This is a genomic window from Pseudolactococcus yaeyamensis (assembly GCF_054658615.1).
Window position 1 is genome coordinate 1 of record NZ_BAAGGP010000007.1, and the last position, 54,946, is coordinate 54,946.

At 37.7% G+C, this 54,946-nt stretch carries 56 protein-coding genes, 3 pseudogenes and 1 other annotated feature; of the genes and pseudogenes, 11 read left to right on the forward strand and 48 right to left on the reverse strand.

Annotated elements, in window-relative coordinates:
* Positions 1 to 89: 89 nt before the first annotated feature.
* Both ACYQ21_RS02565 and ACYQ21_RS02570 read left to right on the forward strand, forming a co-directional pair.
* Entirely contained in the window at positions 90 to 344 is a 255-nt protein-coding gene (locus ACYQ21_RS02565; protein WP_460054824.1) for a phage holin family protein, read from the forward strand.
* The gene (locus ACYQ21_RS02570; RefSeq protein WP_460054826.1) at positions 341 to 1,003 is read left to right on the forward strand and encodes an SH3 domain-containing protein; all 663 of its coding nucleotides are present in this window, start codon (positions 341 to 343) and stop codon (positions 1,001 to 1,003) included. The genes ACYQ21_RS02565 and ACYQ21_RS02570 overlap by 4 nt, the downstream gene beginning before the upstream one ends.
* Before the next feature lie 162 nt (positions 1,004 to 1,165).
* On the opposite strand, the pseudogene ACYQ21_RS02575 reads toward ACYQ21_RS02570, so the two are convergent.
* Positions 1,166 to 2,024, reverse strand: a pseudogene (locus ACYQ21_RS02575) (transposase); the annotation flags it as partial.
* A gap of 415 nt (positions 2,025 to 2,439) precedes the next feature.
* Positions 2,440 to 2,573: a sequence feature (ribosomal protein L10 leader region), on the forward strand.
* Between the two features lie 26 nt (positions 2,574 to 2,599).
* Between ACYQ21_RS02575 and rplJ the strand changes: the two are divergent.
* From rplJ to xerS, 5 genes are all read left to right on the forward strand, one after another.
* Complete coding sequence (gene rplJ, locus ACYQ21_RS02580; RefSeq protein ID WP_460054827.1) at positions 2,600 to 3,100, forward strand: 50S ribosomal protein L10; 501 nt, start codon at positions 2,600 to 2,602, stop codon at positions 3,098 to 3,100.
* Between the two features lie 103 nt (positions 3,101 to 3,203).
* Positions 3,204 to 3,569 (forward strand): 50S ribosomal protein L7/L12, encoded by a 366-nt coding sequence (gene rplL, locus ACYQ21_RS02585; RefSeq protein ID WP_460054828.1) that lies wholly within the window; start codon positions 3,204 to 3,206, stop codon positions 3,567 to 3,569.
* Between the two features lie 180 nt (positions 3,570 to 3,749).
* On the forward strand, positions 3,750 to 4,007 hold the full coding sequence (locus ACYQ21_RS02590) for a TfoX/Sxy family DNA transformation protein (protein WP_460054831.1): 258 nt from the start codon (positions 3,750 to 3,752) through the stop codon (positions 4,005 to 4,007).
* 75 nt (positions 4,008 to 4,082) lie between these two features.
* On the forward strand, positions 4,083 to 4,370 hold the full coding sequence (locus tag ACYQ21_RS02595) for a MazG nucleotide pyrophosphohydrolase domain-containing protein (RefSeq protein WP_460054928.1): 288 nt from the start codon (positions 4,083 to 4,085) through the stop codon (positions 4,368 to 4,370).
* A 119-nt stretch (positions 4,371 to 4,489) separates the two neighbouring features.
* The gene (gene xerS / locus ACYQ21_RS02600) at positions 4,490 to 5,560 is read left to right on the forward strand and encodes a tyrosine recombinase XerS (protein ID WP_460054833.1); all 1,071 of its coding nucleotides are present in this window, start codon (positions 4,490 to 4,492) and stop codon (positions 5,558 to 5,560) included.
* A gap of 112 nt (positions 5,561 to 5,672) precedes the next feature.
* On the opposite strand, the gene brnQ is transcribed toward xerS, so the two are convergent.
* Both brnQ and ACYQ21_RS02610 read right to left on the reverse strand, forming a co-directional pair.
* On the reverse strand, positions 5,673 to 7,016 hold the full coding sequence (brnQ, locus tag ACYQ21_RS02605) for a branched-chain amino acid transport system II carrier protein (RefSeq protein ID WP_460054835.1): 1,344 nt from the start codon (positions 7,014 to 7,016) through the stop codon (positions 5,673 to 5,675).
* 149 nt (positions 7,017 to 7,165) lie between these two features.
* The gene (locus tag ACYQ21_RS02610) at positions 7,166 to 8,197 is read right to left on the reverse strand and encodes a branched-chain amino acid aminotransferase (protein WP_180747596.1); all 1,032 of its coding nucleotides are present in this window, start codon (positions 8,195 to 8,197) and stop codon (positions 7,166 to 7,168) included.
* 137 nt (positions 8,198 to 8,334) lie between these two features.
* Here ACYQ21_RS02610 and ACYQ21_RS02615 point away from each other — a divergent pair, with 137 nt between their 5' ends.
* Positions 8,335 to 9,090, forward strand: a complete 756-nt coding sequence (locus tag ACYQ21_RS02615) for a mechanosensitive ion channel family protein (protein ID WP_460054837.1) — start codon at positions 8,335 to 8,337, stop codon at positions 9,088 to 9,090.
* Here ACYQ21_RS02615 and ACYQ21_RS02620 read toward each other — a convergent pair.
* The 5 genes from ACYQ21_RS02620 to ACYQ21_RS02640 all read right to left on the reverse strand — a co-directional run bounded on the left by ACYQ21_RS02620 (position 9,087) and on the right by ACYQ21_RS02640 (position 12,430).
* Positions 9,087 to 9,857 carry a ribonuclease HII gene (locus ACYQ21_RS02620; protein ID WP_460054839.1) on the reverse strand — a complete coding sequence of 257 codons (771 nt, stop codon included), beginning with the start codon at positions 9,855 to 9,857 and terminating at the stop codon, positions 9,087 to 9,089. The two genes, ACYQ21_RS02615 and ACYQ21_RS02620, sit on opposite strands and share 4 nt — an antisense overlap.
* The gene (gene ylqF, locus ACYQ21_RS02625; RefSeq protein WP_460054841.1) at positions 9,844 to 10,719 is read right to left on the reverse strand and encodes a ribosome biogenesis GTPase YlqF; all 876 of its coding nucleotides are present in this window, start codon (positions 10,717 to 10,719) and stop codon (positions 9,844 to 9,846) included. Before ylqF ends, ACYQ21_RS02620 begins: the two co-directional genes overlap by 14 nt.
* 104 nt (positions 10,720 to 10,823) lie before the next feature.
* The gene (locus ACYQ21_RS02630; RefSeq protein WP_460054842.1) at positions 10,824 to 11,810 is read right to left on the reverse strand and encodes a tyrosine-type recombinase/integrase; all 987 of its coding nucleotides are present in this window, start codon (positions 11,808 to 11,810) and stop codon (positions 10,824 to 10,826) included.
* A 17-nt stretch (positions 11,811 to 11,827) separates the two neighbouring features.
* A complete protein-coding gene (locus tag ACYQ21_RS02635; RefSeq protein ID WP_460054844.1) occupies positions 11,828 to 12,103 on the reverse strand; it encodes a hypothetical protein in 276 nt (91 codons plus the stop codon).
* Positions 12,104 to 12,202: 99 nt separating this feature from the next.
* Positions 12,203 to 12,430 carry a DNA-binding protein gene (locus ACYQ21_RS02640; protein WP_138491701.1) on the reverse strand — a complete coding sequence of 76 codons (228 nt, stop codon included), beginning with the start codon at positions 12,428 to 12,430 and terminating at the stop codon, positions 12,203 to 12,205.
* 301 nt (positions 12,431 to 12,731) lie between these two features.
* On the opposite strand from ACYQ21_RS02640, the pseudogene ACYQ21_RS02645 reads away from it, so the two are divergent.
* Together ACYQ21_RS02645 and tnpA are read left to right on the forward strand one after the other, a co-directional pair.
* Positions 12,732 to 12,827, forward strand: a pseudogene (locus tag ACYQ21_RS02645) (IS200/IS605 family transposase); the annotation flags it as partial.
* The gene (tnpA, locus tag ACYQ21_RS02650) at positions 12,805 to 13,128 is read left to right on the forward strand and encodes an IS200/IS605 family transposase (protein WP_460054929.1); all 324 of its coding nucleotides are present in this window, start codon (positions 12,805 to 12,807) and stop codon (positions 13,126 to 13,128) included. The pseudogene ACYQ21_RS02645 and the gene tnpA, both read left to right, overlap by 23 nt.
* Positions 13,129 to 13,285: 157 nt before the next feature.
* On the opposite strand, the gene ACYQ21_RS02655 is transcribed toward tnpA, so the two are convergent.
* From ACYQ21_RS02655 to ACYQ21_RS02775, 25 genes and pseudogenes are all read right to left on the reverse strand, one after another.
* Positions 13,286 to 13,486 (reverse strand): hypothetical protein, encoded by a 201-nt coding sequence (locus ACYQ21_RS02655; RefSeq protein ID WP_460054846.1) that lies wholly within the window; start codon positions 13,484 to 13,486, stop codon positions 13,286 to 13,288.
* Positions 13,487 to 13,491: 5 nt separating this feature from the next.
* Positions 13,492 to 13,710: a hypothetical protein gene (locus ACYQ21_RS02660; RefSeq protein WP_460054849.1), complete on the reverse strand. Its 219-nt coding sequence runs from the start codon at positions 13,708 to 13,710 to the stop codon at positions 13,492 to 13,494.
* Between the two features lie 11 nt (positions 13,711 to 13,721).
* Complete coding sequence (locus ACYQ21_RS02665) at positions 13,722 to 13,973, reverse strand: hypothetical protein (RefSeq protein ID WP_460054851.1); 252 nt, start codon at positions 13,971 to 13,973, stop codon at positions 13,722 to 13,724.
* A 146-nt stretch (positions 13,974 to 14,119) separates the two neighbouring features.
* Positions 14,120 to 15,061 (reverse strand): DNA cytosine methyltransferase, encoded by a 942-nt coding sequence (locus ACYQ21_RS02670; RefSeq protein WP_460054852.1) that lies wholly within the window; start codon positions 15,059 to 15,061, stop codon positions 14,120 to 14,122.
* Between the two features lie 25 nt (positions 15,062 to 15,086).
* Positions 15,087 to 15,605: pseudogene (locus ACYQ21_RS02675) on the reverse strand (antirestriction protein ArdA).
* Positions 15,606 to 15,641: 36 nt separating this feature from the next.
* Positions 15,642 to 15,881: a hypothetical protein gene (locus ACYQ21_RS02680; RefSeq protein WP_460054854.1), complete on the reverse strand. Its 240-nt coding sequence runs from the start codon at positions 15,879 to 15,881 to the stop codon at positions 15,642 to 15,644.
* A 206-nt stretch (positions 15,882 to 16,087) separates the two neighbouring features.
* On the reverse strand, positions 16,088 to 16,456 hold the full coding sequence (locus ACYQ21_RS02685; protein WP_460054855.1) for a hypothetical protein: 369 nt from the start codon (positions 16,454 to 16,456) through the stop codon (positions 16,088 to 16,090).
* Positions 16,453 to 16,791: a hypothetical protein gene (locus ACYQ21_RS02690; RefSeq protein ID WP_460054858.1), complete on the reverse strand. Its 339-nt coding sequence runs from the start codon at positions 16,789 to 16,791 to the stop codon at positions 16,453 to 16,455. Before ACYQ21_RS02690 ends, ACYQ21_RS02685 begins: the two co-directional genes overlap by 4 nt.
* A gap of 15 nt (positions 16,792 to 16,806) precedes the next feature.
* A complete protein-coding gene (locus tag ACYQ21_RS02695) occupies positions 16,807 to 17,235 on the reverse strand; it encodes a hypothetical protein (protein ID WP_460054861.1) in 429 nt (142 codons plus the stop codon).
* Positions 17,236 to 17,339: 104 nt separating this feature from the next.
* Complete coding sequence (locus ACYQ21_RS02700; protein WP_460054862.1) at positions 17,340 to 17,774, reverse strand: protein-export chaperone SecB; 435 nt, start codon at positions 17,772 to 17,774, stop codon at positions 17,340 to 17,342.
* Complete coding sequence (locus ACYQ21_RS02705) at positions 17,774 to 18,124, reverse strand: helix-turn-helix domain-containing protein (RefSeq protein ID WP_460054865.1); 351 nt, start codon at positions 18,122 to 18,124, stop codon at positions 17,774 to 17,776. The genes ACYQ21_RS02700 and ACYQ21_RS02705 overlap by 1 nt, the downstream gene beginning before the upstream one ends.
* 1 nt (position 18,125) lies before the next feature.
* On the reverse strand, positions 18,126 to 18,596 hold the full coding sequence (locus ACYQ21_RS02710) for a hypothetical protein (RefSeq protein WP_460054867.1): 471 nt from the start codon (positions 18,594 to 18,596) through the stop codon (positions 18,126 to 18,128).
* Positions 18,597 to 18,932: 336 nt separating this feature from the next.
* Entirely contained in the window at positions 18,933 to 19,376 is a 444-nt protein-coding gene (locus ACYQ21_RS02715; RefSeq protein ID WP_460054869.1) for a VOC family protein, read from the reverse strand.
* A gap of 47 nt (positions 19,377 to 19,423) precedes the next feature.
* Positions 19,424 to 20,152, reverse strand: coding sequence for an aminoglycoside phosphotransferase family protein (locus tag ACYQ21_RS02720; RefSeq protein ID WP_460054870.1), 729 nt, complete (start codon positions 20,150 to 20,152; stop codon positions 19,424 to 19,426).
* 701 nt (positions 20,153 to 20,853) lie between these two features.
* On the reverse strand, positions 20,854 to 22,350 hold the full coding sequence (locus ACYQ21_RS02725) for a UxaA family hydrolase (protein ID WP_460054872.1): 1,497 nt from the start codon (positions 22,348 to 22,350) through the stop codon (positions 20,854 to 20,856).
* A complete protein-coding gene (locus ACYQ21_RS02730) occupies positions 22,347 to 23,597 on the reverse strand; it encodes a tagaturonate reductase (protein WP_460054873.1) in 1,251 nt (416 codons plus the stop codon). Before ACYQ21_RS02730 ends, ACYQ21_RS02725 begins: the two co-directional genes overlap by 4 nt.
* Before the next feature lie 42 nt (positions 23,598 to 23,639).
* On the reverse strand, positions 23,640 to 24,917 hold the full coding sequence (locus ACYQ21_RS02735) for a Gfo/Idh/MocA family protein (RefSeq protein WP_460054875.1): 1,278 nt from the start codon (positions 24,915 to 24,917) through the stop codon (positions 23,640 to 23,642).
* Positions 24,918 to 25,092: 175 nt separating this feature from the next.
* The gene (locus tag ACYQ21_RS02740; protein ID WP_460054877.1) at positions 25,093 to 26,406 is read right to left on the reverse strand and encodes an ABC transporter substrate-binding protein; all 1,314 of its coding nucleotides are present in this window, start codon (positions 26,404 to 26,406) and stop codon (positions 25,093 to 25,095) included.
* Between the two features lie 74 nt (positions 26,407 to 26,480).
* Positions 26,481 to 27,347 carry a glycoside hydrolase family 43 protein gene (locus ACYQ21_RS02745; protein ID WP_460054879.1) on the reverse strand — a complete coding sequence of 289 codons (867 nt, stop codon included), beginning with the start codon at positions 27,345 to 27,347 and terminating at the stop codon, positions 26,481 to 26,483.
* Positions 27,328 to 27,999, reverse strand: a complete 672-nt coding sequence (locus tag ACYQ21_RS02750; protein WP_460054882.1) for a hypothetical protein — start codon at positions 27,997 to 27,999, stop codon at positions 27,328 to 27,330. Before ACYQ21_RS02750 ends, ACYQ21_RS02745 begins: the two co-directional genes overlap by 20 nt.
* A gap of 4 nt (positions 28,000 to 28,003) precedes the next feature.
* Positions 28,004 to 28,849, reverse strand: a complete 846-nt coding sequence (locus ACYQ21_RS02755) for a carbohydrate ABC transporter permease (protein WP_460054884.1) — start codon at positions 28,847 to 28,849, stop codon at positions 28,004 to 28,006.
* Between the two features lie 46 nt (positions 28,850 to 28,895).
* Positions 28,896 to 29,786 carry a carbohydrate ABC transporter permease gene (locus tag ACYQ21_RS02760; protein WP_460054886.1) on the reverse strand — a complete coding sequence of 297 codons (891 nt, stop codon included), beginning with the start codon at positions 29,784 to 29,786 and terminating at the stop codon, positions 28,896 to 28,898.
* Between the two features lie 45 nt (positions 29,787 to 29,831).
* Complete coding sequence (locus tag ACYQ21_RS02765; RefSeq protein ID WP_460054889.1) at positions 29,832 to 31,817, reverse strand: glycosyl hydrolase family 95 catalytic domain-containing protein; 1,986 nt, start codon at positions 31,815 to 31,817, stop codon at positions 29,832 to 29,834.
* A gap of 125 nt (positions 31,818 to 31,942) precedes the next feature.
* On the reverse strand, positions 31,943 to 33,322 hold the full coding sequence (gene uxaC / locus ACYQ21_RS02770; protein ID WP_460054891.1) for a glucuronate isomerase: 1,380 nt from the start codon (positions 33,320 to 33,322) through the stop codon (positions 31,943 to 31,945).
* Positions 33,313 to 34,635 (reverse strand): glycoside hydrolase family 28 protein, encoded by a 1,323-nt coding sequence (locus ACYQ21_RS02775; protein WP_460054892.1) that lies wholly within the window; start codon positions 34,633 to 34,635, stop codon positions 33,313 to 33,315. Before ACYQ21_RS02775 ends, uxaC begins: the two co-directional genes overlap by 10 nt.
* 111 nt (positions 34,636 to 34,746) lie before the next feature.
* Between ACYQ21_RS02775 and ACYQ21_RS02780 the strand changes: the two genes are divergently transcribed.
* Positions 34,747 to 35,727 (forward strand): AraC family transcriptional regulator, encoded by a 981-nt coding sequence (locus tag ACYQ21_RS02780; RefSeq protein ID WP_460054895.1) that lies wholly within the window; start codon positions 34,747 to 34,749, stop codon positions 35,725 to 35,727.
* Positions 35,728 to 35,867: 140 nt separating this feature from the next.
* Here the strand turns inward: ACYQ21_RS02780 and ACYQ21_RS02785 are convergent, their stop codons facing one another.
* The 15 genes from ACYQ21_RS02785 to ACYQ21_RS02855 all read right to left on the reverse strand — a co-directional run bounded on the left by ACYQ21_RS02785 (position 35,868) and on the right by ACYQ21_RS02855 (position 54,812).
* A complete protein-coding gene (locus ACYQ21_RS02785; protein WP_460054896.1) occupies positions 35,868 to 36,428 on the reverse strand; it encodes a pyridoxal-phosphate dependent enzyme in 561 nt (186 codons plus the stop codon).
* A gap of 417 nt (positions 36,429 to 36,845) precedes the next feature.
* Complete coding sequence (locus ACYQ21_RS02790) at positions 36,846 to 37,214, reverse strand: pyridoxamine 5'-phosphate oxidase family protein (protein ID WP_460054898.1); 369 nt, start codon at positions 37,212 to 37,214, stop codon at positions 36,846 to 36,848.
* A gap of 26 nt (positions 37,215 to 37,240) precedes the next feature.
* Positions 37,241 to 41,488: an acyl-CoA dehydratase activase-related protein gene (locus tag ACYQ21_RS02795; protein WP_460054900.1), complete on the reverse strand. Its 4,248-nt coding sequence runs from the start codon at positions 41,486 to 41,488 to the stop codon at positions 37,241 to 37,243.
* A gap of 17 nt (positions 41,489 to 41,505) precedes the next feature.
* Positions 41,506 to 42,888, reverse strand: coding sequence for a lanthionine synthetase LanC family protein (locus ACYQ21_RS02800; protein ID WP_460054903.1), 1,383 nt, complete (start codon positions 42,886 to 42,888; stop codon positions 41,506 to 41,508).
* A 35-nt stretch (positions 42,889 to 42,923) separates the two neighbouring features.
* Complete coding sequence (locus ACYQ21_RS02805; RefSeq protein WP_460054906.1) at positions 42,924 to 43,688, reverse strand: amino acid ABC transporter ATP-binding protein; 765 nt, start codon at positions 43,686 to 43,688, stop codon at positions 42,924 to 42,926.
* Entirely contained in the window at positions 43,685 to 44,389 is a 705-nt protein-coding gene (locus tag ACYQ21_RS02810) for an amino acid ABC transporter permease (protein ID WP_460054908.1), read from the reverse strand. Before ACYQ21_RS02810 ends, ACYQ21_RS02805 begins: the two co-directional genes overlap by 4 nt.
* 61 nt (positions 44,390 to 44,450) lie before the next feature.
* On the reverse strand, positions 44,451 to 45,287 hold the full coding sequence (locus tag ACYQ21_RS02815) for a transporter substrate-binding domain-containing protein (RefSeq protein ID WP_460054911.1): 837 nt from the start codon (positions 45,285 to 45,287) through the stop codon (positions 44,451 to 44,453).
* Between the two features lie 87 nt (positions 45,288 to 45,374).
* Positions 45,375 to 46,223 (reverse strand): amino acid ABC transporter permease, encoded by an 849-nt coding sequence (locus ACYQ21_RS02820; protein ID WP_460054913.1) that lies wholly within the window; start codon positions 46,221 to 46,223, stop codon positions 45,375 to 45,377.
* A 12-nt stretch (positions 46,224 to 46,235) separates the two neighbouring features.
* Positions 46,236 to 47,600, reverse strand: coding sequence for a lanthionine synthetase LanC family protein (locus ACYQ21_RS02825; protein ID WP_460054915.1), 1,365 nt, complete (start codon positions 47,598 to 47,600; stop codon positions 46,236 to 46,238).
* A gap of 340 nt (positions 47,601 to 47,940) precedes the next feature.
* Complete coding sequence (locus tag ACYQ21_RS02830; RefSeq protein WP_460054916.1) at positions 47,941 to 48,753, reverse strand: hypothetical protein; 813 nt, start codon at positions 48,751 to 48,753, stop codon at positions 47,941 to 47,943.
* A 36-nt stretch (positions 48,754 to 48,789) separates the two neighbouring features.
* Positions 48,790 to 49,623, reverse strand: coding sequence for a sugar phosphate isomerase/epimerase family protein (locus tag ACYQ21_RS02835; protein ID WP_460054918.1), 834 nt, complete (start codon positions 49,621 to 49,623; stop codon positions 48,790 to 48,792).
* A 19-nt stretch (positions 49,624 to 49,642) separates the two neighbouring features.
* A complete protein-coding gene (locus ACYQ21_RS02840) occupies positions 49,643 to 50,446 on the reverse strand; it encodes a gluconate 5-dehydrogenase (protein WP_460054920.1) in 804 nt (267 codons plus the stop codon).
* 11 nt (positions 50,447 to 50,457) lie between these two features.
* The gene (gene kduI / locus ACYQ21_RS02845) at positions 50,458 to 51,297 is read right to left on the reverse strand and encodes a 5-dehydro-4-deoxy-D-glucuronate isomerase (protein ID WP_460054922.1); all 840 of its coding nucleotides are present in this window, start codon (positions 51,295 to 51,297) and stop codon (positions 50,458 to 50,460) included.
* 15 nt (positions 51,298 to 51,312) lie between these two features.
* Positions 51,313 to 53,319 (reverse strand): glycoside hydrolase family 88/105 protein, encoded by a 2,007-nt coding sequence (locus tag ACYQ21_RS02850; RefSeq protein WP_460054924.1) that lies wholly within the window; start codon positions 53,317 to 53,319, stop codon positions 51,313 to 51,315.
* A 167-nt stretch (positions 53,320 to 53,486) separates the two neighbouring features.
* Positions 53,487 to 54,812, reverse strand: coding sequence for an ABC transporter substrate-binding protein (locus ACYQ21_RS02855; RefSeq protein WP_460054925.1), 1,326 nt, complete (start codon positions 54,810 to 54,812; stop codon positions 53,487 to 53,489).
* Between the last annotated feature and the right edge of the window lie 134 nt (positions 54,813 to 54,946).

The following is a 54,946-nucleotide window of genomic DNA, read 5'->3' on the forward strand; positions in this document are numbered from 1 at the left end:
TGAAGTGGAGAAAGCCACTTTACAAGCACAATTGCAAGAGGCGCAGGCACAACTGCAGATGTCTCAATCAGAGAAAGGAGGTGAGTGAAATGTTAGAGAATATAAGTGAATTCTATCTACCGATTGTCGTTATCGCTTGCTTAATCGTTGGTTATTGCCTTAAAAAAATCGTGCCGCTGGATAATAAGTGGATTCCGACAGTCTTAGCTGTCACTGGTGCTGCTTTAGGTGTCATCTCAGCAGGACTATCATTGGAAACAGTCGTATATGGTGCATTGAGCGGTCTTGCTAGTACAGGACTGCATCAGCTATTTACACAAATTATCGAAGGGGAATCAAAATGACAAAAACAGTGCAAGAAGTAATCAATTTCTTATGGGTAAATAACACCTCAGGTGGTGTTGATATTGATGGTATCTATGGTAAGCAGTGCGTTGATTTGCCAAAAGCCGTGATGAATTTCTGCGGAGAGCCATCATGGAATAAGGCACGTGGTGATGCGATGGATGTGATTAACAATCTAGTGGCAGATGGTGTTGCGACGTGGGAGCCGACAAGCCAAAGCCGTATTAGAGTAGTGTCTGGTACAGGTGGCGTGCTTGACCCGACTTACGGTCATATTTGGATCGAAGTTGACCAGACAATCTTTCAGCAGCGCCCGACATCAGCTGTGCCAGTTGGGACATTTGGCGCTTTTAATAATCGAAAAGTCGCATATTTGAAGTGCATTACAGCTGATAAAGCAGCCGTTGCCCCAAGTCCATCTACAGGGTCGACAGGAACTGTGCAAGCAGGCACGTTAAATGTGCGAGATGCGCCAACTACAAGCGGTAAAGTTATGGCGACATACTCTAAAGGTGAGAAAATCTATAATCTAGCTTATGTCGGGGATAAAGACGGCTATTGTTGGTTTACTTATGTGTCAACATCTGGTGCTAAGCGGTATGTAGCAGCAGGTCGTGCCACTGGTAAAGCAGAAGCAGACGATTTCATTACTTTTTAAATTTGAATAAATGAAAAGAGCCTTTTGAGATGTTTTTTAGACATTTCAAAGGGCTCTTTTTTGTATTTAAAAGTTATTTTATATGGCGTAAAAATCAGAGTTTGTGAAATAAAAATTCTCATTCTTGATGAAACATTTTTCTCGTTCTTCGTGACGCGTTACATCTGCTACGATATACTCTGGAAGTTGTTGGTATTTATTTTGATAATGCGCTAAAAAGTCAGGTAAAGTTCTGGTATCAGTCGGATTGGGATAGACTTCATAGTCCAAAACATATTGATTTTCCGTCGCAATTTGAAGATTATAGGCAGCCTTAAGTTGACCATTTCTCATGTAGTCATCTTTCATTCGCATAAATGTCGCGTCTGTATCTGTTTTGGAATAGCTGTTTCGTGCGCCCATTATTTCAAAATCAGTTTTGTATTTTTCTTTTCTTAAAATGAAGTTAGCGACTTGTTTACGTGCTAATTTGATTGGCTTTCTTTTAGAACGCAAGGCTTTACGTTTCTGTCCGTTTGGCTCATGATCAATTTCTTGCGTGAGGTGCTCAACTGCTTGAGATAACTCATCTTCAATGACCATCAATTCTTGTGTTGATAATTCAGCTTCATTATCCAGTTCAATTGCAGGAATAATTTCATTGCTTAAAAGCTCTTGATAAAGGGCTTTAGACTTCTCAACAAGGGCATCACTAAAACGTTGAATGGATTTTTTCCAGACAAAAGTAAACTTGTTGGCATTAGCTTCAAGTTTTGTACCATCAATAAAAATGGCTGTTTCATCAATCATTTTTTCTTGAACAAGGAGATTTCTAAATTGTACAAAACAATCTTGAAGGATGGATGCGATAACGGTTGATTGTCCGATATGATGGTGTTTCGCCTTGTGCTAACCACATCATGCGGATACTATCATGAATGGCGTTCTCAATCTTTCTTCCCGAAAAAGTTGATTGGGTATAGGCACACAAAATCAATTTGAGCATCATTCTAGGGTGGAAAGAGGGACGACCTGTTTCTTGTTATAATTTTTATGCATAAAGAACAACTCCTGACTTTTGGGATTAGACACTTAATTGTACGGGATTTTATTCTTTTTGTCGAAAAGTTACACAGAAATAGGCTATGAACGTTTCCGATTAACATCAGAAATGATTCATAGCCTATTTTTTTAGAGGACTTTTGTCCCAGCCTCTTTTTTTGCACAATTTTCGGGATATCCAAAAAGGGAAACCGCATAGACAATGGGTTTTCCCTTTTGGAGTTTCCGACTGGGGAACTCCAAATAGGCTAGTCTAATCCGACTAGTCCAGAGGTTTAGATATAAATACATTCTAAAAAAATCTTTAAATACATATTGATGAAGAAGATATATAACAAAAAAACCATGAATCAAAAATACTTGTCAAAGTGAAAAAACTCTGCTATAATAAAATAGTTGTGAAAACAACATGACCGAAGACAGTTGGTGACATTCGTCGTAAATCCAACCGAGGACATTTATTTATTAGTTGATAATGAATTTTTGTACTCTCTATGTCTAGGTTGACGTGGAGTTTTTTTACGTCATCAAATAATAGAGGAGGAAAAACAAACAATGAGTGAAGCTACAATCGTTAAAAAAGCTGAGTTAGTTGACGTTGTTGCCCAAAAATTTGCAGATGCATCTGGTATCGTCGTTGCAGATTCTCGTGGACTTACAGTTGGACAAGATACTGAATTGCGTAAACAATTACGTGAAGCAGGTGTTGAGTTCAAAGTCATCAAAAACTCAATCTTGCGTCGTGCTGCTGAAAAAGCTGGCTATGCTGACCTTACGGATCAATTCGTAGGACCATCTGCCATCGCATTTTCAAACGAAGATGCAATTGCTCCAGCTAAAATCTTATCAGATTTCGCTAAAACAGCTGATGCACTCGAAGTTAAGGCTGGCGTTATCGAAGGCAAAGTATCTTCAAAAGAAGAAATCGCTGCTATCGCATCACTACCAAGCCGCGAAGGATTGCTTTCTATGCTCCTTTCAGTACTTCAAGCACCAGCTCGCAATGTCGCATACGCTGTCAAAGCTGTTGCAGACAAAGCAGAAGAAGCAGCTTAATTTTTCAAAGTACTTCGAAAATTTTGCCTTGCTAACTTTAAATGCGCGCAAGTCGCATCTTATCCTTGCACATTAAAATAAAAATTCTAAGGAGATTCCAACAATGGCATTGAACATTGAAAACATCGTTGCTGAACTTGAAACAGCAACTATTCTTGAACTTTCTGAGCTTGTAAAAGCAATCGAAGAAAAATTTGACGTATCTGCAGCAGCTCCAGTAGCTGTAGCAGGTCCTGGTGCAGCTGCAGCAGAAGAAAAATCTGAATTTGACGTTGAGTTGACTTCAGCAGGCGACAAAAAAGTTGCTACAATCAAAGCAGTTCGCGAAGCTACTGGTCTTGGACTTAAAGAAGCTAAAGATCTTGTTGACAGCGCTCCAGTTGTTATCAAAGAAGGTCTTCCAAAAGCTGAAGCTGAAGCAATCGTTGAAGCTATCGGCGCTGCTGGCGGTTCAGCAGGTCTTAAATAATCTTTTGATTATAAAGAGATATCCTTCGGGGTATCTTTTTTTGATTTTCTCTTGATTTTAAAGTCCATTTTTTGAAGTGGACTTTTTAGCTTTATAAATGATAAGCAATATGATAAACTAATAACAAATACTGGGTATCCATCATAATATAAAAAAAGTAGCAGTTGTTGGAGGAAGTTTATGAACATTTCACAAATGAAAAATTTAGGTGTAATCAGCGAAGCAAAATTAAATCAAGTCGGGTTGATGGATTCGGATGATTTGATTCATGTAGGTACCGAAAAGGCATTTTTACAGGTTCGTAATCTGGTAGATGACGGTGCTTGCCTCAATTTTCTCTTGGCTCTTGAGGGCGCTATTCAAAATATTCCCAAAAAAGAGATCACATCGGAACGAAAAACAGCGCTACAAGAGTGTGTTCAGAGAAATAAGAAATAATAGGAGAAATACTAAACATGACAGAATTAACTTTTTAAGTCTTTACAAGATTATTTAAATGTAAAATAAGAGGCGATATATCAAAGAAAAAATATCAGCAGTCCGTCAACAAGTGATTTATTTATCAAACTAGTTGAGGAAATTGGCGAAGTTGCTGAGGTTTTGAGTCAGTTGAAAGGCAATAAAGCAAATTCAGATGAGGCATCATTAAAAAATGAATTGGCTGATGTGATTCATTATGTTGTTGAGATTGCCAATGTCAATAACATTGATTTAGGAAAAGCGATTATCGAAAAAGATAAATTGGCGTCTATAAAGTACAATGAGTCTCCTAATTTAGCAGAGTTTTTGACGAAAGAATAATTGCTTTAAGATTGATCGAGATTGGCTTTATCATTGTATAGCTTAAAATTACCACCAACATCTTTCCGAAAAACTATAATTTTCTTGACAAATGTTCAGATATCCCTTATACTAGTCTTATGAAACGAGAACGTTTAATCGAAAATATCGAGGACTTAAAGAACGTTATGCCAGATTTCGTACTGGAATACTACCGTTCTAAGTCCGCTGTCCCATACTCACTCAATACCTTGTATGAATATCTCAAAGAATATCAACGCTTTTTTAGCTGGCTCATGGATGCTGACATCTCAAATGTCTCGAAAATGGCTGATATTTCCTTAGAAACCTTGGAAAAATTAACCAAGCATGACCTTGAAAGTTACATTTTATACCTACGTGAGCGACCAAGACTTAATACCTATTCGACGACCTATGGTGTGTCTCAAACGACAATTAATCGGACGCTTTCAGCTCTTTCTAGCCTTTATAAGTATCTGACTGAGGAAGTTGAGGATGAGAATGGTGAGCCCTACTTCTATCGCAATGTCATGAAGAAGGTCGCGACTCAAAAGAAAAAAGAAACACTTGCCTCGCGTGCAGAAAATATCAAAAATAAACTGTTTTTAGGTGATGAAACGCAAGGTTTTCTTGACTTTATTGATAATGAGTATGAATTAGACCTATCAAATCGTGCTAAATCTTCCTTTATCAAAAACAAAGAACGTGATTTAGCCATTATTGCACTGATTCTAGCATCGGGTATTCGGCTATCTGAGACGGTTAATGTAGACCTTAATGATTTGAACCTTAAAACTATGGTTGTTGACATCACACGAAAAGGTGGCAAACGAGATTCAGTCAACATTGCAAGTTTTGCTGCGCCATATCTGACGCAATATTTGGCAATTCGTGAGCAGCGATATCATGCTGATAAACGTGATGTGGCTTTATTTTTGACCTCCTATAAAGAGCAGGCTAATCGCATCGACAACTCTAGTGTTGAAAAAATGGTTGCCAAATACTCGAAAATCTTCAAAGTCCGCGTGACGCCTCATAAACTACGACATACCTTGGCGACAAGGTTGTATGCTGAGACCAATTCTCAAGTTTTGGTTAGTCATCAGCTCGGGCATGCCTCTACGCAAGTCACTGACCTGTATACGCATATTGTCAATGAAGAGCAAAAAGATGCCTTGGATAAATTGTGATGTCGACATCCTTATGTTAATAGGTTGCAGTATACCGAGAAAACGTTATAATAAAAAAATCACCTCATCTATCAAACTCAGGTGATTTTTTCTGGTTTCGAAAATAGATCTGCTAGGCTTTATTTTCGAAAAACTGCCAAATATAGCCAATGACAAGCCCAATTGCTGCTGGTACAATCCAACCCATACCAATTGAAAAGAAAGGAATGGTATACTTAGCAAAGTCCAGTAAATGCGTCATCACAACATTAGGATGTTCACCCTTCGGAATAGCATTAAACCCATCAAATATTGCCGTAATAAGAGTCAAGCCAGTTGTGACTTGATATACTCGTTTAGAATGATGAAATAAGGGACTAAACAAAGCTAGTATGATTAAAGTAATCGCAAGAGGATATAGGAACATCAAGACAGGAATTGAAATCTGAATCAAATTCGTCAATCCAACGTTCGCAAACAAACATGGTAGCACACTAGCCAAAATCACATAAAAACGGTAAGAAAATCTAGGGAAAAGCTCAACAAATGTTTCTGAAAAAGCTGTAATCAAGCCAACTGCTGTTTTCAAACAAGCAATAATAATAATTAAGGCCAAGATAATCGTTCCAAAAGTTCCCAGATAGTAATTTGAAATTTGAGACAGCGCAATCCCACCATTCTCACTGAGCGCGAACTTACCAAGACTCATCGTCCCTAAATAAGACAGACACGTATAGATAATCCCCATGAGTAGCACACTAATCCCACCTGCTTTGATCGTATCAATCGCAATCACCTTGGGATTGGTCACACCACGTTGACGAATGGTCGTGACGATGATAATACCAAAGGCTAACGCCGCAAGCGCGTCAAGCGTATTATACCCCTGGGTAAAGCCAGATACAAAAGGTGATGATTGATAGGCCTTGCCGACTACTGCTTGACTGATGCCACCCATTGGACGTGTAAAAGCGACAACAAGTAAAAATCCTAACAAAATCAGAAATAAAGGGTTCAAAAATTTCCCGATGTAATCTAAAATTTTTGAGGGCTTGCGAGAAAAGAACCAAGCAGCAAAAAAGAATAAAACACTAAAAACAGCTAAAACAGGTTTTTGTGCATTGTCTGAAAGAAAAGGTGACAGTCCGACTTCAAAAGAGGTGGTTGCTAAACGAGGTAAAGCAAAAAAAGGACCGATAACTAAATATAATAGCGTCGTAAAAATATAAGCGTACTTGCGATTAATACGTGATGCCATATCAAAAAGACCAGAACTTTGAGAAAGACCAACCGTAATAATACCTAAAAATGGCAAGCCAATACCGGTCACCAAAAAGCCAAGATTAGCTTGAAAGATAGCAGAACCTGCTTCTTGTCCCATATGAACAGGAAAGATTAAATTTCCAGCACCAAAAAATAATCCAAATAACATTGAACCAATCAGTAAATAATCACTGATTCTTAGTTTCTTATCCATAAAACTCCCTTATAAAATAATAGTATCTTATATAGAATAGCAAAATGTTGTTTAAATTACAAAACACTTGGTTAACTGATCCAATTATTTTAGAAAACAAAAAAAGTTTACATAAATAAAACTATGTAAACTAATGTAAGTTCTATGATTTAGGCATCAACCTCAACTTTATAAATCCAGCCTTCTGGTGCTTCCACGTCACCTTTTTGAATACCTACAAGTTCGTTGTAAAGTTTATGAGTAATTGGTCCGACTTCTGTTTCGCTATAGAAAACATGATAATCATCACCGTTTTGAATGCCACCAATAGGTGAAATTACTGCTGCTGTCCCGCAAGCTCCAGCCTCAGCAAATTTCTCTAGGTCATCGACATAAACATCGCCTTCATAGGCTTTCAGTCCTAACCGATGTTCTGCTAGATATAACAGAGAATACTTAGTAATTGACGGTAAAATTGAAGGACTAAGTGGTGTCACAAATTCATTATCCTTGGTAATCCCAAAGAAATTAGCTGAGCCGACTTCTTCAATTTTCGTATGTGTTGAAGGATCCAGATAAATGACATCAGAATAACCAGCATCATGTGCTTCTTGACCTGGCAGAAGACTGGCAGCATAGTTACCACCTACTTTTGCTGCCCCAGTTCCATGTGGTGCAGCACGATCAAAGTCTCGTGAGACGATAAACTTAGTTGGTGCTAACCCCCCTTTGAAGTAATTACCAACGGGCATGGCAAAAACAGTAAAAATATACTCTTGTGCAGGTTGGACGCCAATAATATCACCAACGCCAATCAGGAGAGGACGCAAGTAAAGACTACCACCACTTTCATAAGGTGGCACATACTCATGGTTAGCTTTAACGACTGCTTTAGCAGCATTGATAAAAAGCTCAGTCGGTACTTGTGGCATTAACAACCGGCGCGCAGTTCTTTGTAAGCGTTCAGCGTTTTGGTCTGGGCGAAACAATTGAATCTCACCAGATTTCGTCCGATAGGCTTTCAATCCTTCAAAGGCTTGTTGGCCATAATGTAAGGCAGGAGATGATTCAGAGAGATGTAGTGTGGCATCTTCTGTTAAACTCCCCTCATCCCATTGACCATCTTTAAAGTGGGCAATGAAACGATAGGGCAAGTTCATATATTCAAAACCAAGATTTTCCCAATCAATATTAATCGTCATAAACAACCTTTCATCTGTCAAGCAATCAATGGATTTCTGAAACCCATCTTATCTAAAAATTTGTTATACTTATTTTAGTCCTTTTTGCGCCTTTTTGCAAGAATTTACTACAATTTTCTGAAAATTATTGATTAGGAGTGTCTATTTTGAAATACTTACACCTAGAAAATCTATTTGATGTTGCAGTGGAAAAAATCATCTACGTCATCATCGCAAGTATACTGTTTTACGTCTTCTATCGTATTTTAAGACGAATTATCAAGCATTTATTTGATAATTATAGTCGCATTAACATTGCTGATAGTGCGCGTGTTCTAACACTTTCACGCCTAACCTTGTCAGTATTTCAGTACCTCACCGTTTTTCTCTATATCTATACGATTTTAGGTATCTTTGGTCTACCAGTTGCAAGTTTACTTGCTGGTGCTGGGATTGTCGGTGTCGGTCTTGGCTTTGCTGGACGAGATTTGATGACCGATATTATCAATGGCTTTTTCATCATTGTCGAGCACCAAGTCAATGTCGGCGATACCGTCAACTTCAAGAATCTGGATATTACAGGAACCGTCACTGTCATTGGTATCCGTTCTTTGACCCTCACAACTGGAATGGGTGCCTTGGTTTTCGTACCAAATCGCAACATTACCGCACTTGCCAACCTTTCACGACTTGACCATTATATTTTTCTGGATATGCCAGTTACCTCTGAAAATGTCGCAGACGTCAAGGAACGCATGCTAAAGGTAAACGAAAACTACCCGAACACAGAATTTGTGGGTGTTCAGATAGCTGAAGAAAAAGTGTATTTGCGGTCTCAACTGACTGGTCCATATCTTGAAATTTCTGAGCTGAAAGCTCAGATTCTATCTCAATACTATGGCTTAGATGTTTAAATATGATGATCCATTGATTTGATTGGTTCAAAAGATTGACGATGAATATCTGTGAAGCCTTGCTTAGCAAGTGCTTCCAGATGTTTTTTTGTCCCATAACCAGCATTGTGTGCAAAATCATAGCCAGGATATTTTTGCTCATAATCGCTCATAATTTTATCACGTGTCACCTTAGCAACAATCGATGCTGCCGCTATGGACATGGACTTAGCGTCTCCTTTAATCAGAGAGGTTTGAGGGATATCAATAGCCAAAGACATGGCATCAATCAGCAGATGTTCTGGCTTAATCTTTAGATGCTCAATCGCCTGTAACATGGCGAGTTTGGTCGCCTCATAGATGTTGACCTGATCAATCACATGATTATCAATAATGCCGATGCCAACTGCTAATGCTTCTGTCATGACACGGTCATAAACTGCCTGATGTTGTTTTTTTGGAATTTGTTTGCTGTCGTTGAGGCCTGTAATCTTACAATTTTCAGGTAAAATGACGGCTGCTGTGACAACTGGTCCTGCTAGTGGTCCGCGGCCGACTTCATCAATGCCAGCGATTAATTTGATATTTTGGGCATAGAGTTGCCGTTCATAGGCTAGCAGGTTATCAAGCCTTGCTTCTTCATCAAGTGCTGCTTGGATGTTGCGTTGTCGCTTGATGATTAACTTTTGGACACCTTGCCGTGTATCGTGTGACCACTGCTCAAATAGGGGGTCTGATAGCGTTTGCGCTGTTTTCAGTAATTCGCTAACTGCTTTAATCGTTGTCATCTTGCGTATCCTCTTTGTCAAGGTCTGACACACGGTCGAGGGTATAAGTTCCTAGCTTACTATCACGAACATCTTTGATAAATAAGTCGTAAAAACGGTCGTAATCATCTCGAAAACCATATTTTTGAGTCAACAAGACAATTAAATCAACAGCTGATAAGCTCATTTGCTCATCTGTTAATTTAAAACGTTTTTGAAGTTCAGTTGGATAATTTGTTTTGAAGAAATCCAGACCGAAAATTGTAATTTCGTCTTTTGGAATCAAATCGTCTTTAATAGCCCCAGTTAGCGCTAGTTTCAAGCCAACTCTTTGGTCCTCAAATTTTGGCCAGAGGATACCCGGCGTGTCTAAGATTTCCAATTCTTCATTGGTTTTCAGCCATTGTTGCCCTTTGGTAACCCCTGGTTTATTCCCTGTAATGGCAATTTTTTTACCTGCTAAACGGTTCATAAGGGTTGATTTACCAACGTTAGGGATACCGATAATCATTGTTCTAATCGCTTTATTTTGAATCCCACGCTCAGAGGCACGTTTGAGTTTTTCCGCAAGAACTTCTTTAGCAGCCTTGGTCAGTTTTTTGACAGTTTGCTGTTCTTTCGCATTAATTTTAACAGCCAAAATGCCCTGCGCTTCAAAATAATGAACCCATTTTTGAATTTCCAGGTCATCGCCTAAATCTTTTTTGTTAATGATAACAAGACGTGGCTTAGTGCCGATAATTTTATCAAGCATAGGGTTACGGCTTGACAAAGGCAATCTGGCATCCACCAACTCCATCACCAAATCAACATGTTTTAAATTTTCCTGAACCTGTCGACGTGCTTTGGACATGTGACCTGGAAACCATTGGATTACTACCATTTCTTATAACTCCTTTTGTACCAAGGATTGATGGCCTTGGTGTCTCTGTTTTTTGTAAATAATGGGCGAAAAAGTACCGAAACTGCCAAATAATGAACAAAAATTTAGCTCACTAAACCCAGTTCTTTTGTTATTTTATCGAGTGCTTTAACTGAATCTGTTTGATCCAGTGCTTTTGAAGATTGATGTGTGTAAGCTGATAAAGTCAATCGGTTTGCATGACCAATTCTTGCAAGAATTTCACGTTCACTGACAGTAGAATCTTGTAAATAGGTTGCTTGAATGTGACGATAAGAATGAGTTACAGCATTTTTAGTCCACTTAAAACCATAGAGTGTTTCACACTTTTTATCTAACTCAACATTCATGCGTTGGAGTTGATTATAGAAACTATTTTGACTAATTGGAGAACCGTATTCAGTTCTGAATATGAAGTCAAAATCAAAATCAGAGTGCCTATAATATCCTTTATTATTAGGATGATTTTTTAGATATTTTTCAATATAAGCATCTAGCTTTTTGCTACGTTCAATAGCATTTTTAACAGCACCTATTGCTACTTTAGGCAGAAGTACAGTTCTTACAGAAGCCTCCGTTTTTGTCGTATCAATATAATAATCTTCAGGAGATAAGTCGTGTGTCTGTAATGATTTATCTATTCTGACCGTATTAGATTTAAAATCAAAATCTGCTTCTGATAAGGCAGTTGCTTCGCCAACTCTCAAGCCGCATAGTCCCATAAATAAAGCCAAGTCACGATAATTTTGATTTCGTCTGTGCAACAATCTATTGATAAGGGCAGCGAATTCATATGGCTCAAGATATTTAGCGTCACTACATTCCCTTTTTTGTTTCTTTTCTTCAGCAGTTGCACGAAGTCGAATATCTCTACTTGGTGAATAAGGAATTAAATCATTATCTACAGCATGATCAAATATTTTATTTAGCGTTGACTTGATATGTTGCATGGTAGAATGAGTTGATTTATATTTTATTTTATATTCACGGAGTATGTTGACAAGCAGTCGCTTAGTGATTCTTTCGATTAAATAATCATCTGGAATTAATTCAGTAATTCTTTTCAAAATCATCAGCTCACGATTAACAGTTACTTTTTAACGGTTGGTTTCCAAATGAAGAGCCAGTCATCACGTAGCTGAGCAAATGTCTTAATTTCTTCGCTAGAATAGCTATAAAGATATTTACCCACAACCTCATCAATCTTATCCTTTAGATCCCTTTCAGCTTGCTTCCTTGCTTTTGAGGTGTTTTGATAATATGTAACAGTAAGACGTTTTTTCTTCCCTGTTAACGGTTCTATAAAGTCTTCTAAGACTAAATATCGTGTTTTTCCTTTCTTTGAAGTTCTTTTTTCATAATACATATTATATTTTTCTCTTTCATTATTGATAAAGAAAAATGATGAAATGTAATACTCTATTAGTATTTCAATTCTATCATATTTTTAACTAATTTTCAGGTACTAATGACGTTGTTTCCAAATCAAAAATTTTAAAAATATTTCAAAGTTTACATAAACCAATTTATGTGTTGGATTGATAACTCCATCGCGAAATTGTTTGCTATCACGCATTTCTGAAAGCCAACGATTAAGCGTATAAATGTTTAGGCCTTCAAATCGTTTGATAAGTGCCTGCTTATCACCCCATTCAGCAATACTATTTTCAACTGGTACATATTTTATTTTCATCCTTACTACCTCTTTTATATTCTTGCAAATGCTAAAATTGACTTGTTATTTCTTTAAAAGTCAACTTCTTGATTGGAAGCGATTTTTCCATATATGAAATATTTTAATTTCGTATATTTATCTATAATAAAAAAGTCAAAACACGATTTATTTCGCATTATCATGGCTTCAAGCCAGTCGTCCTTTTAAGGACGATAAGAAAACCACCCGTTTTACGGGTGGCTAACCAGACTTATAGTCCCCATTTTCTTATTCCTAGTATAATAAGAGTGTTCAGGCTCTCAAAGAAAGGAATAAGAAAATGGCAAAATCTAGTTACAGTTTATCACATACAAAATGGATGTGCAAATACCACATCGTATTTACATCAAAATATAGACGGAAAGTCATTTATAACAAAGTCAGATCATGTTCACATGTTAGTCGTCATGCCACCCAAAATTTCAGTGTCAAGCTTTATGGGTTATCTAAAAGGAAAAAGGTCACTCATGATTTTTGACCAGTATGCTAATTTAAAATATAAGTATGGTAATCGAAAATTTTGGGCAGAAGGTTATTATGTTTCAACCGTTGGGGTAAATGAAAAAACAGTTGCTAAATATATACGTGAGCAAGAGAAACGCGATATATCAATTGATAAATTAAGCGTTAAAGAGTATGAGGAGCCGTTTAGCGATGGTGTATTTCGTACAAAATAAGCCCGTTTTGACGGGCTAAGAAAGTGACAATGGCAATGGAGCCTGAACAGCGAGAAGGCCAGCGACTTTAGTCGCAGTCGGTAATCCGTGGGTGGAGCCCACAGTGCAAGTCACCCGTTTTACGGGTGGTTTTGACTTTGACTCAGTTCCTTATTTATTATTCTCCATCCTCCTCAATCGTGGCAATTGTTTCGTCGTAGCAGCACTTATACCATTCTCTGATTTCAGCATGACAAACTTTACAAGTCATTGAATAAACTCTAAATTCATCTACATCATCAAAAATTTGATCATCAAACTCAGTACTCTCACAATTTGGACAAACACCTTCTCTATGACCTAAAATTTCTCTACTCATGTTACTTACCCTTCAATTTTTTCATAGTCATCTTCTTCTTTGAAAGTAGCTATTGAATTGACATAAACCTTTTTATAACGTTCCTCAACTTTTGCACCACAATTAAGACATTGACTTACATACTTTTGAAATTTATCATATTCACCATAGCTGTCATAAGATTCTAAATCGCTGCTTAAGCATCTTGGACAGTGATTTTTTGTTTTTTTTACAATTTTTGTCATATTTAGTACTCCTATCCAAAAAATGTACGAATTGTTTCTTTTGCAATTTCAATTAATTCATCCAAATTTCCATCTAAATACTCCATATACTCATCCGATGCAATCTCTCTGATACAAATTTCAGAGTATAAGATATTCTCAACATAATTTTCTATAGAGGTAAATTCTGAACCATCATACCAACTCGTATCTACATTGATAGATTCGCCTGAGGGAATGTTATTCCAGTAATCATAAGCCGCCTTCAAACCATAGGTATCCACATAACTTTGAACATTATGCTCAAATTCTTCCGCGTATGCTTCACCGTCCGATATATAGTCCAGAAAACTTCAATCTATTAAATTATTAACTGTTGCTACAAGGTGATGTTTAAATCTACTTGTTTCTTCTTGACTTAATTTTGATATCAAAAATCTTCCTTAAAATCTTTCAAAAGCACTCTAAAGAGACTTTCAAAAATCGGTACAGGAATACTATTGCCAGCCTGTTTATAAAGCTGAGTTTTACTTGACACTTTAGCTGCAGCTTCAAAATCATCTGTAGAGTACCTTTGTAACAACCAACACTCTTTTTCAGTCAGTACCCTATATTTTCCATTACCTAGATCAATCACGCCACTATTGGGTACGCGATCTTGACTTGTTGTAATTGTATAAACCTTGTCATCAATAATTTTTAGGTAGCCTTTGAATTTCTTTTTTTCCGAAGGTGACCCGATTCGATCAAGCATACTTGGCGCTTTAATCGTATATTTCTCATCTACATTCGTTTCTATGAAATTTGAGAGTGGACGCATAGGTAATCGTCCCACTGAGTTGAAATCAAACGCCTCACCATTTAGGATAGAGATCGTAAAAACACGCTCACGTTGTTGTGGTAGTCCAAAATCCAGTGCATTTAAAACCGCATAAGAATTGGTATAACCCAAACACTCCATTTCTCGTAGGTACTTGTTGAAATTCTCATTCATACTTTTAAATAGGACAGCTTTGACATTTTCCCAGCTCACAATTTTAGGCTGCCATTTACCGAAATTCTCAATGATTTTCAGCGTTTCCCACATTAAACTTGATCTGGTTCCACTCCCCGCATCCGCACCTAGATGCCGTCCGGCAATTGAGATGTCTTGGCAAGGTGATTCGTGTATCAAAATGTCAGGTTTCAGCTCCCAATCAATGACCGATTGTGTTTTGTATTTTAAGTCTGATGCAAAAATGGCATTATAAGAGGCAACTGCTTTCGCATCAATTTCGACATAATCTATTGATTTAATATCAATGCCAAGATTGCGTAGCGCAACTCTCGGACTACCAATCCCACCAAAAAGTTCTAAAATTTTTATTGTCATATTATCTGCTTTCTTTTTGCATTATTTATCCAATATATTCTACCCAGCATCCATCTAAAAATTTACCTTGTGATGACAATGCTATATCCCTGCCAAGAGATTTATAATCAATATACGATTCAATGGTATTCCCTAGATAAGTTCGGGGAAATTCTACGTCGAGATCTTCAATGTAAGCCTGCCCCAAATCATACTCATTTTCAATATCTGAATTGATCATAAAATTTTCACAGTTCTCTATCAAATCTGGTACTGAATCGCTAAAATAATCAAGTAGTTCACTCATGTTATTCCAGACGACATCTGGAATTTCTGTTTCTTCAATCAATTCCGCAATCTCATTTAATGTACCAATATCGTCATATTCACTAATCTTAAACGGGGCTTCATAATCATGAATCGCTCATTCTTCATACCTCTCATTCAATCCAATTTTCTTGCGAATTTCAGACATTTCAGTTGGCAATGTAAACCATGCCCCTTGAAGAATCCCCTCGTTATATTTTCCAAGATTTGAAACCCAAATATTTATTTCTTGGCTCATTCATTACTCCTCTTTTCAATTCTCAGTATTCAAACATTACTTATTAAAGGTCAATAAATAATCTCCTGATAAATCATCAACTGTTCCCAACGGCGATTGCCCAAAAGACTGTTGAACAAGTAAACCTTGAATCTGTTGACCCGCAGTAACACCAATTATCCGCGTCTTCCCCACCGAATAGCTTTGAATATCAACCACTTCCGAACCCACGTTTGTGACTTGTGGCACACCACCTGTGATTCTAATTGTTGCTGTGCCATTATTATGGACTGTCACAATTAGCTGTCCCGTTTGAATCCCTTCAGCCTGACGACCATAGCTAGGAATAGATAAAATATCCTTAAAATAATAATCAAAGGTGGTTACATTACCTTCCTGGCTATTAAATGTGAGTGAGGTAATCTCATTTGCGGATGGTAAGCCGTCGTGATATAACGGACTACCAGTTGTGCCACAGCGATTAACAACCTCTGCACTAACACTTATAATCGGTGCACTTGTGGTACAACATTTTCAACAGCTGTACCTTTGTCGATAACGGTGGAGGCAGGATCTGATTGAGAAGTTCTCTCGGTTTTTGAGTTTGAAGTTTCACCCATTTCAATCGTTTTCTGGCTTTCAGTTTCAGATGCGACAACTTGCTTTTTCGATAGTTGAGACCATTTCAACCCTGTTTTTTCATCACTTGGACTTTGAAATTTTTTAGTATTTTCTCCCCCGCTAATCTGTGCTAGGATCAAGAAACCAACACCAAACAAAAACACAACACTACTCACAAAATATCGTTGAGTAATTGTTGTGCTACTAATTCTCTTAATCATACTAATCATTATTTGCTTAATATTTTTCATTTCTCACCTCTTTCAAGTTCCTCCAAATAGCGTTCCTTGATATTTTCCAATGCCAACTCAATTTCTTCTTGATGATCCAATACTGCATGATTCGCAATCACTAGACTATCTAAATTATATTTCCCGAGTTGATTACTCTCAATTAATGTTAAATCTTCCTCAAATAAAAAAGTATCAATCCCCACCATTTTCGAGTAAATATTCCCAACGTTGACGACAATAAAAGGGCGCTTTTTAATCGCTACCCCAATCGTCACATTTTCTATTTTTTTGAGTCGATATTCACGCTCAATCTCAAAGGAGGTCGCAACGAGTGTATTAAATTCATCTGCCATTTTACCTCACTTCATTCAATACTTATAACCTTGTACTTCTAATGCTTTAAGCAGTTTACTTTCTTCTTCCTGTAAATAGTCAACACACGCATTGAATTTAGAGACAAAATTTTTAACGAAAGTGCTAGTATAATCAATATCACCTAAAGACTCTTTTTCTACCACTTCATAAACACAATCATAAATCGTTATTTCATCTACGGAACAACCTAATAATCCCCAATAGACTAAAGCACCGTCGTTATCGCTATGTTCAAAAGTAACACCCAACAATCCAATATCATAATCACTTGCTAAGGAAAACAGTTTTTCTGCGACTTCCTCTTGAAGTTTTTCGGGTACGCCCATTTCATCCATAGTGTCATAAGTCCATAAATAGGAATCTTCATTTAGCTGATCGTAAATCAGACTTGCTATTGCTTTAATGTGACTATTTATTGTCATCTGACTTTCCTCACTTTCCTGATACATACAAAAGTTCCATTTTCTTAAATTTTGGGCAACAAAAAAGCCTTGATTTTTTCAAGACTTACACATTTATTTTTTCTCTACTTACTCTCTTCTCTTTTTTCGCTTCGTCTAACCACCTCTGGAACATTAATAGTCGGTAAGATTATTGTAGGATAAGAGGAATTTGATTGAGAAGTTAATGTTGATATGATACTTCTAGCATATGGAAATAAAATTGCTATCCCATTTTCTTTCAAATAATCGTCCATTGAAAGTTCAAGCTCATTTTCTTCAGGTACATACTCAAATAGCCCATTGATAACAATATCAATGTAAAATGGAGAATCTTCAGATTCCAAATCCCCAATCTTGACATTGAACAACAAATTTTTAGTATTAACATCATCCGTAGGAATTATTGTATAATTAAAAACCGGATTCAAGTTAAGTTTTTTTATCTTTTTATCAAATAAGGTATTCTCTTGAAAAAACATTTTATTAACTGTATAATTTTTAAATTTCAAAACAGTCACTATGCCACCTCTTTTTTCATAGGATAAAAAATACAATCATCAGAAGAGAAACTGATGTTAAATTGAAGTGCTTCAGAAGTCATGCCACCTAAATCAATGCTCCCTTTTTCAATCTTTGATATTTTTGCAATTGCTTTATCGTATTCCTCAATAGAAATTGAGGTATACCCTGATTCCATATCCAAGTAGGTATCAAAATCTACGCCAATAGCTTCTGCTAACTCAAGTTGATTGAAGCCTAGCTGAATTTTTTTCTTAATAATAATAAGTGATTTTTCATATTGTGGCGTTGAAGTGAGTTCTTGAACAAAAGGGTCTTCCATCAATAAATCTAATAAAGAGTTTTTCATATCAGTTACCTATCCAATCTTTTAAAGTATTATCATTCAGAATACTGCGTCTTATAGCATTCGATTCTTTTTTTAGATGAGTCGTCTGATCAACAATTGATCTATCCACCATTTTTTTAAAACCGTACGTCAATATCACAGCATCATCAACGAAAGATAACCCAAAAAACAATATTCTGTGATGCTCTTTAGAACCATTAAATCTGATTTCAAAAATACTATTTTCTCCATCACCGTCATCCCTCAACTGTTTTATAATAATTGTCCAGTATCTCTTTCCGCTATTCCTATCTCTAATACGAATAGAATATTCTAAACTCTGTGTACTAGGTAATTGAATTATTTCGTCAGAACTCTCGGGGTATTCCAATTGATCAATTATGCCATTAGTTATAGTGAAATGATTGAAGTGTGCTAGCATCTTTAAGAAAAGTTCTTTTAAACAATCTTCCGACCAAATAACACGCCTCATATATAAGGTAGAGCTAGATGTTCCCTATCAGCTTCCGAATTAGGTTTCACTATATACTTAAATTTCAAAAAACAATCTCCTAAACATATATTGAAAAACCTACTCGCTTACTGAATTGTATCATCTACAGTATATCATATAAATTTAATTTTTTGTTGACAAAAGAAAATTATTTTATATATGTCTCGCATTCACTTTCCCCATACATACAAAAATTTCCTAGCCTCATCAGCCGAAAATACGTGATAAGAAACAGTCAACCGTGCAACACCTTAAACTAAAAATACATCGGAAAAATAATGATTTTCCCAATGTATTTCTTTTTCATTTTTATGTTTATTCTTCGCTCTGCAAAATCACCATATCATTTTCGTCAAATGCCCAATTTGGATTGTGGGCGACTTCCCAATAATAACCATTAGGATCAGTGAAATAACCGCTATAACCACCCCAAAACACTTTAATGGGTTCCTTAACAACATTTCCACCTGCACGACGCGCAAGTTCAATTACTTGGTCCACTTCTTTTTGACTTTTAGCATTATAGGCCAGAGTGATACCAGCAAATCCTGTTGCGATTTTAGGGGGATTTTCTTCATCAATATCTTCTGCTAATAAATCCAGGGGATATAGCTCAAATTTTGTACCATTTGTATTGAAAAATATTACGTCGGGATTATCCTCTTTGATATTTGTCTCAAAACCAAGACCATCACGATAAAAGTGAATCGATTCGGTCATATTTTTTACACCTAGACAGATAATATTAATTCTATTCATGTCGAACTCCTTCTTATTCTATAATTGTGCCTATTGGTTGTTGGAGATTAATTGTTATGAATCATTTCTAAAAGTTTCGCTTCAAAATCCGTAGCATCATGTTCAGTCAATCTAAGGATTGCCATGAGAGGGATAGCCGTCTCTACATCAGCCATTACATAATTTCCTTTCTTGACAATTGCCTTCAAGTATTTGTTAGCTAGTCTTTGAGCATATTGTTTCAAAATAATATAGGTTCGTGCAATATCTAATACTGGATTACCTAATTTAGCATTGACCCAATCAATGATGTAATAGTCAGTATGATCATACATAATGTTTAAGAAATGAATATCAAAATGACAAAGTATAGGCTTCTTTTCAATTTTTGATAGTAGTGAGAAACCAATATTTTTAAGTTCTTCATCAAGCCTTGACTCTTTTATCTGCTTTTCAAATTCATCATGTGCTTGACTCAATTTTAAATTATTATAGTTATGAATTGATAATTGAATATCAATAAGGTCTTCTAAAGCATGCTTATATTTCTCTTTGCGCATGCGGTCCCCAATTGTGTACCCATCGATATAATCCATTTTTATTTCTTTTGACTCTTTTATCAATTCCATTTTCGGAACAAGTAACTGCGTATTTTTTAGAATCTCTTGTTGGATGTTCACTTCATACTCTACCCATGACAAAGGGTACTCGTCAGAAAAAGTTTTGTATGCTATTCCGTCTTCTTCATAAATCTTCGATATCGCACCTGAGCCTATTAATTTTCTACTTGTATTCACTGTAATCCTCCTCACATAAATCTTCGATCTCATACCAATTATACAAAAATTAAACACATCACGCAAACATTTTTGGATAACAGTCGAATTTTAACAAAGCAATAAATTGAACTCGTCGGAATTTCCGACAAATTGCTGTTTTCAAAAAACCATACTTAGCAGCCTTGTCTCTATCCTGCCCATGACGCTTTGAGCAATTTGATTTAATAAAATACGACGCACTTTTTCGCGCTTCTTCCTATCATCAGGAATGATAAATCTCAACTTTCGTACTAACTACAGTTCTAACTTATTCATCACCTCTACCACAGATACACAAGTTTTATCAAAATCAATATTTTTCGCATAATCAAAACTTCACTGATACTCCGCCCATTGTTCTTGAATGAAATCACTTTTGTCATTTTATCGCCAATCGTCACGTCAAGCTTCAACGGAACAGACATAGGTGAAAAATTTCCGGATAAATGAAGGCTATACCTTCACGTTCAACAGCGAAATTCGTTTGACTAATCGTTCTAGCATATCGGTTTGTAGGATCAATTGAGCAGAAGTTCTATTTTCTTTCGAAATATTCTTCACAATTGATTTAAATTGCATCGCATTTTTCAAAGTAATACCTCCAAGTATGTTCTGACTTTTGCTTCAACTTTTAATAATTTGGCATACTCTGGACTACTTGGTTTTCTTCTGAAATGATTTTACAAGGTAATCCCTTTCTTGAAAATCGCAATTTCTTGGTAGCCATTGCGTTCATTTTTAGCAAGCTCACCATTTGCAATGTCCAGCACTTTAGTTACAAATTCACGTAGGACATCTTCTTTTGATTGCGATAAAAACACTCCTGCATCAAAGTCAATCCAATTAGATTTATGAGTGGCAAGTTCTGTATTAGAAGATACTTTAATTGTCGGTACAAATGTCCCAAATGGATTGCCACGACCTGTTGTAAATAAAATCAGATGACAACCACTGACAGCTAAAGCGCTGGCTGCAACTAAATCATTACCCGGTGCTTCTAATAGATTCAGACCATTTTTTTTCAATTTATCCGTATAGTTCAAAACATCAACGACTTTGGCATTACCGCTTTTTTGTGTACAACCAAGTGATTTGTCTTCAAGCGTTGTAATCCCTCCTGCTTTATTGCCCGGACTTGGATTTTCATAAACAGGTTCGTTATTGGCAAGGAAATAGGATTTAAAATCATTAATCATGGTGACAATTTTTTCAAATACTGCTTGATTTTCGGCACGGCTCATTAAAATTTCTTCTGCCCCAAACATTTCAGGCACTTCTGTTAAGACACTTGTACCACCATGATTGGTCAAGTAATCTGAAAAAAGTCCTAAAAGTGGGTTGGCTGTAATGCCAGAGAAGCCATCAGACCCACCACATTTGAGTCCAACGCGTAGTTTGGAAATCGGCACAGCAGTCCGCTTGTCTTGTTGCGCATGTTTAGCAATTTCTACTAAAAGTTGGATCCCATCTGCGATTTCATCTTCGCTCATTTGGGCGATTAAGAATTTGACACGATTTGGATTTATGCCACCCATTTCTTCAAGTCTAGTCTTGAACGCATCTATGGTGTTGTTTTCGCAGCCCAGACCTAGAACAAGTACACCCCCAGCATTTGGATGCATCGTTAATCTTGCCAAAAAATCTTTTGTCTGTTCATGGTCTTTTCCTAATTGCGAACAACCATAAGGATGTTTGGGGATAATTTGATTGTCAAAAATGCTTGATAATTCCGGATAGTCTTTTGAAAATGTATCCAAAATTCGTTGCGCTGTTTGATTAACACAGCCAACTGTCGGGACAATGTATAAGTCTTCACGAATGCCAACTTCACCGTTTTCTCGTGTATACCCTTGAAAAGTTTGCCTATCATCATTTGTCAATTGAAAAGTTGATAGAGTAACAGGTTTATAGTCATAATTTTTCACATCATTCAGATTAGTTTTGACATTGTGAGTATGAATCCATTCTCCTGCAGCAATATCTTGCGTTGCATGACCTATTGGAAAACCATATTTTAGAATATTTTCTCCTGATTTTATCGGCTTGATCGCCAACTTATGCCCGAAATGAATGTCTTCAAGCGCTGTAACACCTGCGATTTCAATTCCTTTGCTAACATTTTGTAGAATCACGACGACATTGTCGTTGGGATTAATTTTCATGTAATTTTTACTCATAGGCGCTCTAACACACTTTCTATTGGTTCGTCTGCTGAAAATATTGCTTCATCCTGATGCAAAGCATAATAATCTTCCAAGGCTTGCAGTGCCTCATTGATAGCTAGGGGTTCCTGACCAAACTTTTTGCGATAATCCAATAAACTTGGCAACAATCTGGTCTTAAATTTTGACACACTATTTAAGGCGATATCTTTCAACTGATGATGTAAATATGGATTCAGATAGCGTTCGATAACTTCTGAGGCATAAAGACGAACTTCCGCTTCTGGCAAATCAATCAACGGTATCATCTCATCATATAATCGCTCAATATAAGCTTTTCCGAATTCACTGCTGGTAAATTCTGCAACCTCTTTGATATTTTTCAATAAGCCAACCATTGCCATAGCAGTATGAGCGCCATTTAATAAACGCACTTTACGCTCCCTATAAGGTGCTAAATCTTGCACAACAATAACATTAAGTCCGATTTTTTCAGCAGGCCAAATCGATCGTACCTTTTCTTCTTCTGCTTGTTTAGCTTCAATTGCAAAAAACATGAAAGGTTCAGTTTGTGTCGCTTCACTATCAGTATAAGCAAAATCAGTTTCTAATGGTGCTGAAACAATTCGGTCAACTAAGGTTGAAACAAAAATATTTTCTGATATCAACCATTCAATAAATGAATCACCCAAATTCCAGTTTTTCGCGTGTCGTATGATGTATTTTTTTAATTGCTCACCATTTTTTTCAATCAATTCACAAGGCAGAATCAAAAGACCTGATAATTCTGCTAAATAACGTTTGTATAAAAATGCTGTCAATTTAGCTGGAAAACTCTTTGGACATTCCTCTAAAAAGTTCACTTCTTTTTCATCCATCCATGTAATGCCTGCTTCAGTCGTGTTGCTGGTAATCACTTCAAGCGTTGATAGGCTTGCAAGGTTCAAAAATGATTGGTAAGCTTCATAAGGATTGACCACTTCCTTGATTACTGTTATCACTTTTTCTGCATTTGTTGCGATACCTTCTTTTATCCCTGCAACTTTAACTGTATAAAGATTATCTTGTTCCTTTAGTGCATCAATTCGACCTGTTTTTAAAGGTTGCACAACTGCTACACTCCCATTAAATAAGCCGTTTTCATTCATTTCTTCAATTTGTAGTTCAATAAATGAACGCAAGAAACGTCCCTCGCCAAATTGCACCACTTTTATCGGATAATCTTTTCTTTTTTTGATTAATGTTTTTTCGCTTAATCTCATTTTGTTCCTTTCCTTGTACCGTTATTCGGTCAAGCTTATCGGTTATAGTAACTCTTTAAGTGTCACACTTTGCCCAGTCGCAATAGACTGATTGGCGGCTATCCCTGTTAAAATACTCATCACGCCATCTATATGGTCAGCGCTTCTATTCCAAATATCTTCAGTTTTCTCACCGAAAATATCTTGCAAAAGAATCGGATCGCCGCCACCATGTCCACCAGCCATTTCAGTGATGTCTACTTGATAAGATGGCGCAAAAAGTGGATAAACAGTTATCTCTTGAAATGCTAAGGCACCTTCGTCCTCTTTTTTACCACCAGCATTGACATAAGATTTTTCAATAATCGTCATCTCAATCCTACCTTTACTACCATTGAATGCTACTTTAAATCCCTCATAGGGCATATAGGCATTGAGTGAATAGCTCAGCATGGCATTATTTTCATATTGAACGGTAACAGCCATGGTGTCCTCAATCGAAATATCATCTGAAAAAACACTTCGGTCACGGATATAACCACTATCTTCTTCTGCCTTTAAATATAGCTCGCGCAATTCCTTGCTGCTCTCCAAGTCAAGTGCAAAAGGATCACGCTTAGCAGCTTCACTGCCGTAGGCACGTGCATAAAACTCTTTTACGCCACGTTGTTCTGCATTTTTCATGCCATAAAAATTAAGCGCGCCAAGAGCAAAGACTTTTTTAGGGACAGTTTGCAACCAAAAATTAACCAAATCAAAATGGTGTGTGGACTTATGCACCAAAAGACCACCGCTATTATATTTATTGCGATGCCAACGCCTGAAATAATCGGCGCCATGAGATGTATTCAGTAACCATTCAAAATGAACCGAAAAGACCGTGCCTATCGTGTCTTGGGCAAGCAATTCCCGAATTTTTGTATTATGCGCAGCATAACGGTAATTAAAGGTCACTCGTAAGTTCCGACCGGTTTCTTTTTGAGCTTTAAGAATCGCTTTGGCTTTTTCTTCGTCGATTGTGAGTGGTTTCTCACACACAACATCGTAGCCTTTCCTCATCGCACGGATAATATAATCATGATGTGTACGATCAACGCTTGTCACAATCACACAGTCAGGTTGCAAATCATCTAGCATTTGCTCAAAATCGGTATAAAAATAAGTCGGTACTTTAGGGCAACCATATTTTTCATGAATCACGCGATTGGCATAAGCCATACGCGTCTGTGAGACATCACAAAAGCCAACGATTTCACTTGTCTCTTTGAAATCTTTCGCAATTGCTTCATAATAAAAACGTGCTCTACCACCTGTTCCAACTTGAACATATCTTTTTTTCATCTCGACCTCTTTCATTTATCACTTTAGTTACGCTTAGCTTTTATCTAATAAAACACGAATTTCAACCAAAATACCAAGTTGGGATATCTGGAAAAAATCGTGTTTTTTAGATAATTGAGCTAAAGATGTCAAGACAACATTGACATACAATATTGTCCCACCTTCTCTAGACTGATTATTTTGCCTCTTTTACTTTCTCTTTAGCAAAATCATAGATTTCTTTTGCAGCAGCATCTGGTTTCATTTCACCAGCAATCACTTGTTGTAAAAGCAAGAGATACTGGTCACGGATAATCGCATTATTAGGATTTTCAACTGTGTTAATCTCTGAATTACCTTTTTCGCCAACCAGTTCAATATAGTCAAAAGTCGATTTCAAAGTATCTGTTGCATCTTTCTTCAATTCTTCACGGACTTTTTCCATGATTGGCACACCACGTTCGCCATTTAAAATTTTATTGGCCTCAATATCATTTTGGAAGAAATTGATAAATTTAGCAACTTCTTCTTTATACTTCGAATTTTTAGCAATACAAAGCATTTGTGAACTCATAAGAGCTGTACTACCCACATCTTCTTTACGTTTTGGTAATGTGATTAATTTGATTTCCCGATTAGCAGCTTGTCCAAGGGCATTGACTTGGTTACTGGCAATCCATTTCATAGCACTTTCTTTTTTGACAAGGTATGAATTTTCAATGTCTTTTACTTCTGCAATAGCACCACTATCAGGCATTGCACCAGCATCTACAAGGGTTTTTCGCATTTTAAAATATGGTGAGAGGAGATTTGATTTGTCAAAACCTAACTTAGCATCATCATCTTTGTCATAGAAGTTAAGGCCACCACCATATTGTCCTACCCCAACACTTGCACCGGGATAGAAATCATCCAATTGTTCCAATTCAAATCCATAAATGTTTAATTTTTCCTTAATTTTCAAACAAATTTTTTCAAAATCTTCCCATGTCCAATCAGTCGTCGGTTCTTCAATACCTGCTTTTTTAAATAGTTCCGGATCATAGGCAATAGCATAAGCATTCATCCCATTAGAAAGCCCTAACTGTTTACCATCACGTTGTGTTGTTTTCAGGTAAGCTTCTGAGGTATCTTTCGTATCAATCAATCCTTTGTCAATATAAGTATCAAGAGGTTCAATATTATTCAAATAAGCTGGGTAGTTTCCTGCAATTTGCCAAATATCCCACACTTTATCTGCGGCTGTTGCAACATTTAATTTTGTTACATAGCCATCAAAATCGTAAAATTCTGGTTCGATTTTGACATTTGGATTTTGTTTTTCATACATGTCAATCACTTTAACTGTCGCATCATGGCGTGCTTGGGAGCCCCACCATGCCATTGTCAATTTTACTTTGTCGCCATCTCCAGAGGTCTTTTCCTCTTTTTTAGCCCCACAACCTACTAAAATACTAGTGGCAATGCCTGCTACTGCCAATACTTTGGCTACTTTTTTGATTTTCTTCATTTTTTTCTTCCTTTTTTAGTTTATAGGGATTTCTAAGCGCCACTAATGAAGCGCTTAGCATGTCCCTTATATATTCATCCTAGGTAGGATAAAATGTCCTCTTCAGTTATTTTTAGAAAAACAGGATGTTCATGTTCGCGTTCATTAGGTTGATGTAATGTAAAGTAGCATTGACCATCAAAGGCTTGAAAGAGCATCCCATGTCCACCGTTCTTATCAAAAAATAACGCTTTACTGTGTTGCCAGTTACCATTTAAACAATCATTATCAGGATAGGCAATCGCTTGGACATAGGCATTATTTTTTAGTGACGACCAAAATAGGAGCAACTTGCCATTGGAACAGCGATGTAGAAAGGGACCATCTGTGACATAGCATTTGGCCTCCTTGTCTGACCAAGTTGGCTCAGAGGCTTTAAATAATTCCCTTACCTCTCCAATGGGTGCGCTTAGATCATCAGAGAGCGCAACACTGCAAATCGTGCCGTCTCTGATTTGCACCCACTCGTGACAAAAAATGAGATGAGGTGCGCCTCTTTCATCTACAAATAAAGTGCCGTCTAAGCATTCCCAATCTTTTGGGGTCAAAGCCCCTTTACTATAAGGAATGAACGGTCCGAGAGGACTATCTGATTTTAAAACTTGTGTGCCTCGTTTGACATTTGGTCCAGTAAAAGTTGCAAAGAGATAAAATTTACCTTGGTAAACATGTACTTCAGGTGCCCAAAAATTTTGTTGTCCCCAAAAACCTGCTTCATAACGGAAAATTTCTTGTGGTGCTTGCCAGTTAATCAAATCTTGACTCGTATACACATCAAATCCGAGGGTGGTTAAGTCTTTGGGCTGTTCCCAACAATTATAGCCTCTTGTGCCATAGAGATAATAAGTCCCTTCAAAAGCTAAAACATAAGGGTCACGAATGTTAATTTCCTCTAACTTCACTTTTTCTCCTTTCGAAATGTCTGTGAAGCCCAATCGCTAGGCTAACAAGGGGAGCTGGACAAAAGAGGAGCGTAAATACAAGGTGATACTCAAATGCCAGTAAACATAATACTGCCAATATCAAAACTAGAAAATTGATGACTATTTTTTTTAATGCAAGATAGGCAAGTAATTTGAGTGTCTCTTGATGATAGACAAGTTTCTGACTTGTCATCATCTCATTGATAAAGCCACTCCAAATCAGAAGAAAGATGGAGAAAACAAAGGGAAATATCAGAAATTGCTGTAAGACAACGACCACAAAATAAAGATCAATTCCAATAAAGGTAAACAAGCCACTATAGACCAGACTCACTTTTATTTTTTCCTGACTATTCTGTCTAAAGGAGGTCAGAAATGTTTTTAAAATAGCTACTTGATGATCAAAAACTATTTTTCGCGTGCTTTGAAACAAAGTGCGTAAAATAAGTTGCAAGTAAACTAAGGTCACCAATAGTTTCACCACTGTAATTGGAAGATTATGGCTAGTGAAAACTAAGGGTAACAAAGGCAGTAAAGCGATGATGAAGCAGAGATTTAACAGCAACAAGCTATAACTCTTAGAGAACAATTTATAAAAAAGTTTATCTTCAATGATTTTACTTTTATCCATACGCTTATCCTTTTAAACCACTGGTACTAATGCCTTCAACGAGATATTTATTGAAGAATAGGAAGATGAGAAAGACAGGCAATAGTGACACTGTACTCATGGCAAACATGGCGCCAAAATCTGTCTGACTTGCAGTGTCTGCAAACATTTTAAGGGCCAAAGAGACTGTATAACTGGTCGGTTTATTCAAATAAACGAGTGGTCCCATAAAATCATCCCATTTCCAGTAAAATTGAATAATAATCGTTGTAACCATCGCAGGCTTCAAAAGAGGGAAAATGACACGCGCAAAAATTGAATATTTACTACACCCATCCATATAGGCTGCTTCATCTAATTCTGTTGGAATACTAACCATGAACTGCATCATTTGATAGATAAAGAAAGCTTGACCAAACCAATGTGGTAAAATAAGTGGCACATAGGTGCCAACCATGCCTAATTTATTCCAAATAATATATTGCGGAATTAAGATAATTTGTGTTGGAATCATCATCGTTGCTAGCATGACAACAAACCAGAATTTTTTGCCCTTGAAATTAATCCTTGTCAGCGCATAAGATACACAGGCTGAACTCAAAACAGTTCCTAAAGTGGAAAGCGAGGAAACAACGATTGAATTGACAAAGAATCTTCCAAAGCCAATACCACCAAATCCTTCCCAACCTTTAGAAAAATTTTCCCATCTAAAATTTGGTGGAATTAAGTTAAATGAACTGTTTAAAATCTCTGTATTATTTTTTAATGAGCCTGAAACCATCCATAAAACTGGATAAATCATCACAATCCCAAAAGCAATAATGAAGAGATGTAAAAAGATTTTATTTAATTTTTGTTTTTTATAATACATCGTCATATTCTCCTATTGAACTTCTAGCCAATTTCATTGCACCACTTTATACTTTTACCCATTTTTTAGATGACTTAAAGATCATGAATGTTACCAAGCTCATGACCACTAACATGAACCAGCTCATGGCACTGGCGTATCCCATATCATAATATTTAAAGGCATGATTATACACATAAAGGGCGTAAAAATTAGTCGCATCACCCGGTCCTCCTTTGGTAATGACAAAGGCTTGGGTAAAACTCATGAATGCTGAGATTGTTTGCATAACCAAGTTGTATAAAACAATTGGAGAAAGTAATGGTAATGTGATTTTAAAGAATGATTGCCATTTTGTTGCCCCGTCAATCGTTGCTGCTTCATAGTAAGATTGCGGGATTTCTTTTAGACCAGCTGCAAAGATGATCATACTTGAGCCAAATTGCCAAACTGTCATTAAAATCAAAGGCACCATGGCGAGTTTTTTATCCCCAAACCAAGACAAACTTTCAAGACCTATGCTATTAAGTAAAATATTGATGAGGCCCGATTTAGAAAATAATTCTTTCCAAACAAGTGCAACAGCGATACTACCACCAATCAAACTCGGGACATAGTAAAGCGAACGATAAATTGTTACCCCACCAATTTTTCTTGTGAGTAAATAAGCTACAAATAGGGCAAATGCTAGTTTCATAGGGACAGAAAGAACCACATAAATGAATGTCACCTTGAGCGAATTAATGAAGCGTTCGTCTTGGAAAAGCCGTAAATAATTTTCAAATCCGATGATATTTGCGATACCACCTAATTTAAAATTTGTAAATGAATAGTAAAAACTGACCATCATTGGAATAAATGTTACCAGTAAAAATCCAATAATAAATGGTGAAGAAAATACATATCCGACAACGTTTTCATTGTTTAAAAAATCTTTGAATTGATGCTTATTTTTCAAAATGTTACATCTCCTTCTTTTGTTGTTATCATTACTGTACGTGTTTTAAACACGATAGTGTGGAAATAAGCGGCCAATCGCTAGAAGTAAGGCACCATTTCCCGGCAAATAAGCGGGTAAATCCACGCGACCTTTTTGATAATTATGCCCATTCTTAGCGTAATAATTTTTAGGGCAAGCTTTCAAAAGAATCTCAACTGCGAGGTCATGTTGCCCTAAACGATTGGCTAAAATTGCCATGTAGCCGTAATCCCAGCCCCACATAGACTGCTCATCCCATTCTGCCAAGACTCTATCTAATGTTTTTGTCAAAGCTTCTGTATCAACTGCCTCATTAGGAAATAAACCATAGATGGCTAACTGTGTCGGGTGATCTTTCATATAAGTTGGAAAGGTATCTTGTGCCCATTGATGGGAAGGATATAAACCATCTTGTGTAGGAAAAACGAGGGCAATTTTGTCATGGACGATTTGCCAATCTTTCTTTTCTTTGCCAAGTATTCGCGCCCATTTTAATCCAATGGTCAAGCCATACCGCCAATAGCTCATCTCAAAAGTTGGATTTTTAACGCGCATTGGCTCAAATTCTTCCTGACTGGGAATAACTGGTCCTACCATGTTATAGGTATCTGTGGTCGCGTCATAAACAAGAAAATCACAAACAAAATCAAGCGTTCCTTCAACCACCTCCCAATATTCCTGCATAAAATGTATTAGAGAGCTGTCAAGCCTTTCTCTTACTAAATCAAGTAAGGTGACAAGATGTGTTTGTTGCCAAACTAATAAGGGGGCTATTTCTGATGGACTGTCAATCGCAGATGGGTCAATCATCTTAGGCCAACGTAAACCTTTAAAACCATTTTTCTTTGCATTCCATCGAGCTTGCGGGATAATCGTTTTAAACCAAGCAAGCTGAGGTAGAACCAGAAATATCCGACTACTTTCGATGGCGTAGGCTGTATGCCAATAAACCATTTCCAAGTGAAACTTACCATACCATGAATTACAGAGTAAGCCTGTCTCTTGAGAAGGAATGGCACCGCTAGAATGAAGCGCTAGCTGATAAATTGATAAAACACTCCGTCTTTCTAGCTCAAGAAAGTCTGGATTATCTTTTGGAAAGTCCCAAACTGAACCGCTATTAAACAACGCTTGCCAATGTCGACAGACTTTTGTTTTGATTGTCTGAAAACTTTTTCTTTCAACTTGACTGACAATATCTTTTGAAAAAGTAACAGATACTTCATACCATGTTTCTGTCGTATCAGCAGTTGGCTGAATTTCAAAAATAAAAGGTGCAACTTGTACCAACTGACTTGTTGGTAGATGAAAGTCCATAATTTTAACTAAATCATCGCAGGTATGTTTAATCTGTGTTCCTTTGAGTTGTGCCTCATGTTTTTTATCATCCACATCAAAGCGACCACCCTGAATTTCATGATTAGGATACGGTAGACATACTTCAATTTTGGCACGTTGCGTCTTAAAAGCCTCACTCTTCATACGAAAATGTACAGTATCACTATCAGAATCAACTAAGGTTTCGACAGTAAAAACATCACCTAAGATTTCATAATTTGAAACAATTCTTCCTTCATCCAAGTAAAGCGTTTGAGAAATCGCTTGAATTTCCTCAGGTTTCAGATAATATGCCTGAGTCCCTGCCACAATTAAGCGGAAAGTCGCCAAATTCGCACGATGTTGATTTTGTCTCAACCAGTGATAAACAGCTTCGTTACCACTTTTACTTGTAACAGGATAGTAGACTTCTCTATCTTGATAGGGATAAACATCTAATTCAAGGTCATCGTAAGTATAGGCGCTCCCTGCCAAGTTAGGTGCGGTATGCCAGCCCCAATGACTCATGATACATAAAGGGTTATGTCTCACTAGATATTCATCATAAAGTGTTTGGAAACCTGTTATATCAGTATTGAAACAAAAGTTACCATTTCCGACACTAAGAGGGGATTCATAATCAATTTCAGTAAAATGCGGTCGATGCCTCTTGACAACATCTAATTTTTGCATTGCTTATCTCCTCGTTTTGTATGGTCATTGTCCTTTAAAGTTGATTGTCAATGACTTGCACTGTACACTAATCAAGCTAAGTTCACAACGATAATCAAACGCTTTCATTTATTATCATATCAGTTTTAAGAAAATAAATCATTGGCATTTTGATAACTAATTTTTTGAACCGTTTGACTTGCCATTTCAAAAGGAACACGTCCCGCTTCAACCCAACTCCCAATTAAAGAACACAGCACACGTCTGAAATATTCATGCCGTGGATAGCTCAAGAAACTTCTTGAATCTGTCAGCATGCCGATAAAATTTCCCAATAAACCTTGTTCTGATAAATCCGTGAGTTGTTTCCTCATTCCTGAGTAAGTATCATCAAACCACCAACCGCTACCAAAATGATGTTTCTGTACGCCTGTACCATTTTGAAAGCCACCTAAAACTGTCAATAGACTTAACCAATCATTTGGATTAAGTGAATACCAAATGCTAGTTGGCATTTTTGGTAAATCATCTAGAAAGACAGCGATTCGTTCTGCCATCAGTTCAGCATTGCCAATCGCATCAAAACCTGTATCTGGTCCCAATTTTTGGTACATCGGTGTATTTAAATCACGAATTGAATTTAAATGCCACTGCGCAACAAAGTCATTTTCAACATAGAGTTGATTTAAAACAAGTAAAATATGATAGTGATAACTCGCAATTTCTTTTTCACCAAGCGTTTCCTGTTTTAAACCTTTTTGAAAAATAACCTCTAAAGCAGCGCGTGACACAACTTCTTTTTTAGGAAAAGCCGGCAAGGCGTGATCACTCAGTAGACCACCATGTGCCTTAAAAAAGATAATTCGGGCTGCTAATGCTGCTTTCAAGTTGTCAAGAGAAAGAATAGTTCCACCAGTTACAGCACCTAATTGCTTGATATAATCACTGAAGCTTACTTTTTCAATCTGCATGACCTTATCTGGTCTAAAGGTTGGTAAAACTTTAAATCTCTCTTCTTCTTTGGCCAGTTGCTCATGGGCTGACAAATCATCAATGGGGTCATCTGTGGTACAAAGCGCTCTAACTTGCATGTTAGCAATCAAATTTCGAGGTAAAAAATCCTCTGTTGCAAGTAAGGCATTGCATTTTTTCCAAATCGCTGGTGCGCTTTTTTCGTTAAGAATGTCATCTATTTTGAAAAAACGTTTGAGTTCCAAATGTGTCCACTCGTAAATCGGATTACCACAAGCTTTTTCAAGTGTTTGAGCAAAAGCAAGAAATTTGTCATAATCTGGTGTATCACCAGTGATTAAATCTTCTGAGATACCATTAGCACGCATTAGGCGCCATTTATAGTGATCGCCACCCAACCAAATGTGTGTGATATTACGGTAAGGTTGATTAGCTAAAATTTCCTGCGGACTTAAATGACAGTGATAATCAAAAATCGGTTCATCTTTAGCAAAATCGTGAAATAATTGTTTGCCACTTTCATTTTCTAGTAAAAAGTTATCATTTAGGAACATGTTTTTATCTCCACTCCATTTATGGTTAAATGACTGACGTTAATCGTTTTAATCCCTCTATCATTGTCATGAAATAGACCTTCTGTTGGTTCGGTATTAGAGGTGTCAAGCAACTCTTCTTCAGCTGCAAGTGACCATGAAAAATTTGTAATGTCAACATTTTCAATCTTAGATTCTGGCAAACCAACGATAAATGCTGCCGTACTTCTGACTTGATCTGCTTGAAGATTATCAATGATAATATTTCTAATACTTGGTGTTGTTGCTGTTTTTTGCTCCATTTCAGGATTTAAAATCACTTTTCGTTCGTGTGGTAAAACACCAGGTGCAAAGTACATCCCTAAGACAATGGGACACCAACACCCCGTCATCACCAAATTTTTCAAATGAATGTTTTCAATGATGCCACCTCTACCACGACGAGATTTCAATCGAATACCACGTTGCGTCCCTTGAAATTCACAGTCTGTCACCATCACATTTTTAATGCCACCTGCTGTTTCGCTTCCGATGGCAATCCCGCCATGACTAGCTAAAATTTTACAATTATTAACCTGAACTTCTTCAGTTGGTCGGTTGATTCGTAGACCATCAGCACCAGAACCTGATTTCAGGGTAATCGCATCATCACCAACATCAAAAATAGAATTTGTAATCCTGACATTTCGACAGGAGTCTATATCAATGGCATCTGTATTAATCGCATCGTGTGGATTGTAAATGGTGACCTGATCAATGCTAATCTCTTGACTATAAACGGTGTGTAAAGTCCAAAAGGGAGAATTTTGAATGGTCACACCTTGAATCTTGATATTTTGACTTTTCCAAAATTGAATCAATGGCGGTCTTAAAAATTGCGTCGAAGGTCTTGCGCCACCACCAGTCCGACTGCCATAATCTGGATTAAGAGCTGCCAATCTTAATTCATAGGCTTCCCTTGGCTGTGTCCGATTCTCACTTTCGATGTCTGCAAACATCTCCCACCATTTTCGACCATTGCCATCAATTATACCACTACCAATAATGGCAACATTTTCAACGTCATCGGCATAAATGAGAGGTTTCATAGCGAAACATTCAACCCCTTCCCATCTTGTCCAGATTGGTGGATAATCATTTGGATCATCTGTAAAGGTCAGTACGCTACCGCTTTCAAGTTCAAGTGTTAAATTAGAACAAAGACTAATTCCACTTGTTTTGTATTGACCTTTTGACAAAATTAAGTGTCCACCACCCTCACTTTTAATCGTGTCAAGTGCCGTTTCTATGGAATCGCTTTCATTTATTCGGAAAACACTTTTACTAAGAGTCATACTGCCTATCACTTCCTTAAATTAATTTATACTACTAAGATAACAATTTTTACTTTCAATTTCAGTAGCAATATATTAGAATAGTAGTAACATATTTACAGGAGTTAGAAAATGTTAAATAAACTACTCAATTTGTTTTTACCCTTAGATGAAAAAGAGGCGCGTCAAAAGATAAACGGTGAATTTATTGAAGATCTGGACGATGGCACAGACCTATTTCAACTTTCAAATTTTCGTCTCAGCAATGACAATATCTTTGATAACCATCCGATTATTGTTCGCAAGCATCGGAGATTTGCCCCTTACCCTTTACATAATCATGATTTCTTGGAAATTAATTTTATGTTTCAAGGAGAAAGTAAACAGATTGTTAATGGTCAAGAGTTGATTTTACGAGAAAAACAAGTGCTACTCATGGATACAGATGCTTGTCATAGTCTAGAGCCTCTAGGTTATAATGACATTTTACTCAATATCATTTTTAATAAAAGTGATTTAAATATTTCGCTACTTAAAAATTTAGATGCTCAAAGTCACGGTCTCGCCTATACCTTTTTTGTCAACTCAGTTCATGGTAATAGTTGTCATGAAAATTATTTAGTTTTAGATATCCAAGAAGAACCTGCCATACAAAATACGCTAGAACAGATGGTTTTAGAGTTTTTTAAACAAAATTCATCTATTGCCAGTAAAGAAATCATGGATGCCCAAAGTCAAATTCTATTTTATCAGCTCTCTCGAGTTTATCATTCAAATATTAGTCAAATTTTATCCTCCTCAACCGATAATGATTTGATTTTAGCGATTTTACAAAAAATTGAAAGTGACTATACGAGCATTACTCTGACTGATTTAGCTACCTTTTTAGGTTACAATTCCAATTATCTATCTAATTTAATCAAGAAAAAAGTTGGCAAAACATTTAGCCAACTGGTCAGAGAAAAAAAACTTAAGCAAGCCCATCTCTTGATTGAGACGACTTCTTTTTCGATTGAAACAATTGCGGAAATGGTTGGTTATACCAATAAACGAGATTTTTATATTAAATTTAAAGACTATTACCATAAATTACCAAGCGCTTTCCGAAAATAACTTAAACGAGTAGACGATTCAAATTCAAATCGTCTACTCGTTTAAGTTTATAAAGTATAGGCAACTTTTGAACTATTTTTTTCAATTCGGTAAAACCGCTTAGCCACGTTGCATTATTAATCAAGCATCAATTGTCGTCCCTACTTCTGCGATAATTTTGGCGACCCAGACATCAATCTCTGACTACTTGGTGATGTCCGCATGAATCGTGTGAATGTCTGAAACCCCAATAAGACACCATCTGTTTTTGCAACTTCACGAATCGTTTCGTAAGCCTGTTCAGTCGTGACGGCGATGCCTTCATCGTAGATTTCTGCATTAAAGTTTTCTGGCACCCATTCTTTTGGAATGTAAGAAAAGGGATGGACACCTGTGATTTCATCGACTTCTAGTTCAGGTGTCGATAATGAGTCAAGTGTGGGTTCAACGGCAACAATCTTGATGTCAGGGTTCTTTTCTTTTAAAAACTCACCCACTCCTGAGATAGTTCCGCCTGTTCCAAGTTTCAATTCACCACTAGCTTCAGCTTCTTCAATAATATTTAAAGCAATTCTATCCTTGATGCTGCTGTTAGGATTGAAATACTCTAACTTTGCAATGATGCTTGCCTCTAAATTGTGTTGTGCTTCATAATTGACCAGTTCTAATAGTGGTGTGCCACCAACTAATTCAGTAATTGATTTATTAATTGTCATGTTCATGCTACCTTTCTGTCAGGACGATTGATTGCCCCTTTCTATTATCATACCCTCATTTTATAAGATTGGTCATCGCATTTTTTAATGATGTTGGTTCAAATCACTAATGTCTGGATATGAGATTTGAACGTCTAACCTTTCTATTGCTATCTCGCTTTTGAATTAAAAAGAGGTTGGGACAAAAGGCTTCAAAAATGAATAGACTAAATGATACTAATTTTCGACTTTTCACAGGTTCTTGATTTTTTCAATGGTAGCAGCGCTTTTCTTGCTAATTTCGTATTGTTTTGACAAAAGGATACCAATTTCACACAAAATAGGCTATGAACATTTTGATTAACACGGAAATCGTTCATAACCTATTTTTTAGAGGACTTTTGTACCAACCTCTAGTTTTATTTCGAGTTGCAACTTTTAAATTTAACTTTCATAAACAGTCGTTGTCACATCTGTGAGATACAAGACTTCTAAATGTTTGAAGGGTTCACCACTATAAATTTCTTTTAATCTTTCATTGTGATCCAAGAAAGATTGCTTAGCCTCATCACGCGCATCTTGAACTAATTTCCCTTTAATTCGGAACCATTTATTAGGTAAATTAGCAGATAATTGCACCTTTGGATTTGCGATAAATTGCGCAAAAACGGCTTTATCGTTGCTAGTTGCCAAATAGACTTTGCCTTCAAATTCATTGATAACACCAAATGGTCTTAACTTAGGTTGATCGCCGTCAACTGTTGCGACGAAGTAAACGCCTGCTTCTTTTAACAATGCTGCTTCTTGGCTCATTTTTTTCTCTTTTCTACCCTTAAGGTTTAGGCTAAAGTTAGCGCTTTAGCTACTTTTGCCGCCTGTTTTTCTGCGGCTGAAATCATCAGCCGAATTCGGTTGACCTGATTGACCATGGACATCCCCGGATCATAGTCGATATTGACAATATTGGCTTTCGGATAACGATGCTTCAAGGCTTTATTAATTCCGACACCACTGACATAGTTAATCGAACAACTAAAGGCTTGATAGAGTACGATATTGTCAATGCCGTCTTTTAACAATTCAATCATTTTACCACCAGTCATGAAGCCAAATGTTCCTTTATAATTGGCAAATGGTGCCACATCATCGGCAGAGTCTTGCATATCAAATATGGAATAGAAATGATCAAACCGTTTCGAGGCACGTAAAGCATCGTCCAAAGGTTTTTCAACTTCTGCATAAAATTGTTCTGCAAAATCAGTCATCTGTTCGCCCATATCTTTGATATTATAAGTACCAAAGAAACCCATACCGGGCACAACGACTTCCACACCTTCTTCTTCAAGCAAGGTTGCGATATTAAAGGTATTTTTTGAGAAGGGAACAGTCAATTCCGCATCACCGACCATGCCAACTCGCAATTTTTTGACATCAGTTAAAGGAATCGTGTCAAATTCGTGGATAATGGCGTGCATATTGTCTCTAAAGTCACTAAAAGAGGTATTGCGGATATTATCAGCAATTTTCAGCAACCATTTTTCTTGCAAGCGATTGACAAATCCTTTTTCGATTTCATAAGGGCGTGTGCGATAGACAACTTTCCCAAATAAATCACTATAGGCACCGGTCAATAATAAACGTTTCATCAGTGGCAAGGTCAAAACCAAGGCTGATTTTTCAGGATCAGTTTCATAATTTTTAAAGGCGAAAGGCTGAGGGACAACCGGGACATTGCCAAAGCCGGCATCCTTGATGGCTTTTTCTAGCACAGTAAAGAAATTCGCGCCTCGGCAACTACAATCAATCCCCGGATCCATAATGAAAATGGAGGTATTATCCAAATCGTATTGCCCACTTTGTAGCGCTTCAACGAGTTGTCCCACATAATCAATGGGTGGGTGACAATACTCGTTATTCACATAACGCAAACCGATATCCAATGCCTTAAAATTTTTGGCGGGTAAAATTTCGACATGATAACCAGATTCACGGAAAGCGACATCCTGTAAGCCATTTTGGCTCAGTGGCGCATAAGAAGGAATCAAAATCGTGTGACGTGCCTTCATTTCTTGGGTGAATTGAATGCGACTGCTCTCGCCACCTAAATGTGCTGGCAAGGCTGGTTGGATGCGACCTTTTTCCTTGTCCTCAATGGCTGCCTTGAGTGATCGTAGGCGAATTTTAACAGCTCCTAAATTCGCCCCTTCATCAATTTTAAGGACTGTACAAACTTTACCATAGGGCTCTAAAATCTCATCCAATTGGTCGGTTGCAATAGAATCTAAACCGCAACTAAAGGAATTCAGCTGTACGAGTTCCAAGTTTTGGGTCAAAGCTGCCACTTTAGCTGCTGCAAATAGCCTAGAACCGTACTCCCATTGATTGACGACGCGTAAATTTTTGATATCACCTAAATGATAAACACTGTCTTCTGTCAAGACATGAAATCCTTCACCTGCTATGACTTTGGAAATGCCATGATTAATTTCTGGGTCAACATGGTAAGGTCGACCTGCCAAGATAATCCCACGTTCGCCATTCTGTACAATTTTTGCTAAGACTTGTTCACCTTGGTCTTTCAAATCTTGTTTGAAGGCTTCTAATTCAGCAAAACCATGTGCGACCGCTGCGGTCACTTCCGCAAGCGTCAAGTTAGCCTCTGGAAAATCTTTGATTAGGGTTTCAACTAATTCAGCGCGATCTGCAAGATTAATCACAGGTGCATGATAGGCGACTTCACCAGAAACAATTTCATCAATATTATGGCGAATCAAGTTTGGATAACCTTGCACCACATAACAATTATAATGATTATTGGCCTCTTCATGTTCCAATACTTCATAGACCACACTTGGAAAGAAAATATTGGTAATCCCTTGATTGATTAAGGATTGAACATGACCATGTGTGATTTTCGCTGGATAGCAAACCGTATCACTTGGAATGGTTTCAATGCCTTGTTCATAAACTGCTTTGTCCGAACGAGGGGACAACTGAACACGAAAACCCAAATCAGTTAAAATCGTGTGCCACAAAGGATAATTATCATAAATATTGAGGGCGCGTGGTATGCCAATCACACCACGAGAGGCTTTACGAAGCGGCAAGGCGCGGTAACCAAATAATTTTTTGTAACGATACTCTACTAAATCAGTCTTGCTTGTCGTCTTATCAAGCTCAATTCCTGCGCCACGTTCACACCGATTGCCTGAAACAAATCGACGACCATCTGAGAATAAAGTCAAGGTCAAGGCACAATTATTTTCACAGAGTTTACAACGGCTAAATGCTTTAGTTGCTTCAAATTGTGTCAAATCATCCCGATTAAGTAGGGTTGAAATTTCTCCAATTTGATAATTATCAAGGGCAATTAAAGCTGAGCCATAAGCACCCATCAGACCTGAAATTGACGGTCGGACAACTTCTACACCTGCAATTTTTTCAAAAGCTCGAAGGACTGCTTCATTGTAAAAAGTCCCACCTTGCGTGATAATCTTTTTGCCCAAATCTTCTGGTCGGCGTACTTTAATGACCTTATACAAGGCGTTTTTAATCACAGAATAAGCCAAACCGGCTGAGATGTCTCCCACTTCGAAGCCTTCTTTTTGGACTTGTTTGACTTTTGAATTCATGAAAACAGTACATTTTGAACCCAAATCGGCTGGTTTTTTAGCGTGTACCGCAGCGTCTGCAAAATCAGAAATCTCGTAATTCAAACCATGTGCAAATGTTTCGATAAAGGAGCCACAGCCAGAAGAACACGCCTCATTTAACTGGATTGAAGATAGGACACCATTTTTAATCGTCATGGCTTTCATATCTTGACCCCCGATATCGAGAATAAAATCCACCCCGGGTTGAAAGCGATTAGCCGCTTTATAATGCGCCATCGTTTCAACAGTACCGATATCTACCTGAATCGCTGAGCGAATCAATTCTTCACCATAGCCAGTAACTGTTGCCTTACCGATACAGGTGTTTTCTGGCAATTGAGCATATAAATCTTGTATGACTTCAATCACAGTTTCCAGAGGTTGACCTTGATTATGGCCATAATGGTCAAATAAAATGCTACCCTCATCATCAATGGCGACAACCTTTGTCGTCGTTGAACCGGCATCAATCCCTAAGAAAATTGGTCCGATATGTGTTGTAAGTGGTTTGTATTGAGCGGTTGCTTGATTGTGACGTGCTCGAAACGCTGCAAGCTCTGCTTTGTTTTCAAACAAAGGCTCTAAAGCTAGAGCACTTGATAAGTCTGAGCATCTTTCATTTAAGGCATCATAGAAATCTGCTAGACGAAAATAATGCTGATTATCTGCATGAACAGCCGCGCCAAGTGCCACATATATCAAGGCATTTTCTGGAAAAATAACCTGATCTGAGGTCAATTTCAAAGTCTTGATAAAATGCTCACGTAATTCGCTCAAGAAATAGAGAGGACCGCCTAAAAAAGCCACATTGCCAACAATTTTACGACCTGAAGCAAGTGAAGCAATCGCTTGATTGACCACTGCTTGCAAAATACTTGCTGAAATATCTTCCTTGCGTGCCCCTTGATTAATCAGTGGCTGAACGTCTGTTTTAGCAAAGACGCCACAACGAGAGGCAATAGGATAGACGTTCTGAGCTTCCTTAGCAAGTTCATTGATACCTGTCGCATCAGTATTCAAAAGATTAGCCATCTGATCAATGAATGCGCCTGTCCCACCTGCACAAGTGCCATTCATCCGTTGCTCTAAAGTCTGTCCTAAAAAGGTGATTTTAGAATCCTCTCCCCCTAGTTCAATGACCACATCTGTCTGGGGAATAAACTGCTCGACTGCCTCCGTACAGGCAATGACTTCTTGAATGAAGGGCAGGTCATAGACCTCCGCAATCCCCATTCCAGCTGACCCTGTCACCATGAGTGACAGTTCTAAATCGGCACCAAATTTTTCAAGTGCTTCCCTCATAATCTGAGTCGTTGCCTGCTGAACATCTGAAAAATGTCTCTTATATTGAGAAAAGATAATCTCTTTTTTCTCGTCAATGATGACCAACTTGACTGTCGTTGAACCAACATCTAATCCTGCTTGTACTTTCAAATTTTTACGCTTCTTTCTTATCTATGTGCTGGAAATGGATCATCTGGCAAACGAATTGCTGTATAGTCTGGAACAGCTAAGAAGCCATACAGTTCTGCATAGGCACCACCTAATCCTGCATCACCAATCAGATAGCCCAAATGATTTTGGATATCTGCAGGCTTCGTTCGTGTCCAAGCCTGATACCATTTCGCCGTCTGTGTCTCATCAATATGTCCTTCGCCTAGTATCGCATCTGCTGTTCGCAAAGCATAGGTCAAATATTTCTCATTTTTACTAGCGATATAGGCTTCCGTCAGGAATTGCAAGACACCTGCTGAACCACAGCATTGACAATGAATTTGCCAATAACCAGTTGAATGTTTCTCAGGTGCACCCGTTGCAATAATCCCTTCTATCAAGTCATCAAAAAACGTCAAATATTGTGGCTCATTTGTCAGTGTATACAAATCATAGAAAAGCCGTGCTGAACCTGCTGGACCATGACAAAAGCCAAGATAGAAAATATTTTCCGCATTTTTAGGTTGTAAATAAGGAATTAATTTTCCATCACTAACCTCCTCACTAATCGCTATCAGATAAGTCGCAGCTTTTTTAGCGCCCTCTAGAAAACGTTCATCTCCTGTTGCCTGATAGAGTGTCGCAAAGCCGTGTCCAATGCCTGATGTCCCATAGGCATAGTTTGGGAAATGTAGATTGTCAGGATTACCTTGATGGTAAACGTCTAATACATTTTTAAAACCAGTATAGCGTGCGCCACCTTCGTGCGTTGGAATTTCTGTTGACAAAATAGCTAGACCTGCTTTAACAGCTAATTTTTTCAGTTGCTCCTCTTTAAAATAATCTGCGGCATAGAGTAAAAAGAGAGCTGTCCCAAAATCTTGTTGAATCCCTGAATAGCCAGACCAAATCACACCAGATGTCACTTCCTTGGCATTTATCACAATTTCATCAATTATTTTATGGGCTGCGTGTGCATAGGAGGCATCTCCTGTTGCTTTCGTAAGTTCAATCAAGCTAAAAGCAATGCCAGCATAACCATTCCCATGAAAAGCAAAGCGACTGTTTGCCTGAACATCTGAAAACGCCCATCCTAATGTCAGATGTTCACTATAATTGCCCGCTTCTAGTTTATTTACAATGAAATTACCTGCAGCAATCGCTTCTTCCAAATAACTTGCCTCCCCTGTTATCGCTGCAAGTTGTATCAAAAATAAAGCAATGCCTGATGAGCCAACATAAAAATCAAGGATAGGTTCTCCTTGCTCAGTTTTTTGCCAATAGGTGCCCACTTCAGTTTTCACGGCTTCTTGTCGCAAATGTTGCGCAATGCCTTTAGCTGCTGCAAGATAATCTTCTTTTGTCACTGCTTTTGCAATCGGTCGTGCGATTGTTACCATTTATTTGTCTCCTCATTTTTTCACGCTCTTTAGTTTTAAATGATGTATTCCGGTTGGAAATTTACATAACGTGCCAAAAATTCTTTTGTCCGTTGTTGTTTTGGCCGATAAAAAACATCCTCAGGTGTCCCACTTTCGACGACACGTCCCTTCTCCATAAAGACAATGCGATCAGCAATTTCATAGGCAAAACTCATTTCATGCGTCGTAATAATCATCGTTGCGCCTGATTTGGCAACCTCTCTGATGACATCTAAAACGTCACCAACCGTTTCGGGATCAAGGGCGCTCGTTGGCTCGTCAAATAAAATTAATTCAGGATTAAGAGCAATTGCACGAGCAATGCCAACACGTTGTTGCTGACCACCTGAGAGTTGACTTGGATAAGCTGTTGCTCTGTCACCAAGACCAACTTTTTCAAGGGCAGCAGTTGCAATTTTTAGGGCTTCTTGTTTTGAAAATTTTCGGACAACTGTCAGCCCTTCTAAAATATTATCAATCGCTGTTTTATTCTTGAATAAATCATACTGTTGGAATACCATAGATGTTTTTTTTCGCACAGCCAGAACTTGCTTTTTAGGCGCTTTTTTTAAGTCAACAGCCAAGCCACCAATTGCCAAGTTTCCTTGATCAGCATGCTCTAAAAAGTTAAGGCAACGCAGAAAAGTTGTTTTACCTGAACCACTCGGTCCCAAAAGGGCGATGACTTCACCTTTCTTGATTTCTAAATCAATGCCTTTTAAAATATCATTTTTGCCAAATTTTTTGTGCACATTTTGAATGGTAATGCGTTCTGTCATATACTTACCCGTCCTCTCCGATTTTGTAGCCTACGTTCTAACTGTCCGCCCGCAAGCTCAATTAAAGCATTGATTATCCAATAGATAATGGCTGCTGCAATATAGGATTCTAAGAATAGATTTCTTAAACTCCCTGCAATCTGAGCCCCTTGTAAGATGTCAACGACATCAACCATTGACGCCAAAGCTGTCCCTTTGACAAGACCGACTAACATCGTGATAGATGTCGGCATAACGGTCACAAAGGCTTGTGGTAAAATAATTCGATACATGGTTTGCCATCTGGTCATACCGATAGCCGCAGCCGCATCGAATTGCCCTTGGTCAATGGCTAGAAAAGCGCCACGAAACGATTCTGCTAAGGCGATAGAGGAATAGATAGACAACCCTAAAATTGCCAACCAAACCGTCCCTAAGTCTTTAAATCGAAATGGTAAATTGAAGTGTTCAGCGAGAAAATCAACTGCATCTGTACTTAAAATATAGATAACGAGTAAAACCAAGACGAGCGGAATGCCTTTGAGTAAAGTGATGAACCAACGTGATACTTCTGCTAGAATAGGCACTTTGAAAAAGCGAATTAAAGCAATCCCCAGTCCCACTAGAATGCCAATCAATAAAGCAGAACCTGCGATAAACAAGGAAACTGGTATATAACGTGCGCCTGCTTTTAGGGCAGTAATAATAAATGGTAGATCCATAGTAACTCCTTTAGTTGAATGTCTAGCTAACTTTTTGTATCCTGTTTTTGTTTATTACGCCTTACTTTTTATCTGGGTCTTGCGTATAGTCATCCCCTAGATATTTTTTAGACAGCTTGGCCAATGTTCCATCTTCTTTAAGTTGGGTGACAGCTTTGTCCAAAGCATTTTTTAAGTCTGTGTTCCCTTTTTTGAGAATATAGTAAGTGCCACCAGAAAAAACTGGTTCTTTGCTCGTCACGAGATTTGATTTGAATTCCTTGTTCCATGCTTTAACATTATAATCTGTCGTCACCGTCGCATCAATGGCACCAGACTGGAAGTCTTTAATCATTTTTGCCCAGTCACTTGAGGTTGTGTATTTAATCTTGATTGGATCATTGCCACCTTCTTCAGCGTTGAAAACTTCAGCAACTGCTATCTCAGCTGAATTAGCAAAACCATAAAGTGTTTGACCACGCAAATCTTCTAGTGTTTGGAAATCATGTTCTTTATTTGAATCATAAGCAATATAATTCCCATAGTTGGTATAAGGGATATCCGTTAAGGTATATTTCTTTTGACGCTCATCGTTTGAGTACCATTGGCTGGCAAGCGCATCAACTTTTCCAGTTGTTAAATCGGTAAAGACATCTGCTCCAGCAGGTACAAGCTCAAATTTATATTCAGGGATAAGCTTGTCTAGAGCTTTCAAGACTGCCCACTCATAGCCATCTGGCTTACCATTTTCATCTGTATAGCCATAGGGTTTATAGGTTGCAACGACATCAAATTTAACTGTCTTGACACCTGATGCGCTATCGCCAGAGGCATTAGCTTTTTTACCACAACCTGATAAGCTTAATAAAGCGACTACTGCAATTGTTGTACCTGTTAGTAAAAATGTTTTCTTTTTCATCTGTTTTTTCCTTTCTGTGATTTCACAAGGTGAAATCACAGAAACTTGAACGATACTTAGTTCGCTCAAAGGCGCTTTGGATTAGCATCATTCTGCCTCGGCGAGTGTCAGAATCTTGCCTTCTTTTTCTCGTTCATTTAATAATTTGTCAATGGTTGCTGTTTCTGTTAATTTTTCTGAAACTGTTGCTTCTGCTAGACTGTTTTCATCTAAAGGTCCGATGGTTATAGCAACTGGTGCTTCAGTTCGAGCATAAGCAGGTGTCAATCGTTTGTCTAAATAAGTAAAGAGTTTTTCGATTAGGATACTTAAGATAATAAAGATAATGGCAGCATCAAAGTAACCTTCAAGCGAGTGGTAATAAAATGTACCTAACTGACGAACTTTACCAATCACATCAATCACGCCTAATGTAAAGGCAACAGCGGTATCTTGCAATAAAGCAACTAACATTGTCCCATAAGTCGGAATCAAAATTCGAATGGTTTGAGGTAAAATAATCCTCTGATACATCTGCCGTTTGGTCATGCCAATCGCTCTTGCTGCATCACGCTGACTATTAGGAATACTTTGTACGGCACTCCGAAATATTTCTGAAAAGAAGGCTGCTGCATTTAAGCCGAAGGCGATAAAAACGAAAATTAATTTGTTCCAACCATTGACATCAATCCCTAGAGTACGTTGGAATAAAACAGGAACAGCATAGTAAACTAGAAATAACTGGACAAGTACTGGCGTGTCACGAATAAACGAAGCAAAGATAGTCGCAAATTGATTTAAGATTGGTAGCCGTTCAATTCTAGCCAAAGCAATTAAGAAACCGACAACTGTTCCGATAAGGGTGGCACCGAAAACAAGTCCTAAGGTTGTGGGTAAGACTTCAAGTAATTTTGGGAAATATTTGAATACATACCGCCATTGAAAAAGTTCTCCCATCTCTTACCTCCTCTATATAAATGGATCATCCGAAAGTCGAATCGGTTGATAGGTGCCTTTAAGCGCAGTTACTAAATGGAGTAAGGCAGTGCCAATACCAGCCGCACCAGATGAATAACCAATCTCTTGTGAGATTATTTCTGGATCAATTCGTGAATATTGTTGGAACCAACTCGCCTTATCATCAACAACTGTGGCCTCGCTCAAAATTTTATCGCCTGAACACTTGGCGTAATCAAGATATTCCGATTTTTGGGTGGCTGCATATAAGCCTAAGAACAATTCGATAAAAGCTGCTGTTCCACAACATTGACTCTGAACACGCCAATAGCCTAATGACTGTTCCTGTGGTGCTTGAGCTTCAATAATACCCCGAGCCAATTTTTCAGCCCACTCTAGATAAGCTGTGTCTTGTGTGATTTGCCATAATTTATAGTAAAGTCTTGCTGTCCCAACTGGACCATGGCAAAAGCCTAAATAATAGACATCTGCTTGATCTGGGAAGCGATAGGGAATTAAGGCTGCTTGATCATGAATGTGTGTTGCAATTCTGGTGACATGATTGGCGGCTTTGATGGCTTCATCTAAGAAGATTTTCTGACCTGAAATTTCATAAAGTCTGGCAAAAGTATAGCCTGCACCTGCTGTGCCATATTCAAAATTTGGAAACTCATATTGAACACTTGGGTCTAAACCAAAGAAGGGGGTAATCGTTTCATTTGGCAGGCCGTAATAAATGACTTCATCATCACTTCGGTTGACTGCTGTTGACAAGATTTCATGGCCAGCTTGAATCGCGACTTCTGTCCATTCTGGTTGATTAAAGTAATCAGCTGCTGTGACTAAAAATAGCAGTGTCCCACTATCAAAAATAATCCCCGTTGCACCCGTCCATTTAACGCCATGTTCCGTTTTAATAGCCTGATTAACGATTTTTTCTGTCAAGTTATGAGCAATCCTTTTAAAGATCGGCTTGTCAGAAACCTTTGCTAAGGCAATCAGGACAAAAGCGATGCCGGCATTTCCGAGATAAAACCCGTTGTCAGCATTAGCTAGAGTGGCAAACAAGGGCGCTTCTACGTTATCTTCTGCTGCTGGATTGGTTAATCTATGTACGACATCAAGTCCTGTTTTTTCTGCGATTTGTAAATCTGTTGGATTTTTCGTTTCTTGATACAGTTGGATATAAAAAAGAATGACACCTGTCGCACCGGAATATAAATCAAGCGATATTTTACCTCCCTTGTCTTGCCAATACAGCCCCTCTTCTGATGCTATCGCTAAATCATTTAGCCATGCCTCTGTTTTCAAGACGCCATTGAAATAATCTGTAACAGTTGTTTCTTGAAATAATGGTTTTAATGTAGTCCGTGTCATATTTATTTCCTTCATTTCTTTTTTTAATTTAAACATATTTTAACGCTAGACAGGCCATCACGTGATACCAAAAAATATCAGAGGGGTTAAAAATTTTTAATCACGCCATTCAACCCATAAAATTTAGAAAATGATAAATTTTTGTAAATGCTTCACTTGCTTATGTCTACTGATATTGCTTGCTATACAGCTAATCAAGCATAAAAAAGAGCTATTCAAGGATTGAATAACTTTTGTACCGATTTTGTTTTATTGAAAATTTATAAGGGTTATTTAGAATCTTAAAGGCTAGTCAGTAAAGGCTTTTTGTGACTAATCAGTTGATAAATACTACAACTAACTAAATAGGATAAATTAAGCTACCACCATAAACTTTTAGTGCTTGCGTTAAAGAATTTTTATGCGCAACAACATGTCGACAGTAGAAAAAGTTTTCTTGCGTTGCTTCTGGATTATCTTTGATGAGAAAGCCGCTAAAGTCAGGAATGACCTGATAAATTTTCTCAACGATTTTTTGCCAAAATTGTTGTCTCGTATCAGTCACTGCTTCAAATTGCTCTACTGAAATGGGGGCTGATAACTGAATATCGAGAAATATTTTGAAACCATAGGATGTAAAAATATGAATCATATCTCTGAGTTTCAATAAATTTTCTTGTTTTTGGTACTTCAATAAATTTTCAAACTGGTGTTGTGAAAAATAGGTGAGACAAATTGCATTGACACCTCTTGAAGCTAACAATCTGGCATCATTTTTGATGGTTAAAGCATTGCTTATGAAAGGATTTTGCCGATAGTCAACTAGACGAATTTCTTGGTGCCGTACTGACAATACCTTATCAGCCTTGTTATACTGGTTTGTTACCAGATGATGCATTTCATATAAGCCATATAGTAACCCTCTTGTTGTTTGAGCCTTTATATCAAAACCTCGTCTAGTTTTTTCAATCAGACACCCTTCTAGTCCAAGGACTTCATTTTCAATTAAGGCAAAATTTAGATTTGCTCCGCCAGAACACAACAAATGACAATCGGGTTTAAAGAGCGTCATGTCATCAATGATCGTCTGAGTCAGACTATCAATTTGGTCAATATGAAATGTTTTAAGCTCAGGGGCATCAATTGCTTTAAAACCGCAGTACTCTACTTTCATTGTTTGTCCTCCTTCATCAGATGTCCTACCTCTTATTTATTGGTAACCTTCGACTAGTTTTTTGGCCTCACTGATGGCATCATTCTTGGTTTCTTCCATCACAATATAGAGATAAGGTTTACGTTGCTTGATAAAATCTAATGCATTCTTGATATCCAACAAACCTGTTCCTAAATCAACAGGGATAATCTTACCGTCATCAATCTTAAAATCTTTTAAATGAATAGCGATTATCTTATCTCCAAATGCTTCAAAAGCCTCTTCAAGAATGGCTTGATAATTTTGATAGGTATCAAGACAAATCAAATTTGTCACATCTAAAATAATACCTAGAAAATCGGATGGCACACGGCTAATCAACTCAGAAACGCTTTGAATAGCATGTAGTGGATGATTTAAACCAGGTTCAATCCCAATCAAGGTTTGATGATTTTCACCAACCTTAACCAAACGCTTAATCACTTGGATAGTCATCTCAAACACATCATCTGTAAAATTATCCTCAGTAAACTGAATTTCTTCAAAAACATTACCAGTTTCTGTCGCTACCATGCTTGCACCAAAATACTTGGCATTCTTAACGTAACTTTCAAATTTCCTAAGAAGCGTTTCTCGCATCTCTAAATCAGGATGAATGATGTTGATATAACAACTTAGAACAGCAATTTGAATAGCCGAATCAGCAAAAGCGTTTTTGATATAAGTACCGAGACCGGGATTGATATTTTGTGTGTCACTTGGTAGGTTAGGAAATGATGCTGGCAAGGAAAGCTGAACATTTGAAATGCCCATGCCCTGAATTTTCTGAGTCAAATCTTCGATACCGTCAATAGGCGCTAAATCATGTCCACGGACTGCTAAATTTATCATGTAAGATTTCCTTTCCTTTTCACGGTTGTTTACCGATATAAGCCAAGATGCCACCATCTACATAAAGGATATGACCATTAACAAAGTCTGATGCCGGGCTTGCCAGAAAGACTGCAGGGCCTGTCAAATCATCTGGCCTTCCCCAGCGTTCCGCAGGTGTTTTGGCAATGATAAATTGGTCAAAAGGATGGCGGGAGCCATCTGCTTGTGTTTCTCGCAAAGGTTCGGTTTGCGGTGTCGCGATATAGCCTGGACCGATGCCATTACATTGAATATTGTATTGGCCATATTCAGAAGCGATATTTTTGGTCAACATTTTCAGGCCACCTTTAGCCGCCGCATAGGCTGATACGGTTTCACGCCCAAGCTCACTCATCATCGAACAGATATTAATAATTTTCCCACCACCTTTTTTAATCATGCTAGGAATCACTGCTTTAGACACGATAAAAGGGGCGTTGAGGTCAACATCAATGACTTGGCGAAAGTCAGCTGCACGCATGTCAATCATCGGCACACGCTTGATGATACCCGCATTGTTGACCAAAATATCAATCACACCAACTTCTCTTTCGATCTGCTTAACCATAGCTTCAATGCCAGCTTCATCTGTGACATCACAGACATAACCGTGCGCCTTAATACCGGCTTTCTGATAGGCTTCTAAGCCTTTTGCAACGCCTTCTTGCGTGCAATCATTAAAGACAATCGTCGCACCAGCTTGCGCATAACTCTCAGCCAAGGCAAAGCCAATACCATAAACTGCACCTGTTACCAAGGCAATTTTGCCGTCTAATCTAAAGTTATTTGTCTCAAAAACCATTTTATTCTCCTTTATTTCAAGTCATCCATCTCAACCATATCCATGTCCGTATAGGTGATATTTTCGCCACACATGGCCCAGATAAAGCTATAATTGCTCGTCCCAACACCCGTGTGAATCGACCAGCTCGGACTGATAACGGCCTGCTCATTATCTACGACCAAATGTTTCGTTTCATTCGGTTTGCCCATCATGTGAAAGACTTTGTTGGGCGATGTCATATCAAAATAAACGTAGGCTTCCATTCGCCGCTCATGGGTATGGCAAGGCATGGTGTTCCAAGAGCTGCCCGGTTCTAAAATCGTATAGCCCATCTGAAGTTGACAAGAGTCACAAATATTGGGGTGAATGTATTGGAAAATTTGTCGATTGTTCATGGTCTTGTCTTCCCCTGTCACCATGGGTGTGATAGCATCAATACTGATTTTGACATTGGGATATTTATGATGAGCTGGTGCTGAGCTGATATAGAATTTGGCAGGATTTTCAGGATCAACCGAGCTAAAAATAACATGTTGCGTTTCCTTACCGATATAGTAGCCATCCTGTTTTTTCATCGTCTCTTTTTGACCATCAATCTCGATAAAGCCATCGCCACCGATATTAATCACACCAAGCTCACGACGTTCAAGGAAATAGTCAACGCCCAGTTGGTCGCTTAAGATAATTTCCAAAGCTTCCGTTGTTGGTGTCACACCGCCGAAAATCATGCGGTCGTTGTGAGTATAAGTGAGATTAATTTCACCTGCTACAAAAACTTTTTCCACTAAAAATTCACGACGTAAGTCTTCTGTTGCATAGTTCCGAATATCCAAAGGACTATGGGTGTAGCGCGTTTCTATTGTTTGCATTTTTTACTCCTCGTTTCACTTCAAATATAAGTTGTTTCTCAATTTATCAACTTCTACACCAGCCAAGACAACAATACCGATACCATGAGGATCGTTTTTAATCCACCCTAAGGATTGATAATAGTTTTTGCTAAATGAATAGCCCGATCCTTGACAGACACCATAAAGATTCCCAACATCATCAATACAATATGTTTTCAAACCAGACCATGCTAAATCAACGCTTCTCTCAACATCCTCTAGCAAGCAATCGTCACAGTAATTTTCTCGGATACTTCTAGCCATCGCAACGATAAACATAGCCGTTGATGAGCTTTCAAGATAAGATGTCGCTTCATCTAAGACTTGATGCCACAAGCCAGTTTTGTCTTGCACGCTTAATATGCCATGCAAAAGCTCATTGAAAAATGCAACCAATTCTTTGTAATCATGATGCGTTGCAGGCAAGACACCTAATAATTCAGATAGCGCCAATACAACCCAGCCATTCCCACGAGACCACGGAATCAAATTCCCTTTTTCCAAAATCGGATCGAAAATATGACTCATCAGTTGCTTTTCTGAGTAGAAAAAGCGTTTTTTATAACATAGGAATTGCCAAACAGCATCGTCCAAATCGGTCTGATGACCAGTTGCTTCAAATCGTCTGACTAGGAAAGGGACACTCATGTATAAGTCGTCAATCCACATCGTATCATCATCTCTAGAAAAAGCGCCATCTTTTTCACGCCTTTGTGTCTGCGAGATAAACTGTGCGATTCGATCAGAAATGTCATCAATGGTGGCAAGATTTAAATCTTTTTGAGCTCCCAACATAAATGACCCAAATGACCCACAATCATCAAGCGCATCTAGCCAATAAAGCTGTGTGTTAATACTGGGATAATGAAAGGTTTCCTTGTTTTGTAAACAAAATTGATCCCAATCACAAATTTGCTTAAGTGATGATAAAGCATAGGTCTTCCAATCATCATTTTGATAAAAACGACCAGCCATCAGCATACCATTTAAGGTGACGCCCATTGGATAGCTCCAAAAAGCATGAAGACTTTTAGTATGAAAGGGGCGAACAAAGCCCTCACCTCTCCCATTTGTCCAGATTGCTTTTGTTTTAGCAAGTTGAGCAGGTAAATTTTTTGTGGTCATTAACTGTTCAGCTTCAACCTCAGTCAAATCCCCCATCACTTGCCATTTAGAGGTATCGTCTGTGATGCCAGAGCTTTGTATCAAATCACCAGACGCCTTAATTTCTATCTGTTTGATGATATCGAAAGGGTGTTTCCCTTTGTAGCGCAATCGTAAATCATATTTTTCTGTGATGGGTATCAAGAGATGTTGATGTGGTTGTAATTTAAGGCGATTGGCAAGATATAAAATGTCATCGCTGTGATTTTGTATTATCAGCTCATTTTTATTTTTCACATGGAGCAATGTCCGAAAAATATAATCTCCTTCTGAAAAACCAGCTACAAAGTCATTTGTTTCTATTTGCCATTCTTCTTGAGAACTCAGACGATGCTCAAAATCAACAAAGCCTTTTTTAGTCAGACATTCAAAGTGTGTTGGCTCCCATTGTGGCATCAAATTACCAAGAATTAAGCCAAAACCAAGTGTTGTTTTTTCTGACTTAATCTTTAGGATATTTTCTTCTTCCGTCAAGGGCATCTCAAATATTGTAAATGTCCTGAAATTTTCTTGTTCTGGTGTGCTTTCAAAAACCACCTCATCATTCATGTAGATAATGGTAGGACCGAAACATTTTACTTTGAATCTTGTTTTTTGTTTCCCATGAATCACTAATTTAGCACGACTCCAAGCGGTTGTACCAACAGCTACTTCTTGAAAAATTTTAGCATAGTTAAGGTGAAAAAGTCCCGACGACTCTACATCTAACTTGCCTTGCAAACGTAGCTCATAATCTTGAGAAGGATTATGGCTGATAAAATTACCAATCAATTTCGACACAATTTCTTTATTCTCTTGTGCTATTGTACTGATTGCCTTTTCTTTAGTAAAATACATATCCTTCCTTTCTGCGATTTCACTATATGAAATCTTGAAACTTGACCTGCGCATACGCTCTGACCAAGCAGGGTCATTCGCGACCTATCGTCCGCTCAAAGTCTTTCTGTGATTCAAATTAAGAAAAGAAGAGGAGCTGAGAGCCAACTCCACCTCCTTCTTTTGTTTTAGTTTAATTTGTAATCCTTAGTTAATTTGACAGCTTGATCTTTGGTTTTAGTGAAAACATTTTTAGCTGCTGTTTTCAAATCGGTCTTGCCAAGTTCAACTGCTTCCATTTCAGTTGTGTAGATGCTCGTCAAAGTGCCGTCTTCATAGAAAGGTGTCTCTTTCAATTTTTTAGCTTTCTGTGCATAATCATAGCCTTCTTTCATAAAGCCAGTGAATTGTCCATCAGCTTCCAATGTTTCAAGTGCTGCACTTGATGCTGGTGTTCCACGCGTTAAGCCTAAAACCTCGACTGATTTTTTACCATTCAGGAAGTCGTTTAAGAATTTACCAGTTTCTTCTGGATTTTTCTCGTCTTTTTTAATCCCAAATAACATAGAAGGTTTTGAAACCAAATTGACAGCTTTGCCGCCTTCAGCGATTGGGTAATCAACGATAACAAGCTCATCACCAATTTCTTTTGACGCAGCATAAGTTGCTGAAATAGCACCATTCCAATCAATCCCTCCGCCGTATTCGCCTTCCAACCATTTTTTATTATTGGCAAGTGACACAGGTTCGGTGCCGACGTTTTCAAGGTAATCTTTCCGTGAAACAAAGACACGCGCATCAGCCATTTCTTTATACCAAGTCATCGCCTCAAGATAGTCTTTTTCTGTCCAGTTCATGTTGCCTTTGCCATCAAATTCTGTTTTACCTGTTTTTTGTTGTAACCATATAGTTACTGGAAAACGCCATGTTGGTGAGGCAAGCATAAATGACCCTTCCGGTAACTTTTTAGCCGCTTCAACATAATCATCCCAAGTTTTAAGTTTAGAAACATCAATACCATTGCGTTCATACTCAGATTTATTGACATACATGACGAGCGTATTTTCACCATAAGGCACTGCTACTTGTTGACCATCAACTTGACCAAATTTCAAGAATTCTTTATCATAAGTTGATAAATCTAAGCTTTTGATTTTTGTTAGATCATAAAAGCCACCGTTTTGTCCAAATTGAGGCACCCAACCATACATTAAAGTAGAAATATCTGCGAGTGTATTCCCTGCATAACGCGTTGTAAACACCTGATCCAAATCACCAAAACCGCTAGGCTCGCCTTTAATCTTAATATCAGGATTCTCTTTTTCAAAATTATCAATCATATCCTGAGTCGCTTTATGGCGTTGGTCATTGCCCCACCAACTAAAGCTGAGTTCTACTGTGCCTTTATCACCAGAGCCAGTTACTTTCTTCCTACCTGCTGAGCAACCAGCCGCCAATGTGACAACTGAGAGAATCGTAACTGCACTAAGTGCGGCTTTTTGCCATTTTTTCATTTCAAGTTCTCCTCGTATAATATATTCTAGTAGTGATTAACCACTACGATTTTTACCTAATTGATATTAATTTTCACTTGACTACTGAGCCGTTTCTCAGAGATAATAGTTCTGGAATGGACTCACGGATTTTG

Bases quoted from the DNA above. Each gene is read 5' to 3' on its own strand.
- ACYQ21_RS02565 (WP_460054824.1), top strand. From the start codon at position 90: ATGTTAGAGAATATAAGTGAATTCTATCTACCGATTGTCGTTATCGCT.
- ACYQ21_RS02570 (WP_460054826.1), top strand. From the start codon at position 341: ATGACAAAAACAGTGCAAGAAGTAATCAATTTCTTATGGGTAAATAAC.
- rplJ (WP_460054827.1), top strand. From the start codon at position 2,600: ATGAGTGAAGCTACAATCGTTAAAAAAGCTGAGTTAGTTGACGTTGTT.
- rplL (WP_460054828.1), top strand. From the start codon at position 3,204: ATGGCATTGAACATTGAAAACATCGTTGCTGAACTTGAAACAGCAACT.
- ACYQ21_RS02590 (WP_460054831.1), top strand. From the start codon at position 3,750: ATGAACATTTCACAAATGAAAAATTTAGGTGTAATCAGCGAAGCAAAA.
- xerS (WP_460054833.1), top strand. From the start codon at position 4,490: ATGAAACGAGAACGTTTAATCGAAAATATCGAGGACTTAAAGAACGTT.
- brnQ (WP_460054835.1), bottom strand. From the start codon at position 7,016: ATGGATAAGAAACTAAGAATCAGTGATTATTTACTGATTGGTTCAATG.
- ACYQ21_RS02610 (WP_180747596.1), bottom strand. From the start codon at position 8,197: ATGACGATTAATATTGATTGGGAAAATCTTGGTTTTGAATATATGAAC.
- ACYQ21_RS02620 (WP_460054839.1), bottom strand. From the start codon at position 9,857: ATGACAACGATTAAAGCAGTTAGCGAATTACTGAAAACAGCGCAAACG.
- ylqF (WP_460054841.1), bottom strand. From the start codon at position 10,719: ATGGTAGTAATCCAATGGTTTCCAGGTCACATGTCCAAAGCACGTCGA.
- ACYQ21_RS02630 (WP_460054842.1), bottom strand. From the start codon at position 11,810: ATGATTTTGAAAAGAATTACTGAATTAATTCCAGATGATTATTTAATC.
- ACYQ21_RS02635 (WP_460054844.1), bottom strand. From the start codon at position 12,103: ATGTATTATGAAAAAAGAACTTCAAAGAAAGGAAAAACACGATATTTA.
- ACYQ21_RS02640 (WP_138491701.1), bottom strand. From the start codon at position 12,430: ATGAAAATAAAATATGTACCAGTTGAAAATAGTATTGCTGAATGGGGT.
- ACYQ21_RS02655 (WP_460054846.1), bottom strand. From the start codon at position 13,486: ATGAGTAGAGAAATTTTAGGTCATAGAGAAGGTGTTTGTCCAAATTGT.
- ACYQ21_RS02660 (WP_460054849.1), bottom strand. From the start codon at position 13,710: ATGACAAAAATTGTAAAAAAAACAAAAAATCACTGTCCAAGATGCTTA.
- ACYQ21_RS02670 (WP_460054852.1), bottom strand. From the start codon at position 15,061: ATGACAATAAAAATTTTAGAACTTTTTGGTGGGATTGGTAGTCCGAGA.
- ACYQ21_RS02685 (WP_460054855.1), bottom strand. From the start codon at position 16,456: ATGAAAAATATTAAGCAAATAATGATTAGTATGATTAAGAGAATTAGT.
- ACYQ21_RS02690 (WP_460054858.1), bottom strand. From the start codon at position 16,791: ATGGCAGATGAATTTAATACACTCGTTGCGACCTCCTTTGAGATTGAG.
- ACYQ21_RS02695 (WP_460054861.1), bottom strand. From the start codon at position 17,235: ATGACAATAAATAGTCACATTAAAGCAATAGCAAGTCTGATTTACGAT.
- ACYQ21_RS02705 (WP_460054865.1), bottom strand. From the start codon at position 18,124: ATGAAAAACTCTTTATTAGATTTATTGATGGAAGACCCTTTTGTTCAA.
- ACYQ21_RS02710 (WP_460054867.1), bottom strand. From the start codon at position 18,596: ATGAGGCGTGTTATTTGGTCGGAAGATTGTTTAAAAGAACTTTTCTTA.
- ACYQ21_RS02715 (WP_460054869.1), bottom strand. From the start codon at position 19,376: ATGAATAGAATTAATATTATCTGTCTAGGTGTAAAAAATATGACCGAA.
- ACYQ21_RS02725 (WP_460054872.1), bottom strand. From the start codon at position 22,350: ATGAGTAAAAATTACATGAAAATTAATCCCAACGACAATGTCGTCGTG.
- ACYQ21_RS02730 (WP_460054873.1), bottom strand. From the start codon at position 23,597: ATGAGATTAAGCGAAAAAACATTAATCAAAAAAAGAAAAGATTATCCG.
- ACYQ21_RS02735 (WP_460054875.1), bottom strand. From the start codon at position 24,917: ATGAAAAAAAGATATGTTCAAGTTGGAACAGGTGGTAGAGCACGTTTT.
- ACYQ21_RS02740 (WP_460054877.1), bottom strand. From the start codon at position 26,406: ATGAAGAAAATCAAAAAAGTAGCCAAAGTATTGGCAGTAGCAGGCATT.
- ACYQ21_RS02750 (WP_460054882.1), bottom strand. From the start codon at position 27,999: ATGGATAAAAGTAAAATCATTGAAGATAAACTTTTTTATAAATTGTTC.
- ACYQ21_RS02755 (WP_460054884.1), bottom strand. From the start codon at position 28,849: ATGTATTATAAAAAACAAAAATTAAATAAAATCTTTTTACATCTCTTC.
- ACYQ21_RS02765 (WP_460054889.1), bottom strand. From the start codon at position 31,817: ATGCAAAAATTAGATGTTGTCAAGAGGCATCGACCGCATTTTACTGAA.
- uxaC (WP_460054891.1), bottom strand. From the start codon at position 33,322: ATGTTCCTAAATGATAACTTTTTACTAGAAAATGAAAGTGGCAAACAA.
- ACYQ21_RS02775 (WP_460054892.1), bottom strand. From the start codon at position 34,635: ATGACTCTTAGTAAAAGTGTTTTCCGAATAAATGAAAGCGATTCCATA.
- ACYQ21_RS02780 (WP_460054895.1), top strand. From the start codon at position 34,747: ATGTTAAATAAACTACTCAATTTGTTTTTACCCTTAGATGAAAAAGAG.
- ACYQ21_RS02785 (WP_460054896.1), bottom strand. From the start codon at position 36,428: ATGAACATGACAATTAATAAATCAATTACTGAATTAGTTGGTGGCACA.
- ACYQ21_RS02790 (WP_460054898.1), bottom strand. From the start codon at position 37,214: ATGAGCCAAGAAGCAGCATTGTTAAAAGAAGCAGGCGTTTACTTCGTC.
- ACYQ21_RS02800 (WP_460054903.1), bottom strand. From the start codon at position 42,888: ATGGTAACAATCGCACGACCGATTGCAAAAGCAGTGACAAAAGAAGAT.
- ACYQ21_RS02805 (WP_460054906.1), bottom strand. From the start codon at position 43,688: ATGACAGAACGCATTACCATTCAAAATGTGCACAAAAAATTTGGCAAA.
- ACYQ21_RS02810 (WP_460054908.1), bottom strand. From the start codon at position 44,389: ATGGATCTACCATTTATTATTACTGCCCTAAAAGCAGGCGCACGTTAT.
- ACYQ21_RS02815 (WP_460054911.1), bottom strand. From the start codon at position 45,287: ATGAAAAAGAAAACATTTTTACTAACAGGTACAACAATTGCAGTAGTC.
- ACYQ21_RS02820 (WP_460054913.1), bottom strand. From the start codon at position 46,223: ATGGGAGAACTTTTTCAATGGCGGTATGTATTCAAATATTTCCCAAAA.
- ACYQ21_RS02825 (WP_460054915.1), bottom strand. From the start codon at position 47,600: ATGACACGGACTACATTAAAACCATTATTTCAAGAAACAACTGTTACA.
- ACYQ21_RS02830 (WP_460054916.1), bottom strand. From the start codon at position 48,753: ATGAAAGTAGAGTACTGCGGTTTTAAAGCAATTGATGCCCCTGAGCTT.
- ACYQ21_RS02835 (WP_460054918.1), bottom strand. From the start codon at position 49,623: ATGATAAATTTAGCAGTCCGTGGACATGATTTAGCGCCTATTGACGGT.
- ACYQ21_RS02840 (WP_460054920.1), bottom strand. From the start codon at position 50,446: ATGGTTTTTGAGACAAATAACTTTAGATTAGACGGCAAAATTGCCTTG.
- kduI (WP_460054922.1), bottom strand. From the start codon at position 51,297: ATGCAAACAATAGAAACGCGCTACACCCATAGTCCTTTGGATATTCGG.
- ACYQ21_RS02850 (WP_460054924.1), bottom strand. From the start codon at position 53,319: ATGTATTTTACTAAAGAAAAGGCAATCAGTACAATAGCACAAGAGAAT.
- ACYQ21_RS02855 (WP_460054925.1), bottom strand. From the start codon at position 54,812: ATGAAAAAATGGCAAAAAGCCGCACTTAGTGCAGTTACGATTCTCTCA.